Annotated in this window: 43 protein-coding genes, 1 pseudogene and 1 riboswitch; of the genes and pseudogenes, 18 read left to right on the top strand and 26 right to left on the bottom strand. The window is 52.9% G+C overall.

Annotated elements, in window-relative coordinates; genetic code table 11:
• Positions 1–638 precede the first annotated feature (638 nt).
• Entirely contained in the window at positions 639–1,370 is a 732-nt protein-coding gene (gene cysE / locus L5220_RS12600) for a serine O-acetyltransferase (protein ID WP_499573992.1), read from the top strand.
• A gap of 88 nt (positions 1,371–1,458) precedes the next feature.
• On the opposite strand, the gene gpmI is transcribed toward cysE, so the two are convergent.
• Complete coding sequence (gene gpmI / locus L5220_RS12595; protein WP_499573991.1) at positions 1,459–3,057, bottom strand: 2,3-bisphosphoglycerate-independent phosphoglycerate mutase; 1,599 nt, start codon at positions 3,055–3,057, stop codon at positions 1,459–1,461.
• Positions 3,058–4,161: 1,104 nt separating this feature from the next.
• On the opposite strand from gpmI, the gene L5220_RS12590 reads away from it, so the two are divergent.
• The 3 genes and pseudogenes from L5220_RS12590 to L5220_RS12580 all read left to right on the top strand — a co-directional run bounded on the left by L5220_RS12590 (position 4,162) and on the right by L5220_RS12580 (position 7,860).
• A complete protein-coding gene (locus L5220_RS12590) occupies positions 4,162–6,363 on the top strand; it encodes an argonaute PAZ domain-containing protein (protein ID WP_499573989.1) in 2,202 nt (733 codons plus the stop codon).
• A gap of 794 nt (positions 6,364–7,157) precedes the next feature.
• A pseudogene (locus L5220_RS12585) lies at positions 7,158–7,241 on the top strand (hypothetical protein); the annotation flags it as partial.
• A gap of 244 nt (positions 7,242–7,485) precedes the next feature.
• Complete coding sequence (locus L5220_RS12580) at positions 7,486–7,860, top strand: transposase (protein ID WP_499573988.1); 375 nt, start codon at positions 7,486–7,488, stop codon at positions 7,858–7,860.
• A 310-nt stretch (positions 7,861–8,170) separates the two neighbouring features.
• Here the strand turns inward: L5220_RS12580 and L5220_RS12575 are convergent, their stop codons facing one another.
• The 9 genes from L5220_RS12575 to L5220_RS12535 form a co-directional block, all read right to left on the bottom strand.
• Positions 8,171–8,638: a hypothetical protein gene (locus L5220_RS12575; RefSeq protein ID WP_099799682.1), complete on the bottom strand. Its 468-nt coding sequence runs from the start codon at positions 8,636–8,638 to the stop codon at positions 8,171–8,173.
• Between the two features lie 27 nt (positions 8,639–8,665).
• Entirely contained in the window at positions 8,666–10,273 is a 1,608-nt protein-coding gene (locus L5220_RS12570; RefSeq protein WP_499573987.1) for a 2-isopropylmalate synthase, read from the bottom strand.
• Positions 10,274–10,348: 75 nt separating this feature from the next.
• A complete protein-coding gene (locus tag L5220_RS12565; RefSeq protein ID WP_448514249.1) occupies positions 10,349–11,374 on the bottom strand; it encodes a sirohydrochlorin chelatase in 1,026 nt (341 codons plus the stop codon).
• 33 nt (positions 11,375–11,407) lie between these two features.
• Positions 11,408–11,540, bottom strand: a riboswitch (cobalamin riboswitch).
• A gap of 63 nt (positions 11,541–11,603) precedes the next feature.
• Positions 11,604–12,590, bottom strand: coding sequence for an L-histidine N(alpha)-methyltransferase (egtD, locus tag L5220_RS12560; RefSeq protein WP_448525175.1), 987 nt, complete (start codon positions 12,588–12,590; stop codon positions 11,604–11,606).
• A 35-nt stretch (positions 12,591–12,625) separates the two neighbouring features.
• Positions 12,626–13,294 (bottom strand): amino acid ABC transporter permease, encoded by a 669-nt coding sequence (locus tag L5220_RS12555; RefSeq protein WP_099799684.1) that lies wholly within the window; start codon positions 13,292–13,294, stop codon positions 12,626–12,628.
• A gap of 9 nt (positions 13,295–13,303) precedes the next feature.
• A complete protein-coding gene (locus L5220_RS12550) occupies positions 13,304–14,227 on the bottom strand; it encodes an ABC transporter substrate-binding protein (protein ID WP_499573986.1) in 924 nt (307 codons plus the stop codon).
• Between the two features lie 59 nt (positions 14,228–14,286).
• Positions 14,287–17,112, bottom strand: a complete 2,826-nt coding sequence (gene infB, locus L5220_RS12545; protein WP_448526907.1) for a translation initiation factor IF-2 — start codon at positions 17,110–17,112, stop codon at positions 14,287–14,289.
• 210 nt (positions 17,113–17,322) lie between these two features.
• Positions 17,323–17,859 carry a ribosome maturation factor RimM gene (gene rimM / locus L5220_RS12540; protein WP_499573985.1) on the bottom strand — a complete coding sequence of 179 codons (537 nt, stop codon included), beginning with the start codon at positions 17,857–17,859 and terminating at the stop codon, positions 17,323–17,325.
• Positions 17,840–18,454 (bottom strand): precorrin-8X methylmutase, encoded by a 615-nt coding sequence (locus tag L5220_RS12535; protein WP_099799688.1) that lies wholly within the window; start codon positions 18,452–18,454, stop codon positions 17,840–17,842. Before L5220_RS12535 ends, rimM begins: the two co-directional genes overlap by 20 nt.
• Before the next feature lie 166 nt (positions 18,455–18,620).
• Between L5220_RS12535 and L5220_RS12530 the strand changes: the two genes are divergently transcribed.
• The 5 genes from L5220_RS12530 (at position 18,621) to L5220_RS12510 (ending at position 24,251) form a co-directional block, all read left to right on the top strand.
• Entirely contained in the window at positions 18,621–19,133 is a 513-nt protein-coding gene (locus L5220_RS12530; protein ID WP_499573984.1) for a CGLD27 family protein, read from the top strand.
• A gap of 39 nt (positions 19,134–19,172) precedes the next feature.
• Positions 19,173–20,120 (top strand): asparaginase, encoded by a 948-nt coding sequence (locus tag L5220_RS12525; protein ID WP_499573983.1) that lies wholly within the window; start codon positions 19,173–19,175, stop codon positions 20,118–20,120.
• Positions 20,121–20,133: 13 nt separating this feature from the next.
• Positions 20,134–21,459, top strand: coding sequence for a four-carbon acid sugar kinase family protein (locus L5220_RS12520; protein WP_448526908.1), 1,326 nt, complete (start codon positions 20,134–20,136; stop codon positions 21,457–21,459).
• Between the two features lie 54 nt (positions 21,460–21,513).
• Positions 21,514–23,448 (top strand): DICT sensory domain-containing protein, encoded by a 1,935-nt coding sequence (locus L5220_RS12515; protein ID WP_448526909.1) that lies wholly within the window; start codon positions 21,514–21,516, stop codon positions 23,446–23,448.
• A 77-nt stretch (positions 23,449–23,525) separates the two neighbouring features.
• The gene (locus L5220_RS12510) at positions 23,526–24,251 is read left to right on the top strand and encodes a segregation/condensation protein A (protein WP_499573981.1); all 726 of its coding nucleotides are present in this window, start codon (positions 23,526–23,528) and stop codon (positions 24,249–24,251) included.
• On the opposite strand, the gene L5220_RS12505 is transcribed toward L5220_RS12510, so the two are convergent.
• Genes L5220_RS12505 through L5220_RS12475 form a run of 7 tightly spaced genes read right to left on the bottom strand, consistent with a single transcriptional unit; the run spans position 24,248 to position 28,193 of the window.
• A complete protein-coding gene (locus L5220_RS12505) occupies positions 24,248–24,907 on the bottom strand; it encodes a Na(+)/H(+) antiporter subunit B (RefSeq protein ID WP_448527499.1) in 660 nt (219 codons plus the stop codon). The two genes, L5220_RS12510 and L5220_RS12505, sit on opposite strands and share 4 nt — an antisense overlap.
• Before the next feature lie 5 nt (positions 24,908–24,912).
• Positions 24,913–25,449 carry a DUF4040 domain-containing protein gene (locus L5220_RS12500; RefSeq protein ID WP_499573979.1) on the bottom strand — a complete coding sequence of 179 codons (537 nt, stop codon included), beginning with the start codon at positions 25,447–25,449 and terminating at the stop codon, positions 24,913–24,915.
• Positions 25,442–25,723, bottom strand: coding sequence for a monovalent cation/H(+) antiporter subunit G (locus L5220_RS12495; protein WP_448527484.1), 282 nt, complete (start codon positions 25,721–25,723; stop codon positions 25,442–25,444). The genes L5220_RS12500 and L5220_RS12495 overlap by 8 nt, the downstream gene beginning before the upstream one ends.
• Positions 25,724–25,735: 12 nt before the next feature.
• Positions 25,736–25,996 carry a hypothetical protein gene (locus L5220_RS12490; RefSeq protein ID WP_099799693.1) on the bottom strand — a complete coding sequence of 87 codons (261 nt, stop codon included), beginning with the start codon at positions 25,994–25,996 and terminating at the stop codon, positions 25,736–25,738.
• Complete coding sequence (locus tag L5220_RS12485; RefSeq protein ID WP_499573977.1) at positions 25,993–26,424, bottom strand: Na+/H+ antiporter subunit E; 432 nt, start codon at positions 26,422–26,424, stop codon at positions 25,993–25,995. Before L5220_RS12485 ends, L5220_RS12490 begins: the two co-directional genes overlap by 4 nt.
• A complete protein-coding gene (locus tag L5220_RS12480) occupies positions 26,421–27,848 on the bottom strand; it encodes a cation:proton antiporter (protein WP_499573976.1) in 1,428 nt (475 codons plus the stop codon). The genes L5220_RS12485 and L5220_RS12480 overlap by 4 nt, the downstream gene beginning before the upstream one ends.
• Positions 27,849–28,193 (bottom strand): cation:proton antiporter subunit C, encoded by a 345-nt coding sequence (locus L5220_RS12475; RefSeq protein ID WP_499573974.1) that lies wholly within the window; start codon positions 28,191–28,193, stop codon positions 27,849–27,851. It lies immediately after the preceding gene.
• A 436-nt stretch (positions 28,194–28,629) separates the two neighbouring features.
• Between L5220_RS12475 and L5220_RS12470 the strand changes: the two genes are divergently transcribed.
• The 6 genes from L5220_RS12470 (at position 28,630) to csaB (ending at position 34,511) form a co-directional block, all read left to right on the top strand.
• Positions 28,630–30,231 (top strand): NAD(P)H-quinone oxidoreductase subunit 4, encoded by a 1,602-nt coding sequence (locus L5220_RS12470; protein WP_499573972.1) that lies wholly within the window; start codon positions 28,630–28,632, stop codon positions 30,229–30,231.
• A gap of 140 nt (positions 30,232–30,371) precedes the next feature.
• Complete coding sequence (locus L5220_RS12465) at positions 30,372–30,599, top strand: Calvin cycle protein CP12 (protein ID WP_099799697.1); 228 nt, start codon at positions 30,372–30,374, stop codon at positions 30,597–30,599.
• A gap of 30 nt (positions 30,600–30,629) precedes the next feature.
• Positions 30,630–31,490 carry a fructosamine kinase family protein gene (locus L5220_RS12460; RefSeq protein ID WP_499573971.1) on the top strand — a complete coding sequence of 287 codons (861 nt, stop codon included), beginning with the start codon at positions 30,630–30,632 and terminating at the stop codon, positions 31,488–31,490.
• A gap of 35 nt (positions 31,491–31,525) precedes the next feature.
• A complete protein-coding gene (gene hisS, locus L5220_RS12455) occupies positions 31,526–32,794 on the top strand; it encodes a histidine--tRNA ligase (protein ID WP_099799699.1) in 1,269 nt (422 codons plus the stop codon).
• Complete coding sequence (locus L5220_RS12450) at positions 32,791–33,477, top strand: sirohydrochlorin chelatase (RefSeq protein WP_448514435.1); 687 nt, start codon at positions 32,791–32,793, stop codon at positions 33,475–33,477. The genes hisS and L5220_RS12450 overlap by 4 nt, the downstream gene beginning before the upstream one ends.
• Positions 33,474–34,511, top strand: a complete 1,038-nt coding sequence (csaB, locus tag L5220_RS12445) for a polysaccharide pyruvyl transferase CsaB (RefSeq protein ID WP_448527492.1) — start codon at positions 33,474–33,476, stop codon at positions 34,509–34,511. The genes L5220_RS12450 and csaB overlap by 4 nt, the downstream gene beginning before the upstream one ends.
• A gap of 6 nt (positions 34,512–34,517) precedes the next feature.
• On the opposite strand, the gene L5220_RS12440 is transcribed toward csaB, so the two are convergent.
• Complete coding sequence (locus L5220_RS12440) at positions 34,518–34,685, bottom strand: metallothionein (RefSeq protein ID WP_499573967.1); 168 nt, start codon at positions 34,683–34,685, stop codon at positions 34,518–34,520.
• Between the two features lie 98 nt (positions 34,686–34,783).
• On the opposite strand from L5220_RS12440, the gene L5220_RS12435 reads away from it, so the two are divergent.
• Complete coding sequence (locus L5220_RS12435; protein WP_499573965.1) at positions 34,784–35,155, top strand: ArsR/SmtB family transcription factor; 372 nt, start codon at positions 34,784–34,786, stop codon at positions 35,153–35,155.
• A 7-nt stretch (positions 35,156–35,162) separates the two neighbouring features.
• On the opposite strand, the gene L5220_RS12430 is transcribed toward L5220_RS12435, so the two are convergent.
• The 3 genes from L5220_RS12430 to L5220_RS12420 all read right to left on the bottom strand — a co-directional run bounded on the left by L5220_RS12430 (position 35,163) and on the right by L5220_RS12420 (position 38,158).
• Positions 35,163–35,633, bottom strand: a complete 471-nt coding sequence (locus L5220_RS12430) for a type IV pilin-like G/H family protein (RefSeq protein WP_499573963.1) — start codon at positions 35,631–35,633, stop codon at positions 35,163–35,165.
• 112 nt (positions 35,634–35,745) lie between these two features.
• Positions 35,746–36,483 (bottom strand): metallophosphoesterase family protein, encoded by a 738-nt coding sequence (locus L5220_RS12425; RefSeq protein WP_499573961.1) that lies wholly within the window; start codon positions 36,481–36,483, stop codon positions 35,746–35,748.
• A 7-nt stretch (positions 36,484–36,490) separates the two neighbouring features.
• A complete protein-coding gene (locus L5220_RS12420; protein WP_499573959.1) occupies positions 36,491–38,158 on the bottom strand; it encodes a DUF3370 domain-containing protein in 1,668 nt (555 codons plus the stop codon).
• A 439-nt stretch (positions 38,159–38,597) separates the two neighbouring features.
• Here L5220_RS12420 and rpaA point away from each other — a divergent pair, with 439 nt between their 5' ends.
• Entirely contained in the window at positions 38,598–39,326 is a 729-nt protein-coding gene (gene rpaA / locus L5220_RS12415) for a two component system response regulator RpaA (protein ID WP_099799705.1), read from the top strand.
• On the opposite strand, the gene larB is transcribed toward rpaA, so the two are convergent.
• The 4 genes from larB to hemW all read right to left on the bottom strand — a co-directional run bounded on the left by larB (position 39,299) and on the right by hemW (position 44,873).
• Positions 39,299–40,081, bottom strand: a complete 783-nt coding sequence (gene larB / locus L5220_RS12410; RefSeq protein WP_499573957.1) for a nickel pincer cofactor biosynthesis protein LarB — start codon at positions 40,079–40,081, stop codon at positions 39,299–39,301. The genes rpaA and larB overlap by 28 nt on opposite strands.
• Positions 40,082–40,129: 48 nt before the next feature.
• Positions 40,130–41,608 carry a site-2 protease family protein gene (locus tag L5220_RS12405; RefSeq protein WP_499573954.1) on the bottom strand — a complete coding sequence of 493 codons (1,479 nt, stop codon included), beginning with the start codon at positions 41,606–41,608 and terminating at the stop codon, positions 40,130–40,132.
• A gap of 54 nt (positions 41,609–41,662) precedes the next feature.
• Entirely contained in the window at positions 41,663–43,603 is a 1,941-nt protein-coding gene (gene htpG / locus L5220_RS12400) for a molecular chaperone HtpG (protein ID WP_499573952.1), read from the bottom strand.
• 67 nt (positions 43,604–43,670) lie between these two features.
• The gene (gene hemW, locus L5220_RS12395; protein ID WP_499573950.1) at positions 43,671–44,873 is read right to left on the bottom strand and encodes a radical SAM family heme chaperone HemW; all 1,203 of its coding nucleotides are present in this window, start codon (positions 44,871–44,873) and stop codon (positions 43,671–43,673) included.
• Positions 44,874–44,999: 126 nt separating this feature from the next.
• Here hemW and L5220_RS12390 point away from each other — a divergent pair, with 126 nt between their 5' ends.
• On the top strand, positions 45,000–45,182 hold the full coding sequence (locus tag L5220_RS12390; RefSeq protein WP_499573948.1) for an Eco47II family restriction endonuclease: 183 nt from the start codon (positions 45,000–45,002) through the stop codon (positions 45,180–45,182).
• Here the strand turns inward: L5220_RS12390 and L5220_RS12385 are convergent.
• The coding region (locus L5220_RS12385; protein ID WP_499573946.1) for an ISL3 family transposase at positions 45,172–45,685 on the bottom strand (514 nt) is incomplete at its 5' end. The genes L5220_RS12390 and L5220_RS12385 overlap by 11 nt on opposite strands.

Raw genomic sequence — 45,685 nt, 5'->3', positions numbered from 1 at the left:
AAGGWTTRAAMSGTGTCCCCGCCGTCACGCGTGCGKTTKSMYTCTGTTGCGATCGTCCTTCGGGGCGATCGAGGATTGAAACGTTAATAAGCGGCATGGTCGGTGGATACTGACGCCTCGTTGCGATCGTCCTTCGGGGCGATMGAGGATTDAAMSGTKYCCCCGCCGTCACGCGTGCGGTTGCCCTCTGTTGCGATCGTCCTATGCCTACGGCAGGCTTCGCCAACGGGGCGATCGAGGATTGAAACGTTAATAAGCGGCATGGTCGGTGGATACTGACGCCTCGTTGCGATCGTCCTTCGGGGCGATCGAGGATTGAAACAGACGGGTGTAGTCGCGGTTTAGCGCAGCGGCGTAGGTTGCGATCGTCCTTCGGGGCGATCRAGGATTGAAACGCTATTTCTATCCCAGGTGTATGGAACGGGCAGAAGTTGCGATCGTCCTATGCCTACGGCAGGCTTCGCCAACGGGGCGATCGAGGATTGAAACTGTACGCCTTAATAGATGAAAAGACTGTCTTATCTTATATTTTGTGTGCTTCTGGGCAGTGGATTCCCTTGGTGGCGATCGCCAACTGGGCAACAAATTGTTAAGATTAAAAATGCACAACGTTGCCAACCGCAGCGAAGGAGCTTGCTGTGCTAAGTGTCCTAAAGGCCGATTTTCAGATCATCTTTGAGCGCGACCCAGCAGCGCGCAACTGGCTAGAAGTTCTGTTCTGCTATCCGGGCTTACAGGCAATTGTCTTGCACCGCTTTAGTCATTGGTTATGGCGGCTTGGGCTTCCCTTTKTACCCCGTGCTCTGTCGCACTTAGCACGATTTCTAACGGGCATTGAAATTCATCCGGGCGCAACCCTTGGCAAAGGGGTCTTTATTGACCATGGCATGGGGGTTGTGATTGGCGAGACCGCAATTGTGGGCAATTACTGCCTGATCTATCAGGGAGTGACCCTCGGTGGTACAGGCAAGGAAACGGGCAAGCGGCACCCCACCCTTGGTGAAAATGTCGTGGTGGGCGCAGGCGCAAAGATCTTAGGCAATCTCACGATTGGCGATAATGTCCGCATTGGTGCAGGGTCAGTGGTGTTGCGGGATGTCCCCTCCGACTGTACGGTGGTGGGTATTCCTGGGCGGGTAGTGTATCGCGCCGGAGCCAAAATCGCCCCCCTAGAGCATGGCCAGCTACCAGACTCAGAGGCAGAGGCAATTCGCTACTTGCTAGACCGCATTGAACTACTAGAAAAACAGGTGCAGGCTCTACAAAATCAACAGCAAGAGCAGGAAAAGGTGCCAGTATTGGCGCAAGGTCGCAACTGTCGCCTCAGCGATCGCGCCATTGAGGAATTCTTAAACGGTTCCGGTATCTAAGCTGCTGACGTAGTGCCTCGTGACATCCTCCCGAGGCTGATCCTACGGCGATAGCGCGGGACGTATTGCTCCCCGAACCCCTCATTAGTTAAAGCTTGACGGAGAGGGGTGTACGGTTCAGGCGGCTTTCGTAGGGGGCGCTCACAATGAGCGATCGCCCTGTCATTTCCACTGGCTGGGGCAAGTCCAAAATTTCAAGAATTGTTGGTGCAATATCCGCTAAACAACCATCCTCCCGTAGAACAACCTGTGCGCCATGCCCAGGAATTTTACGTTTTTCGCCTTCTACAAGAATAAACGGCACTGGATTGGTGGTATGAGCAGTCCACGGATTGCCATCGGCATCAATCATATACTCAGCATTGCCATGATCCGCAGTGATGAGCAGGGTTCCCCCCACTTTTGTGGTCGCTTCAACAATGACCCCAACGCAGCGATCCACGGTTTCAATCGCTTCAATGGTTGCTGCCATTTGGCCAGTGTGCCCCACCATATCTGGATTGGCAAAATTCACCACCACAAGGGCATATTCTTGGGTTTCAATCGCCCCTTTCACAGCCTCGGTAACCGCTGCCGCCGACATGGCTGGGGCTTGATCATAGGTGGCCACCATCGGACTTGGGATTAAAATCCGGTCTTCCCCTGGAAATGGCTCTTCCAACCCCCCATTAAAGAAATAGGTGACGTGGGCATACTTTTCTGTTTCTGCGGCTCGCAGTTGTTTCAAGCCATGCTCAGCGATCACTTCCCCGAGAATATGGTCGAGGTTTTGCGGCGGAAAGGCCACACCACAATTGAAGCTTGCATCATATTGAGTCAGGGTGACAAAGGCTAGTGGCGTAATCAATTCCCGTTCAAAGCCACTAAAGTTGGGGTCAATGAAGGCTTGGGTTAGCTGCCGGGCGCGATCGGGGCGGAAGTTAAAGAAAATAAGTCCATCTCCCGGTTCTACCGCTCCGGGGGCAATGCGGATGGGTTGGATAAATTCATCCCCCAAGTTGTGGGCATAGGACTTCGTGGCTACTTCACTGGCACTGAGGGGCTGAATGTTGTCATTCTGGGTCATGACCCGGTAGGCGGCTTCGGTACGATCCCAGCGGCGATCGCGATCCATGGCATAGTACCGACCGCTCACCGTGACAACTTGGCCACACCCCATTTGTGCCAATCGTTGCTCCATCTCTGTCAGCACGCCAGCGGCATCCCGCGGTGGGGTATCACGGCCATCGGTAATCGCATGGATGCATACCTCGGCAATACCATAGCGTTTAGCTAACTCCACCAAGCCGTACAGATGCTCAATGTGGGAGTGAACCCCTCCTGCTGAACATAGCCCCACTAAATGTAACTTGCCATTGCGCTCTTTTAGGGTTTGACAAAGATTTGCCAGCACCGGAATGTCAAAAAGGCTGCCATCTTCCACAGCATCGGAAATACGCACCAACTCTTGAGGCACAATACGCCCTGCACCCAAATTTAGGTGCCCAACTTCAGAATTGCCCATCTGTCCTTTCGGCAACCCCACTGCTTTTCCAGAGGTATAAATTAGGGTGTGGGGATACGCGTGCCACAGACTATCCATCACCGGTGTTTTGGCGTTGGCAATTGCGTTACCATGGGAATCTTCGCGGTAGCCCCAGCCATCCAAAATCACTAAAACAACGGGCGCAACGGGTGACGATGCCATGGCAATGCCCTACCTTACTGCAAGTCTCTGGGAAACAGGATGAAATTTGTAACCTCGCAAATCATACCATTTCCAACTGTGGGAGACAAATCCCCGCCACACCCTACCTTGTATCAATTTTCGAAAAATTTGCTACACATAAAGAAAGATGGTATTGCCTAACCTCCCATGTCTGGAGTCCTCAAAAATCGATATTGCTGAATCCTCTGCAGAGCTAAAAGCGGTCTTGACCCAGCAGTAACGGGTCGCTCAACGCAGTTGGGTGCAAGTGCTGTGGTGGCTGACAACAGACCAAGCAACGAGTGTTGACCAATTAGACCAAATGAGTGGCTGCCATCGTACGACCGTGTCTCACTGGCTGAGTCAGCATCGAGCGAGTGGACTGGCGGCGCTGGGGCAGGTGACACCTCGCAGGGGGTGACCACGAGCGATTACGGGTGAGGGACTCGCGCCGCTGACGCAAGAACTGCAAAACCCAGAAGGCGTTAAGCGTTAGGGTGAAGTGCAACAGTGGTTAGCTGCGGTGCATAGGACGGTGCGCTATGGTCTCAACGCCACACTCAACGTGCCCCGTTCGGTGTCTGAGACGCACACGCTTGGGGCTGGCAAGTCCTTTCAGCAAACCTTGCAAACGGGTTAAACCAAACAGTGACACCGTAGTGGAACCTCTGACAGGTGCCTCGTGGATAGTCGAGTTCTCTCATCTGGACAGTTGCTGTTTTGAGCGGTTTGTACACAGCTTTGCGGCTCAGTTCCCCGATAATTTACAGCTGATATCAATTCTCTAAATCAATGCATATAGAGTATCGACAATCCAATCCCATTGAGTCAGCGATCGCAGAACCTCCGTAGAGAGACGACAGACCCATTGGGTAATGGAGCATTGCTGAATAGAGCTATGAATTACTCTCATCCCCAACCCTTCTCCCTAGGGAGAAGGGAGCTAAGATTCTTGTTCCCTCTCCGTTGGGAGAGGGCTAGGGTGAGGGCAGCAAAAGACTCAAACCCGAAAATCATACGTCTATTCAGCAACGCCCCCTAAGATTCACCACCTGTGGGTCTTGACATTGCTATGCTATAATCACTAAAAAGTTTGTACCCCCCATGAATCCCTTGGAAAACCTTCAGCAAACTTCAGTGGTACTTAATCGCTACCTCGTCAGATCTCTAGAGGAAAGAGATCTGACAATTCATGAGTATCAATGTCATTTCGAGCAACTCCCACAACAAGGCGATGAACAAAGAGCAATTGGCCGTATTTGTTATAAACTAGGAGTCACTGCAGTTAGATTAGGCAGTCGAATCATCACTAGAGAATTAGTTAGTCCTACAAAGATGAGAGGCGATGATTGGGAGTTATCTAAGATAGCTACCCGAAAACTAGACTGTAGTAATACTTACGAAAGAAAAGCCTTGGAAAGCCTTGAGCGTAGAGTTTTAGAGCAAGGGCTAAAAAAGTCCTTTAATAAAACTGAGATTGAAAAAGCCTCAGAAGGTGGACTGATTTGGTGGATTACAGGTCATGAGGGTGCAGAGAAATGTGGAGATGGTTGGGAAGTACACAGAGGGAGAAGAATAGATGTCGTTATTGACTCAGATGGCAACCTCTATCTAGAAATCGATATACATCATCGCTTCTATACACCTTGGACACTACATCAATGGCTAGAAGAGTATCCTGATATACCTATCAGTTATGTCAGGAACACATATAAAGACAAAAACAATAATTACACTAGTTGGCAGTACGAAGGAGTCTCTGACCAATTGCCGCAACAAGTCACGTTAGAAGGGCTGGATATGAGTTTGGCGGATTACCATCGTAACAATGGGGCTACTGACCTAGAAATAAATAATTCTCGTGTTGTGTTTGTTAAAAGAGCCAATGACTGGAAAGCAAAGTCTGTAGCACATCTATCTCAAAGGCTATCACCAAGCTTAACAATGGAGATGCTGGCAAACATTGCTGAAAACGGAAAAGACAGCGACAAAATCAAAGAAGTTTTTGAGTTCATCAGAAAAAGTTTAGATGTTCGCTTAAAGACATCTAAAGAGACCACACAGACAATCCTTGAGAAGATTTATAGAATCTCTGGCGAAGCTGAAGCTATAAGGGTAGATGGATATATCTTGCCAACAGTCAAACTACTGGCATTTAACGATCAGCAAGTAGATAAGGTTGCTAAAGTCCGATATAAGGGATGTGCTAGAGTAGGTGAAACAAGGTTTGGCTGTCTCAATCTTTACAATGGAAAGCATCAATATCCTGAAGAAGTACGTAAATGCCTGCTAGAAATAGCTAAGAATAGTTGTACAGAAGTAGACCTAGATTCATATCGAACACATCAGGATTTGCCTGAAAGTGAGCTAGACCAACAAATATTTTGGCAAAACTGGTCTGATGAAGGCATTAAAACAGTTTTGGTGGTCATGCCATGGTCACCCAATGAGCACAAACAAAAAATTAAGGTGCAAGCACTTCAGGTAGGAATAGCTACTCAGTTTATTGTGCCCACGCCAAAGGCAGACTCTTATAAAGCTCTGAATGTTGTTTTAGGACTTTTGTGTAAAGCTGGTTGGCAACCCATACGCCTAGAGCCTTTGGATCATCCTGATTATGCTGATCTAATTATTGGCTTTGATACAGGAACCAATCGAGAGCTTTACTATGGCACTTCTGCATTTGCAGTCCTTGCGGACGGGCAAAGCTTAGGATGGGAGTTGCCTGATGTTCAACGAGGAGAAACCTTTTCTGGAAAAGCGATTTGGCAAACGGTATCAAAGTTAGTTCTTAAATTTCATCACAGTTGCAAGCGTTACCCCAAAAAGCTACTTCTGATGAGAGATGGATTAGTTCAAGAAGGAGAATTTCAGCAAACTATAGAAGAGCTTGCAAAGAAAAATATAGCTGTTGATGCTGTCGGAGTTCGCAAAAGCGGTGCTGGCAGAATGGGGAAAGAGGATATTCATGCAAATGGGGAAGTGGTATACCGTGATGCCAAAATTGGTACCGTCATTTTTACTCCAAAAGAAAAGTCATTTACTTTAGTAACGAGTCAACCAGTTAATCAGAATATTGGCAGTGTGAGACCCCTTCGGGTAGTTCATGAATACGGAAATACATCTCTGGAAATGATTGCTTTGCAAACTTACCATCTATCTCAGATGCACCCTGCTAGCGGGTTTCGCTCCTGTCGCTTACCTTGGGTATTGCATCTTGCAGACAGAAGTAGTAAAGAGTTTCAACGCATAGGGCAGATTAGTATTTTGCAAAATATCAGTCGTGAAAAATTAATTGCTGTCTGACAATTATAGTAGAGATAACAGGTATTGTCGCTGCCCTCTTGCCTAGGGAAACAGATCACGTGTACTGTTGCTACATCACGGAACTGGCTTGACCTACAGTTAGCTTCGTGTCGTGGAATGTCCTATCCGTGTATGCGATAGGGTAGTTCACAGAAACGCTGAAAGTAGATACATAACTTTACATTTTTAGGTGATTGCCCCCATGAGCAACGGAGAAGAGCTTCACCTGATGGTAGCCTAAAGCCCATAGCAGCTTACTTATTAATGTGATAATTAATGTGATAACTGTCGAATCAATCGGACAGGTTTCATAGTCATCAACTGCCCTATCGCTGGCTTTTTCCCTTTTTTCCGCTTGACCAAACCCAGAACTTCCCGATATAAATCTTGGAAAGGTTTGAGGTTGCGCTGCTGATTTACCTTGGAAAAGGTAGATATATCCATTGGAAGTCCTCCCTGATGCAAACGCTTGAATAAATCTGGCATACTGCGGAGGCTCTGATCCAACGAAAATCCAAACCAACAACTGATAAACAGATGAGTATTGAGAACGCTGTAGTCCCGTGTAGAAAACTTCGATAGCAGTTCCTTGATAATCTTGGGAAAAGTAAATACCATACCGAGTATTCTTTGAGTAACTAAGCAAGTTGCCATAGAAACTTATAAAATAGTGAAAACTTCATCCCTTCTTACCATTCCATATGCCTGCTCCCTTGCAAGTCGAGTTAACCGTTGCGGAAGACATCACCCTACGAGAACTGAGTTGAGCCACCGAAGTCCCACGTCGAACTCGTCAACGGGCAATGGCTGTGCGTCTCAGCAGTGATGGGTGGCGGGTGGGGCAAATTGCTCGACATTTACACATGCATGAACCATGAACATAGTGTGCGACGTGCCATTCGCCAGTGGCAAACTGTGGGGCTCTATGGGCTGTAGGAGCAACGCCGTCGAGCAATGGTTGCAGGAAGAGCGGAGTGACACCAGTCTCCAACTGTGTCAGAAGCTAGCCACCGAACGCCAAGTCCACCTCAGCCAGCGCACAATGAGCCGCTTGCTGCAAAAAAGGGGTTCTGTTGGAAACGATTACGCTACAGTCCGCCTCCCCCCAAACAGCCAGAGTTTGTGAAGTCCAAACGCGCCGACTGGGAGATGCTCAAGCAGTGGGCAGTGGAAGGACTGGTGCGGGTGCTGTATCTAGATGAAAGTGGGTTTGAGAAAACAAGTCCCTTAACCTACAGCGATGTCAAACGTGGGCAGCAACACAGGATGGTCAAACCCCAGCGTCGCGGTCGTCGCATTAGCGTGCTGGGGGTTTGGCAACCGGGGCGGCAGTTTGACTACGGCATGGTGGTGGGAGGCTTCAACAGTGATCGCTATTTGACGTTGATGCACTGGCATGCCAAACGCGCCAAAGCGCAGTGGCAGGCAACTGGACAAATCACCGTGATGATTCAAGATGGAGCCTCGTTTCATCGCTCAACGGCGGTGCAAGCCTAGTAGTAACGATGGCAGGAAATGGGCTTATTCATCTTTTTCTGACCGCCACCTCAGATGAATCGCATTGATGATGAATGGTTGCATCTCAAGCGGCATAAATTGGGTTCTCGGTTGGTTGAGCAGGAATATGATTGAGCAATCACGCTGATAAATGTGATTGAGCAATGAGGTCAAAGGTGGGGCTATGGCGTTGAACGTTTTATATTTAATTCTGGCTGGCTACTTAGCCTGCGGCCTCTAAGCGGCACCCCATATAGGCAAGGGTGTAAAGCTTCTGTAGATTCCGAATGAAGCGTTGGCATCACTCCCTTCATCGGTGGCGATCGCGTCCAAACAACGGTTGCACCGGTGCTAGTCCGGCAAAAATACGCAACACTAAAACCGCATGGGCAAAAAATGTTAACCCCACCCAAAACAATGGAAACCAGTGCCAGCGATCGCCACTGAGGGGCGGAAACATCTGCTGCCCTAACCAGACTAACCCTGGCGGCAGGGTAATCAGTAACACACCAAGGACAATGGCCGTATAGGTCAGGGTGACAGGCGGCGTGTTGAGCGATCGCCACGTGGTGCCAGTCCACTGCCAGCGAAACACCATTGCCGTGTCTTCTAGGCGTGCCGTTTGATGGGTGAGGTCAATGCTGAGGATATGGCGGCAAAAATTACAGGCATAGGTGTCCATGAGCACCATAGGGGCAATCTGACCATGGCGACACACCGGACACAGATATACCCCCTCAGGCTCTAACAGCTTCGGTGAGGGAACCAACTCCGCCATAACATCCTTTAAGCTCTAGAACCTTCCTTACACTTGAGGATGCAACACCCGCTGCTCTAAACCACGGTAAAGCCGATTGAGGGCATTCATATAGGCTTGTGCCGAAGCCACAATCACATCGGTGTTGGCCGCATGACCGGAATAGATGCGATCTTCGTGCTGCAGGCGAATAGTTACTTCACCGATGGCATCGATGCCCGCCGTTACTGATTGCACTGAGTATTCAATAAGCCGGTTAGGAATTTGCACCACCCGGTTAATGGCACGATACACCGCATCTACAGGACCGGTGCCAATGGCTGCATCTGTGAGTTCTTCGCCGCTGGGGGTGCGTACCGTCACTGTTGCCGTAGGTCGGGCATGATCACCGCAGGAGACTTGCACAAACTCCAATTGGTAGCCCTGTAGATCGATGCCTTGGGTTTCGTCCTTGGCGATCGCCTCTAAATCCCAGTCGGTGATTTCCTTTTTCTTATCCGCCAGATCCTTAAAGCGTAAGAAGGCTTTGTTGAGTTCAGTTTCCGTTAATTCAAAGCCCAACTCCCGTAAACGGGTAGCGAAAGCATTGCGACCCGACAGTTTACCTAAAACGATTTGGTTGTCTGCCAAGCCAATTAGGTGAGCATCCATAATTTCGTAGGTGCGCTTGTTCTTGAGCACCCCATCTTGGTGAATCCCTGACTCATGGGCAAAGGCATTAGCACCAACAATGGCCTTGTTGGGTTGGATAAGCATCCCCGTTAGGTTGGAGACTAACCGCGAGGTTTTATAGATTTCGCGGGTATTGATATTCGTGAGGGGAGCCTCCGACTCAGCGGGGCGACCCAAGAAGGGGTTAAAGTACTGCCGCCGCACGTACAGCGCCATCACCAGTTCTTCGAGGGCAGCATTACCCGCACGCTCGCCAATACCGTTGATGGTACATTCCAGTTGGCGAGCGCCGTTTTTAACTGCCTCAAGAAAGTTGGCCACCGCCAAGCCAAGATCATTGTGACCGTGGACTGAAATGACCGCTTGCTGAATGTTCGGCACATTTTCCTTGATACCCTTGATCAAGGCTCCAAACTCTGCGGGTGTGGTGTAGCCCACCGTATCGGGAATATTGATTGTGGTGGCGCCTGCCGCAATCACCCGCTCAAGCACTTGGTACAGAAACTCGGGGTCAGAGCGGCCAGCATCCTCTGGTGAGAATTCCACATCCTCCACAAAGGATTTGGCGTAGGCAACCATCTCTGGGGCAATCTCTAGTACCTCGGCACGGGTTTTCTTGAGCTTGTACTCAAGGTGAATGTCAGAGGTGGCAATGAATGTATGAATGCGTGGATAGTAGGCCGGTTTTAAGGCGTTGGCTGCCGCTTCAATATCCGAGCGGGTGGCTCGTGCTAGGCCACAAATCACTGGCCCTGTTTCAGTGCCCACCACTTCGGCAATCCGCTGCACGGCTTCAAAATCTCCAAGGCTGGCAAAAGGGAAGCCAGCCTCGATAATATCCACCCCCAGCCGAGCCAGTTGACGGGCGATCGTGAGTTTTTCATCTACATTCAGTGCGGCTCCCGGAGACTGCTCTCCGTCCCGCAGCGTCGTGTCAAAAATCAAAACGCGATCAACCGTCTGGGGAGGATACTTTATCGCCATAAACAAGCCCCGTCCAAGCTTGAAAAAAGGGATCATTACCCCCTAGTCTAGCATTTTCCTTAGGTGGCCATCCCCCTAGGGAACCTGCCAAATCCGTTGATGGTAGCTGGGTAGATGATCTAAATTCACACTGGGGTGATGATGCCCGTGGGAATGAGACTCATGGTTATGGTTGTGATCGTGGTGGTGATGGTGGGAATGATCGGCACCATGGGCGATCGCCGCCAAACGAAATTTACAGGCTTCGCAATTCATGGCCACTTGGCCGGTGAGGGTTTCTATTTCCCGTTGCCGCGTTAAATAAAATAACTGCGGATGTAACCCAATTTCCGGCAAGTTAACGTATTCTACCGCCGGGTACTGTTGCTGGGCAGTAGCGGTCAGGGTATAGATTTTTTTCACCAGTGCGCCAGTGAACATAAAGTGGGGCAGGACAATCACCCGCTGCGGCTGATAGAGATTGGCGCGGGCAAACCCTACCTCTAGGCGGGGATGGGTAATACCAATAAAGCACACCTCAACGGTCTTGTAGCCACTACCTTCCCAGAGCATCCGCGCTAGCTTGAAGACATCGCCGTTGGCATCGGGGTCACTCGAGCCACGTCCCACCACCAGTAACACCGTGTCGTCGCGGCCAATGCCTCGGGGGTTAAATTCCGGTGAGTCGAGCATTTCAAGGCGCGATCGCCAGAGGGTGAGAATTTCAGGGGCAATGCCATAGTGGCGACCGTAGTGATAGCGCAACTGCGGCAACACTTGGCGAGCACGATCCAGTTCATTGGTCACATCAAACTTGTTATGGCGCGCCGCAAACAATAAAATCGGCAGTACCGACAGATCGGTGTAGCCCTCTACTGCACACTGGCTTAAAACTTCAAAAATCGAGGGTTGAGTCAACTCCAAGAAGCAAGGAAAGACCGGACGGCAAGGATCTAATTGATGATACGCATGGGCAAAGTCTAAAAATGCTTGGCGGCCTTGCGGATCCCGAGTGCCATGCCCCACCATCAGTAGCGGTCGGGGCTGGGGTAAGGGTGGTAAATCAACGGTAAAACTTAGGGGATTAAGAATTGAATCGTTGGGCTGAACAGTAACGACCACGCTATAACTCCATGCCTGTGCAACGCAGACAAATAGAGTGAACCGCAGTAGGTAGGCATTCTGGCTTAGGGATCGCTCCCCTCACAGCTGCGGCACAGCCCCAGATTTACACTGGCGTTTCCCTACAAACTGCTCTTCACGGTTAACCTTCCAATTTTAACGAGCGTATTGTGGCTCTGTCTATGCGGGGGGTGGGGAGTCGCTACCCCTTGGACGGCCTCCTGTGTGCTTAGCGGCAACACAAACACAGAGCAAACCAGTGGTTTGGATCGGTAAAGGCTCGAACCCACGTCAAGCCAGCTGCGACGAGGTCTGACCTTAGGGAATCCAGCCAAAACTTCCGCGAGATTTCTGTGAGGATGCTTTCCCCGGCGGCAATGTCACAGGTCAATTCTAGGGCAGTTAGGGTTACCGTCTGTGTGTTTTGGCTGTCAAGATACATTTCGATTTGCTGTGCCACTGGGTTATAAATAGCTCGATGATCGAAGGCCAATGGCTCGAAGTTGCCCTGAAATCGCCAGTTAAGGTGGCTAAGGATATTGCGATTAAAGGCAGCCGTAATCCCCTGAGCATCATTGTAGGCGGCAAGCAAAACTTTGGTGTCTTTTACTAGGTCAACTCCAAGGAGAAGGTAGTCACCGACATTGAGCACCCGGTACAGTTGGCTAAAGAAACGTTGGCACTCAACCGGTGACAGGTTGCCTAGGGTACTGCCTAAAAAACAGAGTAAGCGTTGCGGCGCAAGGGGTGGGGGTAAGTGCTCTAGGCCAACATCGTAGGTGCCTACAAGGCCATTGATCCACAGTTGGGGATAATCCTTCAGCAGCGCTATGGCACTAGTTTTGAGCATCGAGCCACTGACATCAATGGGACGATAGACAAGCTGAGGTTGTAGCTGGGCATAGGCGGAGAGTAAGTAGCGGATTTTGCGATCGCTGCCGCTGCCGAGCTCAATTAATTCACAGATGCCGGTCAGGGTGGCAATTTCTTTGGCGTGTTGACTCAGCAGCGCTAGTTCGGTGCGGGTGAGGTAGTACTCTGGCAGGTCAGTAATCTGCTCGAATAACCGCGACCCAACGGCATCATAAAAGTAGTAGGAGGGTAAATATTTTTGCGGTGAACAACTCAAGCCAGCAATGACATCTTGGCCAGCAGGATCGGTTTTAGAACCACTCAGGTAGGTCAGGTGTAGGCGATCGCCCACAGAAGGCAACATCAACTGGCTCCAGCAACTGGTAACAGAGGCAACCCCTAGGACATTCTAGCCTTTAGACGGTGTTCGATGTGCCGCCCCCACGCAGCGATCGGCAAACTCATCAACAAATACAGCACCAGCGCTAGGGCATAAAGGGGGAAGGGATGACTACTATGACGGATGATCCAGACCCGCAACACCGATGTCAGATCGACCCCTGCAATCACACTGACAATGGCCGAATCCTTGAGCATATAAATGAAATCATTGATCAGGGGTGGAATAACAATTTGCGCCGCCTGCGGCAAAATCACCCGCACAAACCCCTGCTGCTGGGTCATCCCCAAGGACAGCGCCGCCTCCCGTTGACCCGAATCCACGCCGCCCAGGCCAGCCCGAAAAACCTCTGCTTCGTAAGCGGCATAGTTAAGGGCTAGAGCCGTGACCCCTGCTGTCCACGCATTCACCCACGTTGCTAAATTGATCTGCGCTAAAACTGCCCCGACACCGTAGTACAGCAACAACAGTTGGGTGATCATGGGGGTACCGCGCATCACCTCAATAAATCCGGCAGCAGGCCAGCGCAAAAACAGGTAAGGGGAGGTGGTCATTGCTGCCAAGAGAATGCCAAGCACAATGGCGATCGGGAAGGAAATCGCACAGTAAATAAGGGTATTCAGCGCCCCCCGCAGAAAGGCCGGTAACGCCGCTTGGATTAACTCCATCCCCCACTCCTAAACAATGCCAATTTGCGCTTGCTGATCATTCCACAGTTTCCACTGCTCATAAATTCGCCGCAGGGTACCATCGGTCTTGAGAATTTCAAGGGCTTGATTGACCTCTATTTCTAGGGTTTTTACTTTAGGGCTGCTGGCATTGAAGGCAATGACGTAATTGTTCAGGAAAATTGGCACTCCAATGGGTTTTAGGGCTGGGTTGACCGTGCCGCCGGGGCCTGATCCCAAAACATAGTAGGCCACAATCGGAAAGTCCACCATCACTGCATCAATCCGTCCCTGCACTAGATCATCGAAGGGCAAGTTGCCGTCATAAGCGCGGGTTTTCAGGTTAGGGTCTCGCTCCAGAATTTCTTGAGCTTTGTAGCCAATGCCGGTGCCCACCGTCATCCCTGCCAAGTTGGCAAGGGTAACATCACTTGCAGCATCGTACTGGGCAAACCGCTCGTCATTCGTACGAACCACAATTTGCTGGCCGTAGCGATAATAGGGCTGGGAAAAACGCTGAGTGCGCTCGCGATCGGAGGTAATTTCCCAACCGTTGAGGATGAAATCAAAGCGATTGGCAGCTAAGGCGGCGGGTAACTGATCGTAGGCAGTTGCAACAAATACGGCCTTTACACCCATCAGTTTGGCGATCGCGTCGGCAATTTCCACCTCAAAGCCAATGAGTTGACTAGGATTGACCGGATCATAAAACACGTAGGGGGCACCACTGATGGCTTCGGCACCCCACGCCAGCGTGCCTGGGTTCAACAGCCCCTTACTAGAAACAACCCCTGCAGCAGACCTGCCCTCTTCCGTAGCGGTATCGAGATTACCGGCACAGCCCGTCAATAGGGATTTTGTGCCTGCTGCCAAAACAAAAGCCCCTGTCCCTTGAGCTACACGGCGCAAAAATGCCCGTCGTTGCAGTCCCATGCCAGTGTCCTCACGAACCTGAACAGTAGATCACAATCAATGATCAACTCTGCTTCAGTTTAGTTTTTCTCGCTACCGCTGCCAAGACTACGACGTTTTGTCACGGTTTGATAGGCGGCAATAATATCCCCCTCTTGCCACAGTTGGAAGTCGTCAAGGCGAACACCGCACTCGTACCCCGCAGCCACCTCACGGACATCGTCCTTCATGCGCTTCAACGAGCTAAGGATGCCAGTGTGCACAACGGCCTGCTGTCGCAGCACCCGCACCTTGCAATTGCGCACTAGCTTGCCATTGAGGACATAACAGCCAGCAACCGCCCCTTTGCTGAGGGGGAAGACAGCCCGCACTTCCGCTTGCCCGAGGTCTTCTTCGACGAGTTCCGGCTCTAACAACCCTTCCATTGCCCCTTGAATGTCATCGAGGAGCTTGTAAATAATGTTGTATTCGCGGATATCAACATTGTTTTGATCCGCTGCTTGACGCGCACCACTGGCAAGGGTGGTATTAAAGCCAATAATTACGGCATTACTGGCAGTGGCAAGATCAATATCGGTTTCTGTAATCTCCCCCGGAGCCGCTAGTAAAATGCGCAGCTGCACCTGATCCTGCGGAATCTGGTTCAAGGCCGCTAAGATGGCCTCTACGGAGCCTTGGACATCTGCTTTGAGGATGAGGTTCAGCTCTTTTAGCTCCCCTTCGCGGGCTTGATCTGACAACGAAGTCAGGGACACCCGCCGCGCCGTAGCTGCTTGAGCCAGACGAGATTGCCGCTGAGCCGCAGCACGCTCTTCGGCGATCGCCCGTGCAGATTTTTCATCACTAAAGACTTCAAACTCATCCCCAGCAGCAGGCACCTCTGCCAACCCTAGGACTTCCACGGCAAAGGAGGGGCTAGCGGTTTCCACCCGCTGGCCGCGATCGTCAATCATGGCGCGAACTTTGCCAAAACACGCCCCCGCCACCAAAATATCGCCAACTCGCAGCGTCCCGTTTTGCACAAGCAACGTTGCCACCGGGCCACGGGCACGATCTAAGTGGGCTTCAATAACGGTTCCCTTGGCTGGACGATCCGGATTGGCGTAGAGATCTTCAACCTCCGCCACCAAGAGGATCATCTCTAGCAGCGTATCAAGATTTTGTTGTTGCAAGGCGCTGACGGGCACCATAATCGTTTCGCCACCCCATTCTTCGGGGACAAGGCCAAACTCGGTTAACTCTTGCTTGACGCGATCGGGTTGCGCCGATTCTTTATCGATTTTGTTAATAGCGACAATGATTGGCACTTTTGCCGCTTTGGCATGGCTAATCGCTTCAATGGTTTGCGGCTGCACCCCATCGTCTGCGGCCACCACAAGAACGGCAATGTCCGTCACCCGTGCCCCCCGCGCCCGCATTGCAGTAAAGGCTTCATGACCGGGGGTATCTAAAAAGACGACCTGATGCTTCTCGCCATTTTGTTCCACATCCACGTGGTAGGCACCAATGTGCTGGGTAATGCCACCGGCCTCGCCTTGGGCAACCTTGGCATTGCGAATGGCATCCAAAAGGCTGGTTTTACCATGGTCAACGTGCCCCATGATCGTCACAACCGGTGGTCGCCGTTGCAAATGGTCTAGGTCACTGGACTCGAGCATTTCAGTGACCTTCGCGGCCTCGGCACTGTGGCTGGCGGTTTCTACGGTAATGCCTAGCTCATTGGCAACCAGTTCAATGGTTTCTACTTCTAGGGTTTGGTTAATGGTGGCCGCAATCCCCTTAAAGAATAAAATTTTAATGATTTCAGCTTCTGAGTGGCGCAGCAAACTGGCCAATTCTTGCACTGACATTGCCCCTTCAATGGTGATGCGCTCCGGTGGGGGTTCTGGGGCCGTTTCTTGGCGGCGATCGCGACTTCGGGGCGGTTTCTTCTCAGGGTGTTTTTCTGGTTTAGTGACTGGGGTGGCAGGGCGGCTAGTGCGTGCGGGCTTTGCTTTGGGGGGACGCTGTAGTGATTGACTTACATCCACGGTCACTTGGGGCAGACCCACCAAACGGCTACTTAGCTCTAGCTCATCATCGTCATCAATAGTTTCTTCCCGTGGCTTCAGGCTCCGCGGCAGCTTCCGCTTGTTGTCTTCCTCTTCAAGATCTTTATTGCGATGCCGATCTTTAATGACTTTGTTGATGGTTCGGGTATCCAAGACCTCAATCCCTGACTCCTCGGGGGGCAGTTTCGGTGGAGTGGGGGAGCGCAGCACTGGTGCCACGGGTTTTGGCGGCGGTTGCAGTTCGGGCAGGGCTGGCTTGGGTGCCATTTCTGGCTTGATGGGTGGCGCCGGACGACGGACAATTTCAATGCGATCTTGACTATGAACCTTGGGTACGTCTGCGACTTTCTCTTTTTTGGGAGACTCTTTGCGCGGTGGTGCCGGTTTCTCGGCTTTTTGGGGACGTGCTGGGGGTGCTACGAGAGCAGGGGCTGGCTTGGGAGGAGCAGGCTCTGGCTTGACGGGGGTAGGAACGGGTTTAGGAGCCTCAGCCCGTGCTTGCTGAGGGGGGTGGGGGCGCACCGGAGCTTTGGGACGGCTGGGAGGTTGCTGCAACTGTGGGGAAGCAGTCGCTGTGTCTGGGCGGGGTTGGGTGTGAACTGCAACAATTTGCTGGTTTTTAGGAGCAGTATTTGTTTTGACTGGCCCTGGGGGGGAGGCCACTTTTTTGGGTGGGGTTGGCTCAGGGGTATAGGTTTTAGCAGTTTCGCGAATGCGATCGGCATCGACATCAGAAATGGTACTGCTGTGACTTTTGTAGGGAATGCCCAAGCGATCGCAGATCGTGAGTAACTCGCGATTGTCTAGGTTTAATTCTTTAGATAGGTCATAAATACGTACTTTACCAATGCTCATGCTGACTCTCAAAATATCTGACGGCGATAATAGTTGTATGGCGGTAGGGCAATCGCTAGGGACTGCGCAGGTCAGGGCTACCGCAATGTAGGGGGAGTTAAAACTTTTTAAGGGGTTGGTTGGGGCAACTCACTCAGCAGATTCTCAATACTAGGGGCAAAATAAATAAAACCAAGTAAGTCTATTATTAACGATTTCGGGGGAGAATGATCAGGGGAGCAAGCCCAAAGGCGGATCAATTTCAATCCGTTGGCGGTCTAGGTCAATCTGAGTAACAATGGCGGGCACAAAAGGAATATACACATTCGCCGCCTCTGGCAGCGCTACCTCCAGCAAGTCATTGCCAGCACTGACTAACCCTACCACCTGACCCACATACCGATCGCCTTGGTAAACCCTGAGGCCAATTAAATCCATCAGATGGTACTCGTTGGCCGCCAGCGGGGGGCGATCGCTGGCAGGTACTAGCACGTCTGCTCCCTTGAGGTGCTCGGCAGCGGTGCGGTTGTCAATTTCCGCAAAGGCGACAACAAACTGTTCGGATCGGGGTAAAAAGCGCCCTCGCACCAGCGTCACGGGGGCGGGTTCCTCGCGGTAGGTGTGGCGCAGCCAGCGTTGCCCGGGGATGGTAAAGCGCTCCGGAAAATCGGAAAATGCTTTGATGCGCACCTCACCCCGCAAGCCATGGGCAGCCACCACTTGGCCAATACACAGCCATTCAGAGGGGTCAGGGGTTGGGTTCACCATAGGCTGTCCATGCCAACTGAATCAGGCCATTCACGATTGCTGTAGCCACAGCCACCCCTCCCTTACTGCCTTTGATCGTAATATGGGGCACCCACGACTTTTGTAAGCGATCCCCAATGGGGGGTAAAAAATTGGGGGCAGCATCGATAATGAGGGCGGGTCGAATCTCTTGGGCTTCCACCAACAGCAGCAGCGGCTCAAGGGCAGAATAATCACTACTAATGACAAAGATGGCCGTTGGATGCCGACGGGCTAAGGTTTCCATGCCAAAGGCAATGCGTGACTTTTCCTGCTGCGGTCGCGTAAAGGTTTCGGCACCGCAATAGATGGGGTTCGCAAAGCTGTCTTGAGTTTGAGGGAGCAGTCCCACCTGCACCATGGTGACATCCACAACAATGGGGACGTGGGCTGCCAGTGCCGCCACTCCCGACTGCAACGCCTGCTCTGAGTACCGAATGAGATGGAGGTATTCCAGATCTCCAGTGGCATAGACCACCCGCCGGACAACGTCGTACTCTGCTGGACTGAGGTTATGCCCAGCCAAAAGCTGATCGATCAGTCGAAGTTGAGCCACGTCGGCCTGATGCCATTCCATGCAGACTTACCGCAAAGGGGAAAGGACTAATCACTATAGCAACAAACGTCTCGCCTCACTAGCGTAGGCGTGTTGGGTGCCATCCCCTAGTTTACGGGCTGAGGGCAGCGTTTCATCCACTCGTGAATCGATCCACGATCCCAAAGAGACTGGTATGCTGGAGGCAGTGTCTTCACATTTTGCCACTGTGTCTCAAACGCTCTGTCCTGTTCCGGCGGATCAGCGACCGATTAACGAGTACCGCGATTTACAAGGGTCGTGGTTTTTTGGCTGGTCTATGTGGCCGTTGCCCCGCTTTCAACGCCGTTTAGCACTGCTTTGGGGGATGGCGGGGGTGGTGAGTGGGCCACTGGCGATCGCCAGCATGACAAGCCAAGCAGCACCCGCTAAGGTGGCAGTGGCGGGGGTACTTGGAGCAAACCTCTTCGTGTTACTGGTCGTTGTGCGGTTAATCTTAGGCTGGCTCTACGTGGGCGATCGCCTGCAACGCCCCACCGTCATCTACGAAGAAACAGGGTGGTACGACGGTCAAGAGTGGCCAAAGCCAGAAGCAGAACTCGCTCAAGATCGGCTGATTTACACCTACGAGCTACGGCCCATTTTGCAACGGTTACGGGTTACCTTGATCATACTCCTTCTCTTTTCCGTTAGCCTGATTGGGCTTTGGGGCTGGTTGTAGTCCCTGCAATGTTTTATGGTGTCCTAGAATTAATAACCTATGGCGAAACGAACCCAGTCCCCTCCTCTTGAGGTCTGTTTATTACGGGAAGGAATTATTGAATCCAAGCATCATGCCCATGGGGTTGTGTGTGATGCCCGCGGGCGTATCCTTGCCTTGGCGGGCAATGCCGAAACTGCCGCCTTTATTCGCTCAGCTCTAAAACCCTTACAAGCCTTGGCGGTGACCACCACTGGCACCATGGAGCGGTTTGACCTCAGCGATCGCGACCTTGCAATTATTTGTAGCTCTCACCAAGGGCGCATTGAGCAAGTGCGACAGGTCTTTAATATTCTGTGGCGCGGCGATGTTGATCCCACTGCCTTGCAATGTCCGGTGCCCCAAGGGCGGCAAGGGGCATTAGCCCATAACTGTTCTGGCAAGCACGCAGGGATGCTCGTCGTCTGTCAGCAACGCAACTGGCCTTTGGGCAGCTATTTGCACAAAAATCATCCGGTTCAACAGCTAATTTTGACTAAAGTTGCAGAACTGTTGAAAATGCCCGCAGCAGAATTCATCTATGCCCACGATGACTGCGGTGCCCCCACCTACTTGATGCAGTTAGTGCAAATGGCCACCCTCTACGGTCAGTTAGCCTCCGGCAATGACTGGGCGATGGAGCGCGTTGTACGAGCCATGACCCACCATCCGGATTTTGTGGCGGGGGCGGGGGAGTTTGACAGCGAACTCATGCGCCTCACGGAAGGGGAAGTGCTGAGCAAATCCGGTGCCGAAGGGATCCAATGCCTTGGCCGGGTTGGGGAAGGGATGGGGCTGGCCATCAAAGTCACTGATGGTGCTAAGCGTGCGAAGTATGCTGTCGCCATTCAACTGCTGAAACAATTGGGCTGGATTACCCCTAGTGTGGCAGAAGCCCTTGGAGAGCAGTTCCTAACGCTGAATCAGTTTACCCGCCTTGAGGTGAATGGCGAGCTAACCTTCGCTTAGGGGAATAATAATCATGGCTCAACCTAAAATCATTGTGCTAGACGATGACCCCACCGGCTCCCAAACCGTTCATAGTTGCCTGCTGTTGACCCGCTGGGATGTGGACACCCTCTGCACGGGGTTAACCGATAGTGTCCCCATCTTTTTTATCCTCACCAATACCCGCGCCTTACCGGCGGTTGAGGCGGCTGAGGTCACGCGCACCGTCTGCCGTCATCTGAAGCAAGCGTTGGCGCTAACAGGAGTCAGCGACTATATCGTGGTTAGCCGCTCTGACTCAACCCTGCGGGGGCACTATCCCCTTGAAACCGATGTCATTGCTGCGGAGCTAGGACCGTTTGATGCCCATTTTCTGGTGCCAGCCTTTCTGGAGGGGGGACGCATTACCCGCAACAGCCAGCATGTTCTGATGGTTGAGGGGCAGCCTGTGCCAGTGCATGAAACGGAGTTTGCCCGGGATTCAGTGTTTGGCTATCGCCATAGTTATCTGCCGGAGTATGTGGCGGAAAAAACGGCAGGACGCATTCCTGCAGCGGCAGTGGAGCGCATTTTACTGCCAGATCTGCGCAGTGCTGGGTTGGCTCAGCGGTTAGCACGCTTGACGGGGAATGTCTGTGGGGTTGTGGATGCCGAAACCCAAGCGGATCTGGATCAGTTTGCTGCTGCCGTTCTTGAGGTTGCCAGTGGCGGCAAGCGGTTTTTATTTCGCAGTGCGGCGAGCTTACTCACGGCATTGGCTCAGTTACCGCCGCAGCCGATCCCACCGGAGGCGATGGCGACCTATTGTCGCCCCGGGCGGCGCGGCGTGGTGCTGGTGGGTTCCCACGTCCGTAAAACCACCGAGCAGCTAGAGGTGTTACTCTCAGAACCCGATATTGCCCCCATTGAAGTGCCGGTTGCTCCCCTCAAAGACAGTGCCACCGCAGAAGCGCAGATTATTGCCACGGTGCTAGAGGCGGTGAACGGTGCCGTTGCGGCGGATCAAACACCGGTGATTTTCACCAGTCGGCAGGAGCTGACCTTTGCGGATGCGGCTACACGTCTTGCCTTTGGCCAGCGGGTGTCTGAGGTGTTGATGGCTATTGTGCAGCAGTTACCTACAGACCTACGCTTTTTGATCAGTAAGGGGGGGATTACCTCTAACGATGTGTTAAGTAAGGGCTTGGCACTGCCGACGGTACGGCTGTTGGGGCAAATTTTGCCGGGCTGTTCGGTGGTGCGCACTGGTGCTGATCACCCTCGGTTCCCCAATTTACCCGTGGTGCTCTTTCCGGGGAATGTGGGCGATCGCCAAGGGTTGGCCACGGTTTATCATCGCTTGCATTGTGCAAAGGGCTAATTATGGATAATTACTGATAATGGTAGCGTAGGGCATTGTTGATGGATTGTTTCCATGGCCAACAAGATCATTGTTAGGTCGGTTCTTGAGGATTTGTTGGCACAGATCCCCCGTTTGCGATCGCAGTTGTACTTTAAGACCTCCCTCACTGCCTTATCCCATGCAATGGAAGATCAGGTTTTGGCCAGTGCTGATACCCCAATTATTATTGCCTGTTTTCAGCGGGAGCGGTTTTATCGGCAAGAAGCGCATCGCTATCAGCGCATTGCCAGCAAATCAGATCAGGTTTATGTTTTAGCCGCACCGGAAACCGAGTTTACAAATTGCTCCGGAGACTACGAAACCATTGCCTTTGATCCGCAGGATGCCCTCAGTCAGGAGTGGCACTTGGTGGTGCTTAGCCCTAACTACAGCACCTGTTTAATCTGTCGTGAGGTGCGGCGATCGCCCACGGCAACCCGACCAGATGTGCTGCCCCCCCTCGATCAGGCGCGGCGCTTTGAAGGGATTTGGACGTTTGACCGCGAGGTTACGGCCACAGCGGCAACAATGCTGCTGCAACGAATTCAGGAATACCGCCCAGAGCTATGCCAAAAAGTAAGTACAGCGTTGAGCATGGTGGCGCAGTTTCGCTCCCGCGAGGGATGTAGCGGCGACCCGGCTCCCTTCGCCGATCGCCTAGTCACCTATCTGCAAGCGGGGCAATACAAGCAAATTAAAGCCTATCGCCAAATTGCGATCCAAGAGCGCAAGGAACGCCTCACCAATGCGATGACCACTACAATTCGTAACTCCCTGAACCCAGCGGAAATTTTGACCCAAGCAGTAGCGGAACTTGGCACAGTGCTAGAGAGCGATCGCTGTTTGATCTACCGCTGCCGCAGTACTGATAGTCGGGTGCGCATTGAGTACGAGTACACCACAGCAGGAACCCCCTCCCTGCGTCATCAGTACTGGCCTGTGGCCGAGCATCCCTACACGCAGCAAGCCCTAGCCCATCAACAGGCGGTGCAGGTCGATGATCTGAGGGCGGATCCTCGCTGGCAACATCCTGAGGAGGCGAAGTATTTTAAGCCCTTAGAAACTGCCGCTGTTCAAGCCCTCTTGCTTGCCCCTGTGCTTTACCAAGGGCGCTTACTGGGAATGGTAGAACTGCACCGCACCACCCCAGTACCTTGGCACGATATGGATGCGGAACTGGTGGCGGCGATCGCCATCCAAGTGGGGGTTGCCCTCATTCAAGCGGAAGCCTATGCCGATCTCGAAGAACTAAACGCCCAGCTAGAAGCCCTTGATCGCACCCGCAGCAACTTGATTGCCATTACCGGCCACGAACTGCGCACCCCCCTTTCGACCATCCAAATTTGCCTCGAAAGCCTCGCCAGTGAACCGGACATGGATCCAGAACTGCGGCAAGTGATGCTGAGTACGGCTCTTGCCGATGCCGAGCGGATGCGCAAACTCATTCAGGACTTTCTTACCCTGTCCCAACTAGAGAGTGGCCGTGTCCAGTGGCGACCTGAACCCTTGCCCATGCAAGAACTGGTGGATTTAGCCCTCAGCAGCCTGCGCACGCCGAAAGAACAACTGCCCAGCATTCATGCCACCCTCCCCCAAGAGTTGCCCCTTGTTCGAGCCGATGGGGAATGGCTGGTGGAGGTACTCTCTAAGCTGCTGGACAACGCCTGTAAGTTTACAGAGCAGTCTGGCCAAGTCTCGATTGTGGCCACACCGCGCCAAGATGGGTTACTGGAGGTAACCATTGCCGATACAGGCCGCGGCATTGAGCCGGATCGGCTGGAAACTATTTTTGACCGTTTTTACCAAGAAGAGGGCGCCCTGCGACGATCCGCGGGGGGCACTGGTCTGGGGTTGGCGATCTGCCGCCAAATCATTACAAACCTCGGCGGGCAAATTTGGGCAGAGTCCGCTGGGCGCGATCGCGGCAGTGAATTTCACTTTACAATTCCCCTCGCTGACCCCTTGTGATGAATTTCCCCTTCAATGACGCATAACCCTATAACGCATAACCCTATAAGATGTGAAAAAAACAATGGGCACAAGCCATGGCGCGATCGTTTGCAGATACAGCCATTGATATTTTGATTGAGCTGGCAGAGCGAGGGGAGATTGATCCGTGGGACATCCAAGTCATTGATGTGTTCGATCGCTGCCTAGCAGAACTGGCCAGTCGCGGTCAACCCAACCTGAGTGCATCCGGCCAAGCCTTCCTGTATGCGGCTATGCTGGTGCTCCTCAAAAGCGATCGCCTCGTGGCCGTTGACGAGGCACCTCTGGAAGAGGACGTTGAGTCGGACAGGACAGATATGGCACCCAACCCATCCTTGGTGGTCTGGCCCAGCCACCTAGAACAGCATCTCCACCGCCGTCTCGTGGCACCTCCTCAGCAGCGCCGCCGGGTGACCCTCGATGAACTGATTGTCCACCTGAAAACCATGGCGGTGCAAACCGAGCGGGCAAAGGTTCTGCGCCCCCACACCCCCCGCAGCCGTCGCCGCCCCACCACCCTCAAAGCCATTACCCAACTGGCGCACCAAGAAAACCTCACGGAACTAGCCGCAGAGGTTGAAACCCTCTTAGCCAGAGTCGCACCGGCAGGGACATGGCTGGAACTCAGGGATCTCCTCAGCCTGAAGAATGATCCCGTGGGCGTATTTTGGGCATTACTATTTTTAGCCGCCCAGTCCAAAGTTGATCTCAGCCAAGACACTTTCTATCAGGGGTTGCAGGTACGCTCCTGCTGTGTTGAGGCTGTTCCCCTCGAAGCCTAGAGTAAGCCGCGATAGCGAATAAAGGTGAGAACCGCAGCCCATGACCCCAAAGCGACTTTGAGGGCAATCAGAATATTCAGCCCAGGAATCATCCCACCGCTGAGGAGCGTGCCAAACTCCCCTGTGGGTAGCTCAACCCCCATGAGCAAACTAGCACCACAAAGGATAAAAACGATAACGGAAACTTTCTCCCATGTGGCGGCATGGAAACGCTGGTAAATACTCTCTAGCCATTCTGGGGCAGAGGTAATCGCCACCAGACCAATCGCCGTGCCGCCAGCCACCCCAGCCGCAAAGCCGCCGCCAGGACTAAGGTGCCCCCGCAATGCCAGTTCAATGCAGACCAGCGAACAAATGGTGGCACCAAATCGCGCTAGGACAATCGAGGGTTGATCGTTAAAACGGCTGACATGCCCTAGGGGAGCTTCGTTAGCGAGGAGGTATTGTGACCCCAAAATAGCAATGGTAAACACAACAACTTCAAAAATGGTGTCGTAGAGACGATTACGCAGCAGAATCGCTGTCACGGCATTCGGTACCCCCGCTTCGGTCACAAGGGTGCTGACAATGGCCGCCGTAGGTTCGGAAAAGAGGGTGGGTAAAGCCAGCATCTTAATCAAGAGCAGCAGCGCCGCCAGTCCATAAATCACCATCATGATGCTCATCGGGGGGCTTCCTCTTCTGTTTCTGTTGGCAGGGGGTAGTACACTAAGTCTGTCCATTCGGCCAAAGCAGGTTTGAGGAGGGTGTAAAGGCGAGCTACACGAGTCATGGTCAACAATTGTCGATCGTCTTCAGCACACAGAACATGAATGTCGCGTTGGTGGAGAGCGCTTTTTAACTGCCCAACGGTAGGATAGACAATCAGCTCGACCCGTAAATGGTAGGGAGCCACTGCGACCCGTAGAGTCTCTAACAGATGGTCTAAGGTATCGGTGGACAGGGCAGAGGCGAGCACCCCTAGGCGCAATACCAGTGAGGAGCGCACGGCGACAGCGTAGAGCATAATCGAGAGCATGGTACCCACCAATGCCTCGGTTAGCGCCACATCCGCTGCCCCTAGCACCGCATAAATTAAGGCAGCAACGGCACCGACAATGCCACGGATGACCAGAGCATGGTAAGGGTTGCTCTGAAAGACTAACATCAAGGTGGTAAGGGGCAACAGGGGTGTGACAGCAATCAACCAGTTATCCATCGCTGTCCTCCCCTTGGGAGCAATAGGCCAACACGTACCCCAGAATCGTATTCCAGAGGGCAAGGGAAATAACGGCCAACAACAGGAGTGGCCACTCCCGCGGAATGCGCAGCAGTACCCCCAACATGATGGCCATCGACCCTAGGGTATCGGCAATCGATAAATAGTGCAGCTTAAAGAGGGGCGATCGCCGCCCCACTAGCGGCCACGTTCCCCACAGCCACAAAAAGAGGCCAAAACTAATGCAGGCATAACTCAGCCATTGTAAAACCATGTCCCCAGCTCCCTAAAGATTGGCCACATCCCGCAGCCGGCGGAGAATTTGTGCTAGCAGCATCAATGCACCGTTGCCAACGCTGAGAATAATAACCCCGACAATACCAATCATCCAATCATCGCGATCCACCGATACCATCAAAATCATGATGGCCGTCTTGGTGGCAATGCTGGCAAAGGCCAACATTTTCGACCAAATATGCTCCCCTTTCCAAGCAGCGTACAGGGGAATGCACAGGATAAACAGCATCAGCACCAAAAAAGCCGTCATCGTCCACTATTCTCTTTGGGGTTTTTGGTTGTCCCTAACTGTGGCCGTTGCTGAACTAGTTCATGCACCTCGAACCACCCCTGTTCGTCGTAGTGCAGCACAATGGTTTTGGGGGTAAAGGTAATGGCAAAAATATCGAGGAAAATTAACCCTGGCGATCGCGTCGGGCTGACGGGTTGACGCACCACTGCTTCATGCCGATGCGGGCGCAGCAGGATTTCAATCGCTTCGGCGTAGGCACGGGGGACGGCCATGGCCACTTTGCCTAGGGTACTGAGCCACTGCCTGAGGCTGGCTGCCCGTACCCGGCTTTGGGGCAGCAGTAAAGCCACCACCACGCCAATGAGGACATTCACCAGTCCAAAGTCTGCGGTGAGCAGCAGCCAAATGGCTAACCGCAATGCAAAGTTAAGATAATTGATCGTCATAGTGCCAACCACACCAAGCCAATTAACAGCAGCAGCATCACCCCTAGTAAATGCTCGAGCCGCTCCCAGGCACCCCGCCATGAGGACTCCCAACGAGACACCCCCAGCCCCACAAGGAGCAGCCCCACCGCTGGCGGCACCAGAGACCGCAGCAGGTTCGCTGGGGTGTAGGCTTGCAGGTAACCAGCATCAGCAAATACCAGACCGCCAAGCAGCACCAACGTGGCCGCGCTATAACCAAGGGGCAGTGGGGTTGAGGTCGGCTGCTGCGGAATAAACACCAGTTTGCTATAAATGGTGGCGGTCAAAAAGCCAGCCCCATACAACAGTCCTTGTTGCCATGGCGCTAGGTAACTGATTGTCAGCGCCTTGGCACTGAAACCTGCTAACAGGGGCACGCCAACAATGCCATAGCCAGCAATGATCATGGCGATCGCGATCGGACGCGCCATGCCGTGCTGTCGTAGCTCACTCAGGCGATAGTGGCGCAATTCACCTACACTGAGGAATAGGGCAGCTTTTGCCAGTCCATGCATCAGAGCATACAAGCCCGCCGCCGCTGGCGAAATAATCACCCACCCCAGTTGGCCAAGGGTACTAAAGCTGAGCAATCGTCGCACATCATCAGCCACCAACGCTAGGAGTGGGCCAAAGAAAATCGAACCGAGAGCAAACAGTTGCACGATCTTGCTAATTTCCCCATAGAGCAGGCTCAACCGCACCAAAGGAAAAACCCCAGCATTTTCAACAATTCCAGCTAACAGTGCCGCCACCACCGGCGCAGCCACGACATTGGTTTGGGGCAGCCAAAGACCGCTGACAAAGATCGCCCCCTTGGCTAACAGTGCCATCAAAATCAGTGCCACCGCCTCTGGGGGAGCGTGCAGCAAGACATCAAAGGAAAAGCTGTGACTGGCCTGATAGACTAAGCCCACCCCCATCAAATAAAAGAGCATGGCCACATTGCCCACCATCAGGTAGCGCAGGCCAATCCACAGGGGGCGATCGCCCCGGGGATAGGCAATTAAAAGAAAGACCACTATCCCCAACACCTCTAGGTTGACGTAGAGGCTAAGAAAATCCGCCGAGATAAAAACCGTATTGGCACTGCCGTGAAGCAGGCACAGCAGCACATAAAAAAAAGCCTTGTAGTCACAGCGCCAAGTATAGAGCACTGCCGCCAAGAGGACAAGGGCATTCGTGACAATGAAATAGCCACTGAGACTATCAATGTGCAGGGCAATGCCAAAACTATCCATCAACACAAAGGAGAAGTTGATGTCTTGGATGGTGATGGCTAGCCCCACGCAGAGCGACAGCACGGCGATCGCCAAGGTCAACCCCCGCGCCAATACCGGTAGTAAATAGAGCGTGAGTCCAGCCACAAAGGGGACTAAAATCCAGGCGATCGCTAAATCAGTCATCTACAAATACTTCTGATCAATTTCACTCGTTTCTAGGGTCGGGTTATCCCGCGCCAGCTTCATGGCGGCCACCAGCATCAGCGTTTGGATTGACAAACCAATCACAATCGCCGTCAGAATCACCCCTTGGGGCACTGGATCAGCGTAGGCAATTGTCGGTGCTGCCCCCGGACGTAAAATCGGTGTCACCAACCCACTATGGGTGGCAATGACGACAAAGAGGGCAACAACCCCAGTACTCATCACATCCATCGTCACAATTTTCACGAGGAGATTTTTTTTAATGATGGTGGCTAAAAAACCCACCAAAATGGTGATAAAGACACTGGCTTCCAGATAGATCATGGGGACAGCTCCTCCACGGTGGCTACAGGTGGATCAGGACGATCAAACGTCAATCCTAACAGCGGGGGCTGCAAAAGTTGTCAGTTTTACCATAGCGATGATTATCACAGGGAACCCCGCCAGCACTAATCCAGAGCAATTTTCGGCCACAAAAAGATTGAGCAGGGTCACATTCGATGTTGCCCCTACTACGACAAAGAAGATAGGCACCACCAAATTGTTGGAAGAGCCGAGCCTTGGCAGGCAACAATTGATTATCTTACCTTTGTCACGTTCAATATAGACAGCCTATTGAATAGATTTTAATAAATGGAATAACCGCAAAGTTTATAATTTAGAAAAATGCTTAACAATTTGCAACATTAGGACGAATAGGTATATATTCTTATTTAGATGCTCTAACTGTTTACTGGATTCGTCCCTTGGGGGTTTGTCAATGAATGCCCAATTTCCTTGGCTGACTGTACTAACGGTGTTGCCGTTAGTGGCTGCACTTTTGATTCCCTTGTTGCCCGATCGCGATGGCAAGACAGTCCGCTGGTACGCACTGGCGATCGCGCTCGTTGAATTTGCCCTTTCAGCTACCGTATTTTGGCAGCACTACGATGGTCAGTCTGCCCAGATTCAGATGGTGGAGACCGTGGCGTGGCTGCCGCAAATTGGCCTGAATTGGTCATTGGCGGTGGATGGTCTTGCCGTTCCCCTAATTTTGCTGACGGGTCTAGTCAACACAGTGGCAATTTTTGCAGCTTGGCAGGTCAAGCAAAAGCCACGCTTGTTTTACTTCCTGATGCTGGCGCTCTATAGTGCTCAAGTTGGAGTGTTTGCCGCTCAAGACTTAATTCTCTTTTTCCTGATTTGGGAACTGGAGTTAGTGCCGGTCTATTTATTGATTTCAATCTGGGGAGGCCCCAAACGACAGTACGCAGCCACTAAGTTTATTCTCTACACCGCTGTTGGCTCCGTCTTTATCCTCCTTGCGGGGTTAGCCATGGCCTTTTACGGCGGTGACGTCACATTGAATATGGCAGCCTTGGGGTTAAAAGACTATCCCTTGGCGCTCGAGCTGTTTGCCTATGCTGGGTTCCTGTTGGCCTTTGGCGTGAAGCTACCGATGTTCCCCCTGCACACATGGCTACCGGATGCCCATGGCGAAGCCTCCGCACCTGTCTCGATGGTCTTGGCAGGGGTGCTTTTGAAGATGGGGGGGTATGGCCTCATTCGCTTTAACCTCCAAATGCTGCCGGATGCGCACATTTACTTCGCCCCTGTCTTGATTGCCCTAGGGGTCGTGAATATTGTCTATGGCGCCCTAACGGCTTTTGCCCAAGAAAACCTGAAGCGGCGGCTGGCCTACTCCTCCATTTCTCACATGGGGTTTGTGCTCTTGGGGATTAGTGCCCTCAATAGCGTTGGTCTGAATGGGGCGATGTTGCAAATGCTCTCCCACGGACTCATTGCAGCGGTGTTATTCTTCTTGGCGGGCGTCACCTACGATCGCACCCATACCTTGGCCATGGAAAAAATGAGTGGCATTGCCCAGTCGATGCCCAAAACCTTTGCCCTCTTTACTGCGGGGTCGATGGCCTCCTTGGCCTTGCCGGGGATGAGTGGCTTTGTCAGCGAACTCACAGTCTTTTTAGGGCTGACCAGCAGTGATGCCTACTCCACAACCTTCAAGGTAGGCGTGATTTTCCTTGCGGCAGTGGGGCTGATTATTACACCAGTGTATTTGCTCTCGATGGTGCGGCGGGTGTTCACCGGCCAGCAGGGTGGGGATATGTTTGACAAGCTGTTGCTGGACATTAACCCTCGTGAAACCTTTATTGCCCTTTCGTTGCTGCTCCCCATTTTGGCAGTGGGCATGTATCCTAAGCTGGCGACCCAAACCTACGATGTCACCACCACAGCGATCGCCACTCAGGTTCATGCGGCCTTACCTGCCATTGCTCAGCATCACCTACCCCTTTACGCGCAACTGACCCAGTCTGCACCGATGTTACCCACAGAGGCCACGGTGGCGGTGAACCGCCTCTAGGGGTGCTAACTGGCCAAGCCGACAGTTCTCTCCATGACTGTCAATGGCAGCAAGGAGCATTCGTTGCTAAAGTGGAGTAACGGCATTCCTGCCCTTGGGCAGATTGCATAAACTGAATAAGGTGATTCAATACACGCTCTATGAGTAATCTTGAGAAACAAATTGAGCAAGCTCGTGAGGAAGCGCATCAGGTGTGTGATACCGAAGGTGTGACCTCTGGACAATGTGCCGCTGCATGGGATGCCCTAGAAGAACTCCAAGCAGAAGCCGCCCATCAGCGGACTGAACAGCAAGAGCATAAAACCTCGTTTCAGCAATACTGCGACGATAATCCTGACGCTGCGGAGTGTCGCATTTACGACGACTAGGCCACCCATACCTTGTCGGGGTATTCTTCCATGAGTCGCTGGCCACAACTGTGGGATCGCCTTGAGGCGGCAACCGGTCAGCGACTTCATGACGGTAAAGCCTTGGCGGTGGGTGGCGGCAGCATTAACGATGCTTACGTTTGGCAGCATCCCCAGCAGACCCTATTTGTAAAGTTTAATCGTCCAGAGCGGGAGGCGATGTTTGCTGCCGAGGCGCTGGCTCTTGAGGCGATCGCCAGCGTCCAAGCCATTCGTGTGCCTAAGCCCATGCTTTGGGGCACCGTTGCGGGGGCTAGCTTTTTAGTACTGGAGTATTTGCCCCTGACCAGCCATGGGGACTGGCGACAGATGGGGGTGCACCTAGCGCAGCTGCACCGACAGGGAACCGGCGATCGCTACGGCTGGGTGCAAGATAACACCATTGGTGCCACCCCTCAGATCAACCCTTGGTCTGACCACTGGCCAGACTTTTTTGCAGAGGCACGCCTAGGCTACCAGTTTAAGTTAGCCCGACGGCGGGGCGGAGTGTTTCCCCAGGCGGATGCACTCTTAGCACGGGTGAGTGACCTGCTCAATCATCACCCCACCCCAACTCTTGTGCACGGTGATCTGTGGTCAGGGAACGCTGCGTTTATCCGCGGTGGTGAGCCAGTGATTTTTGACCCTGCCAGCTACTACGGCGATCGCGAGGTGGACGTAGCAATGACTGAACTATTTGGCGGCTTTCCTAGGGCATTTTATGAGGGCTACGCAGACACCTACCCCCTCGCCTCTGGCTACGAGCAGCGCAAGACACTCTATAACCTGTATCACATCCTCAACCACTTCAACCTCTTTGGCGGTAGCTACGAAGCCCAAGCACAGCGGATGATTCAACAACTGTTGCGCTGATATAATACCTCTGTTCTATACCATTGCCATGGAGCATGGGGTTACAAGCACCACGGGGTACCCGCGACATTTTGCCTGCCGAGCGTATCTATTGGCAGCAGCTAGAGGCGACGGCACGGCAGATTCTAGATCGCGCGGCCTATCGGGAAATTTGTACGCCTATTTTTGAGCAAACCAGTCTGTTTGAGCGGGGCATTGGCGAGGCCACCGATATTGTCGGCAAGGAGATGTACACTTTTCAGGACAGGGGCGATCGCTCCTTGACCCTGCGCCCCGAAGGCACCGCTGGGGTGGTGCGTGCCTACATTGAGCATGGCCTCTACAGCCAAGGTGGGGTGCAACGCCTCTGGTACCTAGGGCCCATGTTTCGCTACGAGCGTCCCCAATCCGGGCGGTATCGCCAATTTCACCAGTTGGGCGTAGAAGTGCTCGGCAGTGCCGATCCCCGCGCCGATGCGGAAGTCATTGCCTTGGCGCTAGATATTCTCAAAGCCCTTGGCCTTGAAGACGTGACCCTAATGCTCAACTCCGTGGGCGATCGCGACGATCGCGCGCACTACCGCCAAGCCTTAGTGGACTATCTCACCCCCTACGCCGCCGATCTGGACCCCGATTCCCAAGATCGCCTTCACCGCAACCCCTTGCGGATCCTCGATAGCAAGGATCCACGCACTCAAGCCATTGTCAATGAGGCACCCCGCCTATTGGATTACCTAAGTGCGTCATCGCAGCAGCACTTTGAGCAGGTGCAGTCCCTCTTGGAGGAGCTAGGTATTCCCTATCAAATTAACCCTACCCTTGTGCGGGGACTCGACTACTATACCCACACTGCCTTTGAATTTCAGCAGGGCAGCCTAGGCACTGAAGGCACTGTCTGTGGCGGCGGACGCTACGATCACCTCGTTGAGGAATTAGGCGGGCCAGCGACCCCAGCCATTGGTTGGGCAATGGGGCTAGAGCGGCTGATTCTGCTGATGGGCGATCGCCCCAAGGAACCTAGCCCTGTTCCCCATCTTTACGTAGTCACCCGGGGCAGTAGTGCCGAACGGCAGGGGCTAGTCTTGGCGCAACAACTGCGCCATCAAGGGTACATTGTTGAAGTAGATTTCAGTGGCAGCAGCTTCAAAAACCAACTGAAGCGGGCAAACCGCAGTGGCGCTACCCACTGCCTCGTGATCGGTGAGGAGGAAGCAGCAGCGCAAACGGTACAGGTGAAGTGGTTAGCGTCCGGCGAGCAGGAGCAAGTTGCTCAGGCGGATTTGCTCTCAGCAGCGGGGCGATCGCGCCTTTTTGGGGAGCAATGAGCCGCGCCTACTTTTTAATTGCCCACGGTAGCCCCAGTGCTGACCCGCAGCAGGCCATGGTGCAGGTTGTGAGCCATCTCGCCTCCTTAGGTAAGGTGGGATGGGGTGCCCTAGAAAGCCAAGCGCATCCCCTTGAGCTACAAATTCTGCACTTTTGCCAACAAGTCCAGCAGCCCGTGGTACTGTTGCCCCTATTTCTGCTGCCCGGAAACCATGTTGCGGTGGATGTACCGAAGGCGCTGGCCGCTGCTGAGGCGATCGCGCCTTTTCCGTTGCATTGCCTGCCATTTCTAGGGAGTCAGCCGCGCTTTCAGGTATGGCTCCAGCAGCAGCTTGTCAATGCTAAAGCAGATATTCTGGTGGGGCATGGCAGTCGGCGGCATGCTGTCTTGCCATGGTTTCAGCAGTTGTGTGACTCCTTGGGGGTGTTGCCTGCCCTCCTGAGCGACCCCGAGAGCCTTAGCAATGCCCTGAAACAGCGCCGGGCATTGGAGTACGCCCATAGCCATCTGTTTGGTTACTTTCTCTTTGGCGGCAAAACCGTTGATGCCTTTGCTGCTCAAGTGCAGCAGCTACAGACAGAGTACCCTCAGCAACGGCTGTCCGTCACACCGGCGATCGCCCCCACGCCGGAGTTCATCGCCACGATCGCCGCAATTTTAGCCCAAGACGTTGTGTCATGACTCAAGTGGTTCTCTGTGGGTACTACGGCTACGGCAACGCGGGGGATGAAGCCCTGTTGGCCACCCTCCTCGAGCAACTGCCAGCCCACTGCACCCCCATCGTCCTCAGCGGCAACCCCCAAGCTACAACAGCACTCTATGGTGTGGCCGCCTGCGATCGCCGCCACTGGAGACAGGTTCTGCGCACCCTGCGCCGCAGTCAGGTCTTTATTTGGGGCGGCGGTAGCCTCATTCAGGATGTCACCAGTTGGCGTAGCCCCCTCTACTACCTTGGCTTAATGACCCTTGCCCAACACTTGGGCTGTCGCACCGTGGCATGGGCACAGGGGATTGGGCCTGTGAAATCGCCCGTCTATCGGTGGTGGCTGCGGCAACTGCTGCGGCGGTGTATTGCCGTTACCGTGCGCGACTCTGGTTCGGCGGCACTGCTGCGCCAATGGCAGATTCCCCACCAGCAGGGGGCGGATCCCGTATGGTTAATGCGCTCACCCCCCCCTTCGGCACCTACCCGCACCCCCACGATGGCAGTGTCATTGCGCCCCCATCCCACCTTGACCCCTGAGCGCTTCGCAACCATTGCTGCTGCTCTCCGGGCTTGGCAAGAAGACGCAGGGCTTGAGGTTCTGCTACTGCCCTTTCAGCCCTGCCAAGATTTACCCCTTGCGGAGCAATTGTATGGGCAACTCATTGCATCGCAGACCCGCCTCCTCTGCCTTGCAGATCCACGCCAGATCAAAGCCGTGCTGGCCGGAGTGCAGGGGGCGATCGCCATGCGCCTTCATGCCCTGATTATGGCCGCCAGTGTGGGCTGTCCCTGTTTTGCCCTAAGCTATGACCCTAAAGTAAGCCATTTAATGGCGGATACCGGAATGCCCGGCTGGGAGTTGTCTGCTCTACCGGCGACCCCCCACGTCCTACTCAGCCAATGGCAGCAGCACTGGCACCCCAACCCACCTTACCTCAATTACCAAGCCTATCGAGACTCGGCACAGGTGCATCAAGCAGCCCTTGAGGGACTGGGAGATACGTTTTAGCTACAGTTAGCTACAGCCGCAACCTGTGTGGCCGCACCCACCCTCTGCTTTACAAGTGCCATTGGCACAGACCTCGGAGCAGTAGGGTTTATCCGCCACCATGATGGCATCACTCAAGGAAACAATGCACAGGCAGTGGGGGCAAGCACATTTCATTTGGGAAACAGTGGTCATGGATATGGCCTCCAAATGGGGTATGACTTAATTATGATTGAACAACTGTTCAGGTGTCAACTATCATTAACGATCAGTCTAGCCGTTATGATGGAGGTATGAATGCTAAAACTGCTGCGACAGTCAGTGCCCATCCCTATGATGCGGAGGCACTCACTCACCTTAGCGATCGCCTCCTGTCCATCGAAAAAGCGCAGCGCATGGCGCAATTTTTTGGGTTGCTGGCCGATACCAATCGATTACGGATTCTTTCTCTGTTAGCGGAAAGGGAACTGTGCGTTGGAGATATTGCCCTTGCCTTAGGCATGAGCGAATCTGCGGTCTCCCATCAATTGCGCATCCTCAAAACAATGCGCCTCGTAAGTTTTCGTCGCCAAGGGCGGCATATGTTCTATCAATTACTGGATCAGCACATTTTTGCCCTTTACCAATCCGTTGCCGAGCACCTCGACGAGGAGGACGAGCCTTAGCTGCTACTTACGGACAGGTGGCGGGTGTTGCTGTGCCAGACGTCGGCGGATCAACTTCGATAATCTCTGTTGAGGTTAAGGTAAAGGTTGTCAGCGCACGGGCACAACCGGTGAGGGCTTTGAGTTCTGGCCGGTTGGGAGTTGCCTGAAACTCGGCAATCAAAGATGTGGCATTGGTAATGGCATAGTCATAGTCCGGGGTTTCACTAATGCCAATTTGTAGGCTTGCAATATTATCACTAAAGGTTGGATTGGCAAGACGATAGGCTTGCTGGGCGCGGTTGACCGCTCCAATATTTGTCTTGGCTTGAGATTCTCGAGCTTTTGTAGCTTGACTGAGCATGGAGGGCAAGGCGATCGCCGCCAAAATAGCCAAAATAATGACAACAACGAGCAACTCAATCAACGTAAAGCCTTGGGAACGTGAGCGCGGACGTAAGCAGTAGAACCAGAACCAACTAGAGCGGTAGGGTAACATACGGGTACTCCAACAACAGTGGGCGCGTCACTTACCCTGAGTGTTCCCCAAACTCTCCGTAAAATTACAGAGATCTTGCTCAATCTTGTGGCAGTTAACTCAGTACTTTTACTTACTCGGATTTGCTACAGCCCACAGTTGCCACGTCCACCACAAACTCCTCAAGCCCCCCTTGGCGAATGCCACCGTGTAACACATTCATTTGCCACACCCATTGACGGCTCCAGTCAAGGGCAGTCAACCAGCCACTACGGTGGTGATAGGCACCGGTATCAATATCAATCCAACCGTTGCCGCGCACAAGTTGACCGGGCAGCACCCCACGAAATGTAAAGGTAATTGTGTGTCCTACGACAATAGTTTTATCAGCAAAATAGGGAGTGGGATGGCTTAAAAACAAATCCCGTATCCAGCAGCACTCCCTATTTGTTTGATCTGCCAGCGGTAGCATTGGGTCTAGCCCCGCATGCACCAGAAAGACATTCCCTAGGTCATAGTACAGAGGATTGGTTTCCAGCCAGTGGATGTGTTCCCATAACCGTTCCGTTGAGGTATAGCTGGCAAGGGTGTCATCCCCGCCACTGCTGGCCCAAACAAAGAACCGTGAGGGGTTAAGGTGTTTGTCCTCAAAGGCCAACAACATCATATCTTCGTGGTTACCGCGCACGGCGAAATAGCGCTGCTGGCGGAGTAGCTCCACCACTGCGGCACTGTTGGGGCCGCGATCTACTAAATCCCCCAAAAAGTAAAGGCGATCGCCCACAGTTGGTGCCACCACGTCCAAAAGACGGCATAGCCCTTCATAATGGCCGTGGACATCTCCAATAAAGATGAGGCGATCGCCTACCATATAGCCCCTAGGGTGCAGAAACTGGTGTCAAGGATAGAGAATCGGTGACCGGTGCGTGGGTGGTATTTTGATAGCTGGGGCCCAGCAAGGTGGCCACCGTTAACACTTGGGGAGGCGTGGCATCGGGAGGATAGAGCAAATCGACGCTAACATGTCGTTTTTCACCTGGGCGCATATTTAAGGTCACCAGCGGCTCGCCCCGCTGCCCCCGCCGCTGCACCAAATGGACATAGCGTTCTTGGGGCTGCCCGACATCATCGGTAAAACGCACCCGCACTGTTCCGCGGAAAAACACTTGGGGAGCGGGCGGCTCTAGGAACTGAAGGCTTGCCGTACGGTGATCCTGCTTGAGGGGGGTTTGCAGTGTCACGACAACCGATTGAAAGCTGCGGCTATTATTCAGCAAGGGCAATGTCAAACTATAGTGCACACCATAGTTACCGTGGGCATAGTAAGCCGTATCGGGATAGCGCGCCAACATCGGTGCACTTTGGATTTGCCCGGTGCCAAGGGTGCCTCGATGGAGGGTACTAATACCGTAGGAAATCGCCCGACCGGGTGCTGGAATGGTTAGCGCCGTCCCCTGACCCTCTTCATCGGTCAGGCTAGCTTTCCACTGCGACCCTCGACTGATGCCTGCCACGCGGCCATAGAAAAAGCGGGGGGACGTGCTATTAGGAGGACTGGGGGGAATATCCCGCGGGGTTACCAGTTGTCCCCGATGGAGCATTGTCCACCACTCTTCAAGGGTTGGTGCTCGCTCCGTACCATGGTCACTCATACGGGCAAACATCGACATTTTGGCAAGGTAGATCGGCCCATTGCTTTGCAAATGCATGAGGGTTGAGCGACCATTGGAGGACGAGACCTCACCAAAGGGATTCACATCGGTAATCAAGGGCATCATCGGGCCAACGGTACTGTCTTGGTTGATCATAAACTCAGCACGGGCGCGGTTAATGACCGCATTAGGAAACTGGGTTGGCAGGGGCAACGGTAAATTACTCAGCATTCGTGCTTCCCGTGCCGGAATAACCACTTGAGAGGGGAAAAAGGTTTGGCGCACCCCCCGCAACACCTGATTGGTGACGCGACTGCCCGGCCCCGAAAAAACATAGCCGATAGGGTTGTCGAGGATTGCCGGTAAGCTGCGGAACGGGGCATCCGGCGTGCTTAAGAAACTAGCAGCTTGGTAAAAGGTGACGGTAACCGGGCGATCGCTGGGATTGTAGGCCAACAGTCCCAGATAAATTGTTGGTGTACTAACGGCTCGATTGGATTGGGTAATGTGGTGGGCAAACACATCAAAGCGTCCTTGTATAGGATAGTTAAGATGTGCTGCCGGTTGCCATTTGCCTTGGGGAGGAAACGTAGAGAGTAAAATACCCTCACTTCGCACCATTTCAGGGCTGTTGCTGTTAAAGACTGGGATGTTGTCTAGGTGCCCTGGCAGAGGCCGAATATCTTGGGGGAAATAAGCAAAATTCGTTGGTGTGATGTAGGCTGTCGCGGCTGATGTAGGGGGTGCGCTAACGTGTGGAGCTTGCGCGCCCACAGGCGCAGCATTTGCCTGAACAATAATATTCGACTGCACCGAATGCTCCTGGACAACAACCGGAACCTGTTGAGGTGGAGTAGGTAAAGCGGCTTGAGCCAAAAGAATGGGAGCCAGCATATTATGTCCAAACCACAGCATCTAATTTGAGTGAGCACTTCGCAAAAACGGACAGAGTACCATCCTCTGCCCCAAAGTTGCATTTCCAAAGTATAGCCTAGGTTTGCAGAAAATCTGGTTAATGCTGCATAGAACTAAAAATCGACTAGTACCACAAGGGTAGTCTGGTTGCTCGTAATTTCTGATTTGGGGTTCGTTTGAGCGCATCCAACTACTCTCCTAAGAGTAAAATAACCCAAGCCAATGGGCAACGCTGTTGCGCTCCTGACCGCCACATGGACACAAGGTACCAGCAATTGGGTTGTAGTGTTGCTCCCTGTGCCAAATATTGAGCCAATCTAAAGAAATCCAACAAAGTCTTAAGCTTTTTGCTGAGATGTTTATAATTCTCTCAGAGGTGCTTGTCCCTTGCCCGTGAGGATTGAGTAACGTCGGTTCTATGAAGCCTCGTATTCTAATTATTGATGATGACCCAGCGATCGCCGATGTCTTGGCGATTAACCTGCAAATGGCAGGCTACGATGTCACAAAGTCCTTGGATGGGATGCAAGGACAAGCGTTGGCCGTGCAGATTTCCCCGGATCTGATTTTATTGGACTTGATGCTGCCGCAGGTCGATGGCTTCACGATTTGCCAGCGCCTACGGCGCGACCCCCGCACCCAAGACATTCCCATTTTGATGCTGACTGCCCTCAGTCAAACCCACAATAAGGTAGAGGGGTTTAATGCGGGTGCCGATGATTATTTGACGAAGCCCTTTGAATTAGAAGAGATGTTGGCACGGGTGCGAGCGCTGTTGCGGCGCGCTGACCGCATTCCAGCCACCGCTGGGCATCGGGAAATTCTTAGTTATGGGCCTCTAACCCTGATTCCTGAGCGCTTTGAGGTGTCGTGGTTTAGCAAAATCATCAAGCTGACACGCTTGGAATTTGAACTATTGCATTGCCTGCTGCAGCGCCACGGCCAGACTGTGTCTCCGAGCGAAATTCTCAAGGAGGTTTGGGGCTATGACCCAGACGATGACATCGAAACCATTCGTGTTCATGTCCGCCATCTGCGGACGAAGCTGGAGCCAGACCCGCGTAGCCCGAAGTACATTAAAACGGTTTACGGGGCAGGTTATTGTCTTGAACTGCCCAGTCACATTGAGCCAGTGGCGGCACGGTGAGGGAGCGATCGCAACATTTTAGCCGCTAGCATCGCTGCGCCAAAGCCATTGTCAATATTCACCACGCCAATGCCGGGGGCACAGGAGTTGAGCATAGTGAGTAGGGGAGCGAGGCCTCCGAGGTTTGCGCCATAGCCAATGCTGGTGGGCACGGCAATCACCGCTGCACTCACTAGACCCGCCACAACACTGGGTAACGCGCCTTCCATGCCAGCCACGACAATGAGAACCTGCATTGTTTCAAGGCGATCGCGCACACTGAGCAGCCGATGAATTCCTGCCACACCCACATCCCAAAACCGCTCCACTGCAAACCCCGAGAGTTGTAGCGTGATGGCGGCTTCTTCGGCAACGGGTAAATCGGCTGTGCCAGCGCAGACTAGGCCAACCTGTCCCGGATAAGCAGGTGGCAAGATAGGGGCTGTACTACAGATTTGCGCCACTTCAAAGTAGTGCAGCCCTCCCAAGCGCGATCGCACCGCCGCAAAAACATCCGCAGAGATACGGGTGGCCATAACACAGGGATAGTAAGGCCGCATCCGCGCCAAGATTTCGGCAATTTGTTCAGGGGTCTTGCCAGGCCCCCAAACAACTTCAGGAAACCCTGTACGCTGTTGCCGTTGATGGTCAATCCGGGCAAAATGGCCAATGGTTTCGTAGCTCAGGTGTTGCAGTTGACGGTGGGCAGCCTCTACGCTTAACTGTCCTCGGGCAAGTGCCTCTAGTAACTGCCGCACAGGATCGGCGCTGTCCATCAAAAATCCTCCGAAATCCCGTCATCTGGTGCTAGGGAGTTCCTCTCATTAGCCTCCAATCCCCAACTGGCCTGCCAAGCCGGGTGCTAAGGGAATCAGTGTCGCTGCCATTAAAAACAGCAGTAGCAGCCCCAACCCCGCGCGGGTATCATCCGGCTCGGTCATTTCATCCAAACTAGGACGATCTAGGTCACGCTGTAGCAGGAGAATAATCAGCGCCCAGTACAGGGCTAAGGGATTGACGATCGCCACCAAGCCCAACACAATCAGGGTAATCCATGTCAGGCGCTGAGCGGTTTTAATGCCATAAATCGCTTGAATGATCCGACCGCCATCCAATTGCCCCGCAGGCATGAGATTGAGGGCGGTGATAATCAGTCCTAGCCACCCCATAATCACCAAGGGATGCACCGCCACAACCTCACTTTGCAAGTGGTCGCCCAAGAACAGACGAGAGAGAGTGCCCACCAAAATTGACCCTTGGAAGAAAATAGTGGGCACCTCTAAACCGCTACTGCTGGGAGAGAGCACCAAGCCAATACCCAGCAATAGCAACGACAATGCCCCAGAGGCAATCGCCCCTGCAGCAGCAATGTCAAATAGCTCGTTGCGGTTTTTCAGAAACGATTCAATGCGGGTTACAGCACCGAAGGTACCCAACTGCCACGCAGGCAGAAAGAAGGGGGGGCTAAGTTTAGCATCGTAGCGCTTGGCCATGAGCCAGTGTCCTAGTTCCCGCGCTCCGGCAATCAGCACTAAACAGAGCGCCAAAGGGAGCGATCGCTGAAACAAACCCGGCGTATTCAGTAAACTAAAGCCCTGGAGCACTGAACTGGTTTCTAGGCAGGTGCCAAGGGTCGCTACCCCTAGCAACACCGCGGTTAGTTTTTGTAAGAGCGTTGAGCGAGCTACGGTGGTCGTTGCCGGCAAAATAATGACCACAGCCTTGCCCTCGCTATTGGGCACCATAAATAGGCGATAGCGATCTGGCAATGTAGCTTGCAAGCGTTCTGTTAGAGTGGCATGCACTGCTTTCGCATCACCGCGCAGGTTGCCGCGACAGATCACCCCGCCTTTGTAGGGAATGTACTCAGTGGCAAAGTAGGTATCAATACTAAAAATACTTTGAATTCCTTGCAGATCGTCTGGCGGCAAGGCAGGGGGGGCACTGGTTGTGAGGGGTTCGCCACTGTCAGGGGTAGATTGTGAGGGGGCAAGGACGTCATCAACCTCAGGTCGCCCCGACCGCAAGGGTGGTAATGGTGCATCGGAGGTGGCAGCAAGGAGGCGTAACCAGCGACCCAAGGCAATGTAGGCCACGATGGAGAGGACAAGGCTAAACAAGACAGCGGCAAAGTTGAGGACAATGCCAACACTCAAGGTGCCAAATACCACCAGCCATGGCAGCATCAGCACTAGGGTTTGCAACCAAGCAATAATGCCGAGTTTGCCGTAGGGTAGGGCGCGATAGAGTCCCCAGCCCAACAGGGCGATCGCCCCCGCGAGTAAGCCTGCTGTAATGATCATCTAGAATCCTCCACGACCCCCTAGCCTTACCCGCTAGGGGAAGAGCTATATCGATTAGCGCACAGCCATTGCAGTCAGTTGGGTAAGCACCTGACTGGCGCGTTCACTAAACTGCTGCATGCCGTTGGCATCAAAGCCTCGCTGGGACATCAAGGCCAAATCATAAATATAGTGGCACAGCTTTTCTACAAGTGCTGCGGTCTCTGATGAGCCACTGGTTTGAATAATAGTGCCCTGACTCAAGTTCAGCAGGTTCTGAATCAGGGGATGGGTGGTATTCACCACCAAGGTGTGCTCCTCGGGCAGTTGCACATTGAGTTGCTGTTGCATCATGGCCATCATTTCCTGCATTCGCCGACTGGTTTCTGGCAGCAGAATCATGGCGGGTGGGGCATCACCGCTATTTCCAGACTTGAGGGCTTCAGTACGAATGGTGAGCTTCGGCTTCTTGAGCACCGACTCAAACAGCGCCTTAATCTGTTCGCTACGGGTTTTATTACTGCCCGGGTCAATTATTTCACTGCTTTGGTCTTTGTCAATCAGGGTTTCATCTAGTTCTGCATCCACCCGCAGGAATTTAACATCGCTGTAGGTTTGCTCTAGCCACGGCACAAAGTGGGTGTCAATGAAGCTATCCATAAAGAGCACTTCAATGCCTTGCCCCTTGAGTAACTGAACGTAGGTGGCTTGGTTCACCTCATCGGTGCAGTAATAGACGCGGTTGGCGTGGCGCGCCTTGTTGCGCTCTAAGTACTGTTTCAGGGTGGTGTAGGCTTGGCCATCGACAACAATACCCCCTTGAGTGCTCCATTCATCGTTCTCTGCTGGTGTACTTAAGGTGGCTGTGGTGCGATAGATCAAAATATCCTCAACCTGTTTCTTGAACTTCTCGTCGTTGAGGGAGCCAAATTTGACAAAGGTGCCCAAGTCTTTCCACGAACGCACGTAGGCATCCGGGTCTTCGCGGTACAGTTCGTTGAGGCGATCGCCCACCTTTTTAGCGATATAATCAGCAATTTTACGCACGGTGCGATCGTTCTGCAAAAAGCTGCGGGAGACATTGAGGGGAATATCGGTGCTGTCAATCACGCCCCGCAAAGGCAGCAGAAAGCGGGGAATGATCTCTTCGCAGTTGTCGCTGACAAAGACTTGGTTGCAAAAGAGTTTGATCTGCCCTTTAGTGACATCAATATCCGGGCGGAGCTTGGGAAAGTAGAGGATACCGTTAACCACAAAGGGATAGTCGGTATTCAGATGCACCCAAAGCAAGGGATCTTCTTGGAAGGGGTACAAGTAGCGATAAAACTCTAGATACTCTTCTTTGCTGAGGCTGCTGGGGCTGCTCTTCCACGGCGCAATTTGTTTGTTGATTTGCTCGCCATCGAGTTTGATGGGCACCGGCAAAAAGTCGCAGTACTTGCGCACCAATTCACGAATCCGTGCTGGTTCGAGGTAACCCAGTTCGTCGTCTTGCAAGGTGAGGGTGACGGTGGTACCCACACTGGTGCGCTGGCCATCCTCAAGGGTGAATTCCGTAGAGCCATCGCAGGTCCAGTGGACGGGCGTTGCCCCAGCTTTATAGGACAGGGTATCGATTTCGACGCGGCTTGCCACCATGAAGGCGGAGTAAAACCCTAAGCCAAAATGGCCGATGATCTCTTGATCGCCATTGCCTTTGTACTTTTGGACAAATTCTTCAGCGCTGGAAAAGGCAACTTGGGTGATGTACTTTTTCACTTCCTCTGCGGTCATGCCCAAGCCTGTGTCCGCGATCGCCAGCGTCTTCTTCTCGCGATCGAGGATAATTGTAATTTCGGGGTGATCCACATCGCCACCGTATTCACCAGAGCGAGCCACCATGCGTAATTTTTGGATCGCATCTACAGCGTTGGAGACAAGCTCCCGCAGGAAAATTTCATGATCGGAGTAGAGCCATTTTTTAATGATTGGGAAAATATTCTCGGTATGAATTGAAATGGTTCCCTGTTCCAACATGATCGGTTCCCGTGAGCGCTACTGAATCACTAGACACCCGCACGTCAGTGCAGTGTCACCTTCTGATCTAGTGTATCGGCAGGGGTAACCTACTCCGTTGGTGGATAACCGATCTCTCGATCGCCTGCCAGAGGGTGACAATCACGCTGTTGGCTAGCAAGAATCCCTCCGGCTGAGTCAGCCATAGGCGATCGCTGCAACACTGTAAATGGGCAGGGTCAATCGACTGTGCCGCTGTGACCAGTGCCTCTACCCATTCCTGCGGAAAGTCTTTGGCCAACTGCTTCAGGCATACCCCCTCTTTCAGGCGCAATCCCAGCATCAGGGTCTCCAGCCAACGATCCCAAAGGGTCTCTTCAGCAACGGCGCTAAGCCCTGTAGGTAGGGTTTGCACCCACTCGTAGTATTTGCGGCGGCTGCGCGGACGCGTGAGGCGGCGCTGCCCCAGATAGCTGGTGGCACCCATGCCAAACCCATAGTAAGGCTCATTGCGCCAGTACACCTGATTATGACGACAGGCGAACCCCAAACGGGCATAATTAGAAATTTCGTAGTGCTCATAGCCCGCAGCACTCAGCCGTTCATGGGCAAGGCGATAGGCGGCAGCAGCCTGCTCTTGGGACGGTAAGGGGAACACCTCTGGCTGGTAACGCCGACTAAAAACCGTCTGCGGCTCCACAATCAAGTCATAGACAGACAGATGGCTCGGTGCAAGGGCGATCGCCGCTGCGAGGGACACCTCCCACTCTTGGAGCGATTGTTCCGGTAACCCACAGATAAGATCCAAGCTCCAATTGTCAATCCCAGCAATCTGGATCACCTCAACAGCAGCATAGACCTCGGCCACAGTATGGCTGCGACCACACACCTGCAAAAGCCTATCTTGAAACGCTTGCACCCCTAAGCTGACCCGATTCACCCCCGCTCTGAGATACCCCCGTAGCCGTGGCAGATCAAAGGTTCCGGGATCCATTTCCATAGAAATTTCCGCCGCCGCCGCAATACCAAAGCGCCGATCTAGTGCCCCTAAAAGCCGGTCAATCTGCTCAGGCGCAACAAGAGAAGGCGTCCCCCCACCAAAGAACACCGTTTGCAGTGGTTCCCCCGCACTGGGGGTTTGCCTAATTTCATAGCAAAGGGCATCGATGTAGTCACTCAGGAGGGGCGAAGAGGCGGCCAGAGGCCGGTCACCTACCACCGTAATCGGAAAATCGCAGTAGAAGCACCGCCGCCGACAAAAGGGAAGATGTAGGTAAGCCGCAGTAACCATGAGAAATAATAACGCCTTGCCTATTGATTCTAACTGTTCCCGGACTTTATACTGTCATATCTAGGAATAAGCAAAAAATTAGATATAGTATTGCGTAAACTCTCACTAAATCTATGAATGCTAAACATGAATAAATCAGGCGATTATCAATTGGGGTTTATCAGCAATCAGGATATTTATAACCATGTTAAACAAACTATTTCAAGATACCGTCTTTCTATTAATTTTAAGGAATTTACAAAACTAAAAATTGATCCTATAAAAGCAAGTTTTGATGGCTCTATCGTCCGAGTTATGCTTAATCAATAGCTAAATGCCAGCAAATTAAGCAACGTAACTGAAAATTGTCAAAGTTCCTGAACCCATAACCTGACCGCTTGATCAGCTTCAATTTATTGTTAATACCTTCGACAACACCACTATTTGTGTGATTATCAAAATAGGCGGTGACTTCACCAAACCACCGACAAATTGTTCTTACGCTCTCTTGAAAAGAATCCTGAGCTTGAGCTAACCAATCGAGCAATTGAAAGGTTCCATCTTTCCAATCTTTTGCTTGCTCAAAGATGGCTCTAAACGATTCCTTCTCCTGATACATTCGAGCCAGACTTGGCACTACTTCTCGAATTTCTTCCAGTTTTGCTTTTTGCTTCTGAGTTAGATTTTCCTCCGGCTTGAGTAACGCATATTTACTTTGTTTGGGCGCGGCTGCAATCCGGGCTTTCTGGACTTCATTTACCGTCTGCTCATTCGCTTTACAAATACTTTGTCGAGCCTTATCCAATTCCTGATTCACAATTTTTATAACATGA

This window comes from Synechococcus sp. PCC 6716, assembly GCF_022570815.1.
In the GTDB taxonomy this organism is placed as follows: domain Bacteria; phylum Cyanobacteriota; class Cyanobacteriia; order Thermosynechococcales; family Thermosynechococcaceae; genus Thermosynechococcus; species Thermosynechococcus lividus.
Note: the sequence above shows the minus strand (reverse complement) of the source record. Positions and strands in the feature narration are given on the sequence as shown.

Bases quoted from the DNA above. Each gene is read 5' to 3' on its own strand.
- L5220_RS12420 (WP_499573959.1), bottom strand. From the start codon at position 38,158: ATGCTGGCTCCCATTCTTTTGGCTCAAGCCGCTTTACCTACTCCACCT.
- L5220_RS12460 (WP_499573971.1), top strand. From the start codon at position 30,630: ATGAGTCGCTGGCCACAACTGTGGGATCGCCTTGAGGCGGCAACCGGT.
- L5220_RS12435 (WP_499573965.1), top strand. From the start codon at position 34,784: ATGAATGCTAAAACTGCTGCGACAGTCAGTGCCCATCCCTATGATGCG.
- L5220_RS12450 (WP_448514435.1), top strand. From the start codon at position 32,791: ATGAGCCGCGCCTACTTTTTAATTGCCCACGGTAGCCCCAGTGCTGAC.
- L5220_RS12475 (WP_499573974.1), bottom strand. From the start codon at position 28,193: ATGATCTATCTGGAAGCCAGTGTCTTTATCACCATTTTGGTGGGTTTT.
- L5220_RS12535 (WP_099799688.1), bottom strand. From the start codon at position 18,454: ATGGAATGGCATCAGGCCGACGTGGCTCAACTTCGACTGATCGATCAG.
- csaB (WP_448527492.1), top strand. From the start codon at position 33,474: ATGACTCAAGTGGTTCTCTGTGGGTACTACGGCTACGGCAACGCGGGG.
- rpaA (WP_099799705.1), top strand. From the start codon at position 38,598: ATGAAGCCTCGTATTCTAATTATTGATGATGACCCAGCGATCGCCGAT.
- L5220_RS12390 (WP_499573948.1), top strand. From the start codon at position 45,000: ATGAATAAATCAGGCGATTATCAATTGGGGTTTATCAGCAATCAGGAT.
- L5220_RS12510 (WP_499573981.1), top strand. From the start codon at position 23,526: ATGGCGCGATCGTTTGCAGATACAGCCATTGATATTTTGATTGAGCTG.
- L5220_RS12430 (WP_499573963.1), bottom strand. From the start codon at position 35,633: ATGTTACCCTACCGCTCTAGTTGGTTCTGGTTCTACTGCTTACGTCCG.
- L5220_RS12495 (WP_448527484.1), bottom strand. From the start codon at position 25,723: ATGGTTTTACAATGGCTGAGTTATGCCTGCATTAGTTTTGGCCTCTTT.
- gpmI (WP_499573991.1), bottom strand. From the start codon at position 3,057: ATGGCATCGTCACCCGTTGCGCCCGTTGTTTTAGTGATTTTGGATGGC.
- L5220_RS12525 (WP_499573983.1), top strand. From the start codon at position 19,173: ATGGCGAAACGAACCCAGTCCCCTCCTCTTGAGGTCTGTTTATTACGG.
- larB (WP_499573957.1), bottom strand. From the start codon at position 40,081: ATGGACAGCGCCGATCCTGTGCGGCAGTTACTAGAGGCACTTGCCCGA.
- L5220_RS12505 (WP_448527499.1), bottom strand. From the start codon at position 24,907: ATGATGGTGATTTATGGACTGGCGGCGCTGCTGCTCTTGATTAAGATG.
- L5220_RS12515 (WP_448526909.1), top strand. From the start codon at position 21,514: ATGGCCAACAAGATCATTGTTAGGTCGGTTCTTGAGGATTTGTTGGCA.
- egtD (WP_448525175.1), bottom strand. From the start codon at position 12,590: ATGTTGCCTTCTGTGGGCGATCGCCTACACCTGACCTACCTGAGTGGT.
- L5220_RS12490 (WP_099799693.1), bottom strand. From the start codon at position 25,996: ATGACGGCTTTTTTGGTGCTGATGCTGTTTATCCTGTGCATTCCCCTG.
- L5220_RS12500 (WP_499573979.1), bottom strand. From the start codon at position 25,449: ATGGATAACTGGTTGATTGCTGTCACACCCCTGTTGCCCCTTACCACC.
- infB (WP_448526907.1), bottom strand. From the start codon at position 17,112: ATGAGCATTGGTAAAGTACGTATTTATGACCTATCTAAAGAATTAAAC.
- L5220_RS12470 (WP_499573972.1), top strand. From the start codon at position 28,630: ATGAATGCCCAATTTCCTTGGCTGACTGTACTAACGGTGTTGCCGTTA.
- L5220_RS12465 (WP_099799697.1), top strand. From the start codon at position 30,372: ATGAGTAATCTTGAGAAACAAATTGAGCAAGCTCGTGAGGAAGCGCAT.
- L5220_RS12480 (WP_499573976.1), bottom strand. From the start codon at position 27,848: ATGACTGATTTAGCGATCGCCTGGATTTTAGTCCCCTTTGTGGCTGGA.
- L5220_RS12520 (WP_448526908.1), top strand. From the start codon at position 20,134: ATGGCTCAACCTAAAATCATTGTGCTAGACGATGACCCCACCGGCTCC.
- L5220_RS12485 (WP_499573977.1), bottom strand. From the start codon at position 26,424: ATGACGATCAATTATCTTAACTTTGCATTGCGGTTAGCCATTTGGCTG.
- htpG (WP_499573952.1), bottom strand. From the start codon at position 43,603: ATGTTGGAACAGGGAACCATTTCAATTCATACCGAGAATATTTTCCCA.
- L5220_RS12425 (WP_499573961.1), bottom strand. From the start codon at position 36,483: ATGGTAGGCGATCGCCTCATCTTTATTGGAGATGTCCACGGCCATTAT.
- hemW (WP_499573950.1), bottom strand. From the start codon at position 44,873: ATGGTTACTGCGGCTTACCTACATCTTCCCTTTTGTCGGCGGCGGTGC.
- L5220_RS12555 (WP_099799684.1), bottom strand. From the start codon at position 13,294: ATGGAGTTAATCCAAGCGGCGTTACCGGCCTTTCTGCGGGGGGCGCTG.
- hisS (WP_099799699.1), top strand. From the start codon at position 31,526: ATGGGGTTACAAGCACCACGGGGTACCCGCGACATTTTGCCTGCCGAG.
- L5220_RS12570 (WP_499573987.1), bottom strand. From the start codon at position 10,273: ATGGCGATAAAGTATCCTCCCCAGACGGTTGATCGCGTTTTGATTTTT.
- L5220_RS12405 (WP_499573954.1), bottom strand. From the start codon at position 41,608: ATGATCATTACAGCAGGCTTACTCGCGGGGGCGATCGCCCTGTTGGGC.
- L5220_RS12440 (WP_499573967.1), bottom strand. From the start codon at position 34,685: ATGACCACTGTTTCCCAAATGAAATGTGCTTGCCCCCACTGCCTGTGC.
- L5220_RS12575 (WP_099799682.1), bottom strand. From the start codon at position 8,638: ATGGCGGAGTTGGTTCCCTCACCGAAGCTGTTAGAGCCTGAGGGGGTA.
- L5220_RS12550 (WP_499573986.1), bottom strand. From the start codon at position 14,227: ATGGGACTGCAACGACGGGCATTTTTGCGCCGTGTAGCTCAAGGGACA.
- L5220_RS12590 (WP_499573989.1), top strand. From the start codon at position 4,162: ATGAATCCCTTGGAAAACCTTCAGCAAACTTCAGTGGTACTTAATCGC.
- rimM (WP_499573985.1), bottom strand. From the start codon at position 17,859: ATGGTGAACCCAACCCCTGACCCCTCTGAATGGCTGTGTATTGGCCAA.